General features: G+C 64.9%; 59 protein-coding genes and 1 tRNA gene (2 of these 60 only partly in view). 27 read left to right on the top strand and 33 right to left on the bottom strand.

Annotated elements, in window-relative coordinates; translation table 11 throughout:
- The 4 genes from ABD928_RS12665 to ABD928_RS12650 form a co-directional block, all read left to right on the top strand.
- Positions 1 to 316: the 3' portion of a DUF2975 domain-containing protein gene (locus ABD928_RS12665; protein ID WP_187714949.1), read on the top strand. It extends 164 nt beyond the left edge of the window; only the last 316 of its 480 coding nucleotides appear in the window; its start codon lies off the left edge, out of view; it ends in the stop codon at positions 314 to 316.
- Complete coding sequence (locus ABD928_RS12660; RefSeq protein ID WP_187714950.1) at positions 316 to 543, top strand: helix-turn-helix domain-containing protein; 228 nt, start codon at positions 316 to 318, stop codon at positions 541 to 543. The genes ABD928_RS12665 and ABD928_RS12660 overlap by 1 nt, the downstream gene beginning before the upstream one ends.
- Before the next feature lie 45 nt (positions 544 to 588).
- Positions 589 to 1,482, top strand: a complete 894-nt coding sequence (locus tag ABD928_RS12655) for a sulfite exporter TauE/SafE family protein (protein WP_187714951.1) — start codon at positions 589 to 591, stop codon at positions 1,480 to 1,482.
- 156 nt (positions 1,483 to 1,638) lie between these two features.
- Positions 1,639 to 2,253, top strand: a complete 615-nt coding sequence (locus ABD928_RS12650) for a PEPxxWA-CTERM sorting domain-containing protein (RefSeq protein ID WP_223276419.1) — start codon at positions 1,639 to 1,641, stop codon at positions 2,251 to 2,253.
- Positions 2,254 to 2,303: 50 nt separating this feature from the next.
- Here ABD928_RS12650 and ABD928_RS12645 read toward each other — a convergent pair whose 3' ends face one another.
- The gene (locus tag ABD928_RS12645; protein ID WP_187714952.1) at positions 2,304 to 2,720 is read right to left on the bottom strand and encodes a hypothetical protein; all 417 of its coding nucleotides are present in this window, start codon (positions 2,718 to 2,720) and stop codon (positions 2,304 to 2,306) included.
- Positions 2,721 to 2,857: 137 nt separating this feature from the next.
- Here ABD928_RS12645 and ABD928_RS12640 point away from each other — a divergent pair, with 137 nt between their 5' ends.
- On the top strand, positions 2,858 to 3,313 hold the full coding sequence (locus tag ABD928_RS12640) for a DUF4402 domain-containing protein (RefSeq protein WP_345169317.1): 456 nt from the start codon (positions 2,858 to 2,860) through the stop codon (positions 3,311 to 3,313).
- 373 nt (positions 3,314 to 3,686) lie between these two features.
- On the opposite strand, the gene ABD928_RS12635 is transcribed toward ABD928_RS12640, so the two are convergent.
- Positions 3,687 to 3,962, bottom strand: a complete 276-nt coding sequence (locus ABD928_RS12635) for a hypothetical protein (protein WP_345169314.1) — start codon at positions 3,960 to 3,962, stop codon at positions 3,687 to 3,689.
- A gap of 129 nt (positions 3,963 to 4,091) precedes the next feature.
- On the opposite strand from ABD928_RS12635, the gene ABD928_RS12630 reads away from it, so the two are divergent.
- On the top strand, positions 4,092 to 4,898 hold the full coding sequence (locus tag ABD928_RS12630) for a COG4705 family protein (protein WP_187714955.1): 807 nt from the start codon (positions 4,092 to 4,094) through the stop codon (positions 4,896 to 4,898).
- Here the strand turns inward: ABD928_RS12630 and ABD928_RS12625 are convergent, their stop codons facing one another.
- The 10 genes from ABD928_RS12625 to ABD928_RS12580 all read right to left on the bottom strand — a co-directional run bounded on the left by ABD928_RS12625 (position 4,899) and on the right by ABD928_RS12580 (position 11,084).
- Entirely contained in the window at positions 4,899 to 5,444 is a 546-nt protein-coding gene (locus ABD928_RS12625) for a hypothetical protein (protein ID WP_187714956.1), read from the bottom strand.
- 81 nt (positions 5,445 to 5,525) lie between these two features.
- Positions 5,526 to 6,368, bottom strand: a complete 843-nt coding sequence (locus tag ABD928_RS12620; protein ID WP_187714957.1) for a hypothetical protein — start codon at positions 6,366 to 6,368, stop codon at positions 5,526 to 5,528.
- 129 nt (positions 6,369 to 6,497) lie between these two features.
- Positions 6,498 to 7,121, bottom strand: coding sequence for a GTP cyclohydrolase I FolE (gene folE, locus ABD928_RS12615; protein WP_345169309.1), 624 nt, complete (start codon positions 7,119 to 7,121; stop codon positions 6,498 to 6,500).
- Entirely contained in the window at positions 7,118 to 8,440 is a 1,323-nt protein-coding gene (locus ABD928_RS12610) for an FAD/NAD(P)-binding protein (RefSeq protein WP_345169306.1), read from the bottom strand. The genes folE and ABD928_RS12610 overlap by 4 nt, the downstream gene beginning before the upstream one ends.
- Positions 8,430 to 8,699, bottom strand: a complete 270-nt coding sequence (locus ABD928_RS12605) for a DUF6356 family protein (protein ID WP_187714960.1) — start codon at positions 8,697 to 8,699, stop codon at positions 8,430 to 8,432. The genes ABD928_RS12610 and ABD928_RS12605 overlap by 11 nt, the downstream gene beginning before the upstream one ends.
- 25 nt (positions 8,700 to 8,724) lie before the next feature.
- Positions 8,725 to 8,801: transfer RNA gene (locus tag ABD928_RS12600), tRNA-Arg, on the bottom strand.
- Between the two features lie 35 nt (positions 8,802 to 8,836).
- Positions 8,837 to 9,253 (bottom strand): DUF1178 family protein, encoded by a 417-nt coding sequence (locus ABD928_RS12595; protein ID WP_187714961.1) that lies wholly within the window; start codon positions 9,251 to 9,253, stop codon positions 8,837 to 8,839.
- A complete protein-coding gene (locus tag ABD928_RS12590) occupies positions 9,250 to 10,077 on the bottom strand; it encodes a carbon-nitrogen hydrolase family protein (RefSeq protein WP_187714962.1) in 828 nt (275 codons plus the stop codon). Before ABD928_RS12590 ends, ABD928_RS12595 begins: the two co-directional genes overlap by 4 nt.
- Positions 10,077 to 10,334 (bottom strand): glutaredoxin 3, encoded by a 258-nt coding sequence (gene grxC, locus ABD928_RS12585; protein ID WP_345169300.1) that lies wholly within the window; start codon positions 10,332 to 10,334, stop codon positions 10,077 to 10,079. Before grxC ends, ABD928_RS12590 begins: the two co-directional genes overlap by 1 nt.
- A 12-nt stretch (positions 10,335 to 10,346) precedes the next feature.
- Positions 10,347 to 11,084 carry a ComF family protein gene (locus ABD928_RS12580; protein ID WP_345169297.1) on the bottom strand — a complete coding sequence of 246 codons (738 nt, stop codon included), beginning with the start codon at positions 11,082 to 11,084 and terminating at the stop codon, positions 10,347 to 10,349.
- Between the two features lie 43 nt (positions 11,085 to 11,127).
- Between ABD928_RS12580 and ABD928_RS12575 the strand changes: the two genes are divergently transcribed.
- The gene (locus ABD928_RS12575; RefSeq protein ID WP_345169294.1) at positions 11,128 to 11,877 is read left to right on the top strand and encodes a hypothetical protein; all 750 of its coding nucleotides are present in this window, start codon (positions 11,128 to 11,130) and stop codon (positions 11,875 to 11,877) included.
- An 86-nt stretch (positions 11,878 to 11,963) separates the two neighbouring features.
- Complete coding sequence (locus ABD928_RS12570) at positions 11,964 to 12,143, top strand: Flp family type IVb pilin (RefSeq protein ID WP_223276420.1); 180 nt, start codon at positions 11,964 to 11,966, stop codon at positions 12,141 to 12,143.
- Positions 12,144 to 12,168: 25 nt separating this feature from the next.
- Here the strand turns inward: ABD928_RS12570 and ABD928_RS12565 are convergent, their stop codons facing one another.
- The 5 genes from ABD928_RS12565 to ABD928_RS12545 form a co-directional block, all read right to left on the bottom strand.
- Positions 12,169 to 13,632, bottom strand: a complete 1,464-nt coding sequence (locus ABD928_RS12565) for a M48 family metalloprotease (RefSeq protein WP_345169288.1) — start codon at positions 13,630 to 13,632, stop codon at positions 12,169 to 12,171.
- Between the two features lie 85 nt (positions 13,633 to 13,717).
- Positions 13,718 to 14,659, bottom strand: coding sequence for an acetyl-CoA carboxylase carboxyltransferase subunit alpha (locus ABD928_RS12560; RefSeq protein WP_187714968.1), 942 nt, complete (start codon positions 14,657 to 14,659; stop codon positions 13,718 to 13,720).
- 34 nt (positions 14,660 to 14,693) lie between these two features.
- Positions 14,694 to 15,578: a tyrosine recombinase gene (locus ABD928_RS12555; RefSeq protein ID WP_345169285.1), complete on the bottom strand. Its 885-nt coding sequence runs from the start codon at positions 15,576 to 15,578 to the stop codon at positions 14,694 to 14,696.
- A 7-nt stretch (positions 15,579 to 15,585) separates the two neighbouring features.
- Positions 15,586 to 17,352, bottom strand: coding sequence for a hypothetical protein (locus tag ABD928_RS12550; protein WP_345169282.1), 1,767 nt, complete (start codon positions 17,350 to 17,352; stop codon positions 15,586 to 15,588).
- A complete protein-coding gene (locus tag ABD928_RS12545) occupies positions 17,342 to 17,479 on the bottom strand; it encodes a hypothetical protein (RefSeq protein ID WP_223276421.1) in 138 nt (45 codons plus the stop codon). The genes ABD928_RS12550 and ABD928_RS12545 overlap by 11 nt, the downstream gene beginning before the upstream one ends.
- A gap of 75 nt (positions 17,480 to 17,554) precedes the next feature.
- Here ABD928_RS12545 and ABD928_RS12540 point away from each other — a divergent pair, with 75 nt between their 5' ends.
- Entirely contained in the window at positions 17,555 to 18,100 is a 546-nt protein-coding gene (locus ABD928_RS12540) for a shikimate kinase (protein WP_345169277.1), read from the top strand.
- Here the strand turns inward: ABD928_RS12540 and ABD928_RS12535 are convergent.
- The 4 genes from ABD928_RS12535 to ABD928_RS12520 are packed head-to-tail and all read right to left on the bottom strand — an operon-like array spanning position 18,097 to position 22,140.
- Positions 18,097 to 19,887, bottom strand: coding sequence for a cation:proton antiporter domain-containing protein (locus ABD928_RS12535; RefSeq protein ID WP_345169273.1), 1,791 nt, complete (start codon positions 19,885 to 19,887; stop codon positions 18,097 to 18,099). The genes ABD928_RS12540 and ABD928_RS12535 overlap by 4 nt on opposite strands.
- Positions 19,884 to 20,309, bottom strand: a complete 426-nt coding sequence (locus ABD928_RS12530; protein WP_345169270.1) for an iron-sulfur cluster assembly scaffold protein — start codon at positions 20,307 to 20,309, stop codon at positions 19,884 to 19,886. Before ABD928_RS12530 ends, ABD928_RS12535 begins: the two co-directional genes overlap by 4 nt.
- Positions 20,306 to 21,616 (bottom strand): cysteine--tRNA ligase, encoded by a 1,311-nt coding sequence (gene cysS, locus ABD928_RS12525; RefSeq protein ID WP_345169267.1) that lies wholly within the window; start codon positions 21,614 to 21,616, stop codon positions 20,306 to 20,308. The genes ABD928_RS12530 and cysS overlap by 4 nt, the downstream gene beginning before the upstream one ends.
- Entirely contained in the window at positions 21,613 to 22,140 is a 528-nt protein-coding gene (locus ABD928_RS12520) for a CvpA family protein (protein WP_345169264.1), read from the bottom strand. Before ABD928_RS12520 ends, cysS begins: the two co-directional genes overlap by 4 nt.
- Before the next feature lie 151 nt (positions 22,141 to 22,291).
- Here ABD928_RS12520 and ABD928_RS12515 point away from each other — a divergent pair, with 151 nt between their 5' ends.
- Positions 22,292 to 23,038, top strand: a complete 747-nt coding sequence (locus ABD928_RS12515; RefSeq protein ID WP_345169261.1) for a class I SAM-dependent methyltransferase — start codon at positions 22,292 to 22,294, stop codon at positions 23,036 to 23,038.
- A 394-nt stretch (positions 23,039 to 23,432) separates the two neighbouring features.
- Here ABD928_RS12515 and radA read toward each other — a convergent pair whose 3' ends face one another.
- From radA to ABD928_RS12500, 3 genes are read right to left on the bottom strand one after another with little or no spacing between them, the layout of a single operon-like run.
- On the bottom strand, positions 23,433 to 24,800 hold the full coding sequence (radA, locus tag ABD928_RS12510; protein WP_345169259.1) for a DNA repair protein RadA: 1,368 nt from the start codon (positions 24,798 to 24,800) through the stop codon (positions 23,433 to 23,435).
- 2 nt (positions 24,801 to 24,802) lie between these two features.
- Entirely contained in the window at positions 24,803 to 25,270 is a 468-nt protein-coding gene (locus ABD928_RS12505; RefSeq protein ID WP_345170207.1) for an endonuclease domain-containing protein, read from the bottom strand.
- 45 nt (positions 25,271 to 25,315) lie between these two features.
- Positions 25,316 to 27,052 (bottom strand): DUF885 domain-containing protein, encoded by a 1,737-nt coding sequence (locus ABD928_RS12500; RefSeq protein ID WP_345169257.1) that lies wholly within the window; start codon positions 27,050 to 27,052, stop codon positions 25,316 to 25,318.
- Between the two features lie 100 nt (positions 27,053 to 27,152).
- Between ABD928_RS12500 and ABD928_RS12495 the strand changes: the two genes are divergently transcribed.
- From ABD928_RS12495 to ABD928_RS12485, 3 genes are all read left to right on the top strand, one after another.
- Positions 27,153 to 28,424 carry an MFS transporter gene (locus tag ABD928_RS12495; protein WP_345169255.1) on the top strand — a complete coding sequence of 424 codons (1,272 nt, stop codon included), beginning with the start codon at positions 27,153 to 27,155 and terminating at the stop codon, positions 28,422 to 28,424.
- A 66-nt stretch (positions 28,425 to 28,490) separates the two neighbouring features.
- A complete protein-coding gene (gene cysK, locus ABD928_RS12490; RefSeq protein ID WP_187714973.1) occupies positions 28,491 to 29,417 on the top strand; it encodes a cysteine synthase A in 927 nt (308 codons plus the stop codon).
- Positions 29,418 to 29,516: 99 nt separating this feature from the next.
- The gene (locus ABD928_RS12485) at positions 29,517 to 32,204 is read left to right on the top strand and encodes an EAL domain-containing protein (protein ID WP_187714974.1); all 2,688 of its coding nucleotides are present in this window, start codon (positions 29,517 to 29,519) and stop codon (positions 32,202 to 32,204) included.
- On the opposite strand, the gene ABD928_RS12480 is transcribed toward ABD928_RS12485, so the two are convergent.
- Together ABD928_RS12480 and ABD928_RS12475 are read right to left on the bottom strand one after the other, a co-directional pair.
- Positions 32,201 to 33,997: an acyl-CoA dehydrogenase C-terminal domain-containing protein gene (locus ABD928_RS12480; protein ID WP_187714975.1), complete on the bottom strand. Its 1,797-nt coding sequence runs from the start codon at positions 33,995 to 33,997 to the stop codon at positions 32,201 to 32,203. The genes ABD928_RS12485 and ABD928_RS12480 overlap by 4 nt on opposite strands.
- A gap of 2 nt (positions 33,998 to 33,999) precedes the next feature.
- Complete coding sequence (locus ABD928_RS12475; protein WP_187714976.1) at positions 34,000 to 34,386, bottom strand: MerR family transcriptional regulator; 387 nt, start codon at positions 34,384 to 34,386, stop codon at positions 34,000 to 34,002.
- 130 nt (positions 34,387 to 34,516) lie between these two features.
- Between ABD928_RS12475 and purF the strand changes: the two genes are divergently transcribed.
- From purF to glpK, 4 genes are all read left to right on the top strand, one after another.
- Entirely contained in the window at positions 34,517 to 35,974 is a 1,458-nt protein-coding gene (gene purF / locus ABD928_RS12470) for an amidophosphoribosyltransferase (protein ID WP_345169251.1), read from the top strand.
- 82 nt (positions 35,975 to 36,056) lie between these two features.
- Complete coding sequence (locus ABD928_RS12465; RefSeq protein WP_345169248.1) at positions 36,057 to 36,776, top strand: SDR family NAD(P)-dependent oxidoreductase; 720 nt, start codon at positions 36,057 to 36,059, stop codon at positions 36,774 to 36,776.
- Positions 36,777 to 36,879: 103 nt separating this feature from the next.
- The gene (locus tag ABD928_RS12460) at positions 36,880 to 37,149 is read left to right on the top strand and encodes a hypothetical protein (protein WP_187714977.1); all 270 of its coding nucleotides are present in this window, start codon (positions 36,880 to 36,882) and stop codon (positions 37,147 to 37,149) included.
- A 44-nt stretch (positions 37,150 to 37,193) separates the two neighbouring features.
- Entirely contained in the window at positions 37,194 to 38,672 is a 1,479-nt protein-coding gene (gene glpK / locus ABD928_RS12455; protein WP_345169244.1) for a glycerol kinase GlpK, read from the top strand.
- Here the strand turns inward: glpK and ABD928_RS12450 are convergent.
- The 5 genes from ABD928_RS12450 to ABD928_RS12430 form a co-directional block, all read right to left on the bottom strand.
- Positions 38,669 to 39,874, bottom strand: coding sequence for a glycoside hydrolase family 27 protein (locus ABD928_RS12450; protein ID WP_345169241.1), 1,206 nt, complete (start codon positions 39,872 to 39,874; stop codon positions 38,669 to 38,671). The genes glpK and ABD928_RS12450 overlap by 4 nt on opposite strands.
- A gap of 24 nt (positions 39,875 to 39,898) precedes the next feature.
- Entirely contained in the window at positions 39,899 to 41,146 is a 1,248-nt protein-coding gene (locus ABD928_RS12445; RefSeq protein WP_345169238.1) for a class I SAM-dependent methyltransferase, read from the bottom strand.
- 9 nt (positions 41,147 to 41,155) lie between these two features.
- Positions 41,156 to 42,136 carry a metal-dependent hydrolase gene (locus ABD928_RS12440; protein WP_345169235.1) on the bottom strand — a complete coding sequence of 327 codons (981 nt, stop codon included), beginning with the start codon at positions 42,134 to 42,136 and terminating at the stop codon, positions 41,156 to 41,158.
- Positions 42,137 to 42,150: 14 nt separating this feature from the next.
- The gene (locus ABD928_RS12435; RefSeq protein WP_187714980.1) at positions 42,151 to 43,161 is read right to left on the bottom strand and encodes a 2-oxoacid:ferredoxin oxidoreductase subunit beta; all 1,011 of its coding nucleotides are present in this window, start codon (positions 43,159 to 43,161) and stop codon (positions 42,151 to 42,153) included.
- Between the two features lie 73 nt (positions 43,162 to 43,234).
- Entirely contained in the window at positions 43,235 to 45,112 is a 1,878-nt protein-coding gene (locus tag ABD928_RS12430; protein ID WP_187714981.1) for a 2-oxoacid:acceptor oxidoreductase subunit alpha, read from the bottom strand.
- A gap of 196 nt (positions 45,113 to 45,308) precedes the next feature.
- On the opposite strand from ABD928_RS12430, the gene ABD928_RS12425 reads away from it, so the two are divergent.
- From ABD928_RS12425 to ABD928_RS12390, 8 genes are all read left to right on the top strand, one after another.
- Positions 45,309 to 45,782: an RNA pyrophosphohydrolase gene (locus tag ABD928_RS12425; RefSeq protein WP_187714982.1), complete on the top strand. Its 474-nt coding sequence runs from the start codon at positions 45,309 to 45,311 to the stop codon at positions 45,780 to 45,782.
- Between the two features lie 52 nt (positions 45,783 to 45,834).
- On the top strand, positions 45,835 to 46,323 hold the full coding sequence (locus tag ABD928_RS12420) for an RrF2 family transcriptional regulator (protein WP_187714983.1): 489 nt from the start codon (positions 45,835 to 45,837) through the stop codon (positions 46,321 to 46,323).
- A gap of 108 nt (positions 46,324 to 46,431) precedes the next feature.
- Positions 46,432 to 47,442 carry a sulfate ABC transporter substrate-binding protein gene (locus ABD928_RS12415; RefSeq protein WP_187714984.1) on the top strand — a complete coding sequence of 337 codons (1,011 nt, stop codon included), beginning with the start codon at positions 46,432 to 46,434 and terminating at the stop codon, positions 47,440 to 47,442.
- Positions 47,443 to 47,477: 35 nt separating this feature from the next.
- Positions 47,478 to 48,947, top strand: coding sequence for an OprO/OprP family phosphate-selective porin (locus ABD928_RS12410; RefSeq protein WP_345169227.1), 1,470 nt, complete (start codon positions 47,478 to 47,480; stop codon positions 48,945 to 48,947).
- A 17-nt stretch (positions 48,948 to 48,964) separates the two neighbouring features.
- Positions 48,965 to 49,804, top strand: a complete 840-nt coding sequence (cysT, locus tag ABD928_RS12405; RefSeq protein WP_345169224.1) for a sulfate ABC transporter permease subunit CysT — start codon at positions 48,965 to 48,967, stop codon at positions 49,802 to 49,804.
- Complete coding sequence (cysW, locus tag ABD928_RS12400) at positions 49,801 to 50,640, top strand: sulfate ABC transporter permease subunit CysW (RefSeq protein ID WP_223276424.1); 840 nt, start codon at positions 49,801 to 49,803, stop codon at positions 50,638 to 50,640. The genes cysT and cysW overlap by 4 nt, the downstream gene beginning before the upstream one ends.
- Position 50,641: 1 nt before the next feature.
- Positions 50,642 to 51,358 (top strand): sulfate/molybdate ABC transporter ATP-binding protein, encoded by a 717-nt coding sequence (locus ABD928_RS12395; protein ID WP_345169220.1) that lies wholly within the window; start codon positions 50,642 to 50,644, stop codon positions 51,356 to 51,358.
- Positions 51,359 to 51,429: 71 nt separating this feature from the next.
- Entirely contained in the window at positions 51,430 to 51,873 is a 444-nt protein-coding gene (locus tag ABD928_RS12390; protein ID WP_345169217.1) for a hypothetical protein, read from the top strand.
- A 62-nt stretch (positions 51,874 to 51,935) separates the two neighbouring features.
- Here ABD928_RS12390 and ABD928_RS12385 read toward each other — a convergent pair whose 3' ends face one another.
- Positions 51,936 to 52,082 (bottom strand): hypothetical protein, encoded by a 147-nt coding sequence (locus tag ABD928_RS12385; RefSeq protein WP_187714987.1) that lies wholly within the window; start codon positions 52,080 to 52,082, stop codon positions 51,936 to 51,938.
- 86 nt (positions 52,083 to 52,168) lie between these two features.
- On the opposite strand from ABD928_RS12385, the gene ABD928_RS12380 reads away from it, so the two are divergent.
- Positions 52,169 to 53,377 carry an FAD-dependent oxidoreductase gene (locus ABD928_RS12380; RefSeq protein ID WP_345169214.1) on the top strand — a complete coding sequence of 403 codons (1,209 nt, stop codon included), beginning with the start codon at positions 52,169 to 52,171 and terminating at the stop codon, positions 53,375 to 53,377.
- Between the two features lie 13 nt (positions 53,378 to 53,390).
- Here ABD928_RS12380 and ABD928_RS12375 read toward each other — a convergent pair whose 3' ends face one another.
- Positions 53,391 to 53,756, bottom strand: a complete 366-nt coding sequence (locus ABD928_RS12375; protein WP_345169211.1) for a hypothetical protein — start codon at positions 53,754 to 53,756, stop codon at positions 53,391 to 53,393.
- 134 nt (positions 53,757 to 53,890) lie between these two features.
- On the opposite strand from ABD928_RS12375, the gene ABD928_RS12370 reads away from it, so the two are divergent.
- Positions 53,891 to 55,246 carry the 5' portion of an RNA degradosome polyphosphate kinase gene (locus tag ABD928_RS12370; RefSeq protein WP_345169209.1) on the top strand. Its footprint extends 813 nt past the window's final position, so the window shows 1,356 of its 2,169 coding nt (coding positions 1-1,356); its start codon is at positions 53,891 to 53,893; the stop codon falls past the right edge of the window.

Below are 55,246 nucleotides of genomic sequence, written 5' to 3'. Positions count from 1 at the left end.
TCTCGCCGCGATCCCGCTCAATCACATGATGTTCAAGCGCATGCTTCGCATCGTCGAGACCGTGCGCGCCGGAAGCCCCTTCGTTGCCGACAATGCCTATCGCCTCAACACCATCGCCTGGATCCTGCTGGCGCTGCAGGTTCTCAGCATGATCATAGGCGGGATCGGCGAGGCGATCTCCAGTCCTGCGCATCCGCTGCATCTCGACGCCGGCTTTTCACCGATCGGCTGGCTCTCCGTCGTGCTGACGTTCGTGCTTGCCCGTGTTTTCGCGGAGGGCACCCTGATGCGCGAGGATCTCGAGGGCACGATCTGATGGCGATCCTCGTCAACCTCGACGAAATGCTTCACCAGCGGCGGATGACGCTGACCGAGCTTGCGGAGCGCATCGATATCACGCTTGCGAACCTGTCGATCCTCAAGACAGGCAAAGCCCGCGCGATCCGCTTCTCGACCCTCAGCGCCATCTGCGGAGTGCTCGACTGCCAGCCCGGCGACATCCTTCGCTTCTCCCGCGACGAAGGCGCTGGCGAACGGGAATAGTTCGGCTATCATCCCCGCCGTCGAGGCCGCACGCAGGGGACATGCATGCTGATCGCGCTTCTGATCCCGCTTTGCCTCGGCGCACTTGTCTATTCGGTAATGTTGATCCGCGTTGCCGTAGCCAACCGCATCGTTCCAAAGGGCGAAGCGGTCATTCTCGGCGCGGTCACCAATTTCTTCGACACGCTTGGCATCGGCTCGTTTGCGCCGAGCATGGCCTGGTTCAAGTTCCGCAAGCTGGTTCCGGACCGCCTGCTCCCCTGCACCATGCTGGTCGGCCACACCCTGCCCACGATCACGCAGGCTGTGATCTTTCTCGTCCTGCTCGGCGTACTGGTGGATCCCGTGCTGCTCGCCGGCTGCATGATCGCCTTGCTGATGGGCGGCCTGCTTGGGGCGCCGATGGTCGTCCGGACCAAGGTTTGGGTGGTGCAGCTTGTCGTCGGCTGCGCCCTGATCCTCGCCGCGGGGCTCTACACTTTGACCAATCTCGGCATGATGCCTGGCGGCGGCACCGCTTCGTCGCTTCCTCTGACGCTGATGATCGTCGCCATCGTCGCCAATTTCATCTTCGGCATCCTGCTCAACTTCGGCATCGGCAATTACGCACCGACGCTGGTGATGCTCAGCCTGATGGGCATGGACCCGCGATTGGCCTTCCCGATCATGGCCGGCGGCGCGGCAATGGCCGTCGCCGGTGCAAGCGCCCGCCACATCTCGATGGGTGAGATCGACCTCAGGATCGTCAGCGGAATGGCGATCGGCGGGATTCCCGCGGTGTTCGTTGCTGCATTCATCGTGAAGTCCTTGCCGCTCGAAACGCTGCGCTGGATGGTGATCGTCGTCGTTCTCTATGCGGCGGTGATGATGCTCCGCTCGGCCATGCAGGGTCGCCGCGAGCCGCAATCCCTGCAGGAGGATCGCGCCGCCGCGATCTGACATTACCTGCCGCTGAATCGGCTCGCCTCACCTGTGCCGAAAAGACACAACTCCAATTTTCCAACAGCCGTGGGAACTTAGGTGGTTAACGCCATGTTTACCCACCGCTGAGTGCGGCACGCCCTCGGCAGGACATCCAGTCGCTAGGAGAATATGATGCGCCGAGTGGGTCTGGCAGCGGCTTTCGCCGTAGCCTTGTCGTTGGCGGGTACGGCCCAAGCCAAGGACATCAAGTCAACGCTTCCACCGCCGGGCAAGGGTTCGACCATGCTGACGGTCACCTCGCCTTGCGACACGGGAATCTTCACCGGTTCAACTGCCTGCGCCGGCTATTACGACGGCAACCTCATCAACGGCAGTCCGACCGACATCACCAACGCCCAAAACGCGATCGCCGGCCTTCCGGGCGGCCTCACCTGGGACGGCAATTGGGCAAGCGTCGATCCGACCAAGGTCGAAACGCTGACCGGCAACGTCCTCGATTTCGGCCAGACCCTGTTTGGCCTGACGGTCATCGGAGCGCACTTTGGCAACGTGAACGGCCCGGCCGGAAACGTCTCCGGCTTCTGGCTGTTCGACTTCGGCACCCAGGGCGCAAGCTCGGTCGCTCTCAACTACCCCGAGGGCTTCTCGAACGCTGCGGTTTACCTCACCGGTGACTCCCCAGCGGTGCCGGAACCGGCCACGTGGGCGATGATGCTGTTCGGCTTCGGCGTCGCGGGCTACGCGCTCCGCCGCCGGCGACAGCCAAAGCTGGCGCAGCTGGCCTAGCATTCAAGGAAACGGCACGGCCATCCGCTTCGTGCGGGTGACCGTGCTCGTTATGAGTTCGCGGCCTTCGGGCCACGAGCTGGTGGTCGCGACATCGACAGAAGAATCGCGAGGGCCGCCGCCGCTGCGACGTCGAAGCCCATGCAGAACCACGGCCACCATTCGGGAACCCCGCTCCCCGGCAGAAATGCGTGGCGGATAAAATCGAAGATCCCGTGCCCGGCGAGGCCGACGACTACGATCCACAGGCTTGTCCGAAAGCCCACGATCGCCGCAGCCCCGAACGCGGCGAAGAAGGCGATCTCAATTGGCAGCCCCTCACCTCCCGCCATCGCCGCGAACAACAGATAGTAAGACGCGACGACAATCAGGATGACGGGATAAAGCGACCGCTCACGATCGAATGCTGCGAGGTGCATCGCCAGCGCGACGAGGATCGCAAGTGCGATGCCGATGATCAAAGGCATGGCCCACAATAGTCCGGGCCCCGGCCCGCGCAAACAATTGGCATGATGTTAACCATCTTTGACTAGTCACGTGGCCCATGTGGGGGCGGGTGCTCATTCCAGGCGCGATCTTGTGTGCTGCGTTGGCATCGCCGGCCGTGGCCGCACCCGGCAGCGCGACCACGACGGTGACCGTGAAGGCATCCGTCGTGAAGCCTCTCGTTCTGACCGCCAAGCAGGACCTCGACCTCGGCACAATCGTCCTTAACAACGGCACCTGGTCGGGCGTAACCATCTCGGTCTCGCAGGCTGGCGTGCGCACGTGCGTCAGTGCCAACGTGACCTGCTCCGGCACGGCGCAGGCGGCGAAGTTCAACATCGTCGGAAGCAACAACAATGTCGCGCGCATCTCTGCGCCGAACGTGACGCTCGTCAATCAGGCGGACAGCACCAAGACGCTGGTGATGACGCTAAGCGCGCCGGCGACGGTTGCCATACCGAACTCCGGGCAGCCGGGGGTCGATTTCTCGGTCGGCGGGTCGATCACCGTGAATTCGACAACGACGGGTGGACTCTACAGCGGGACGATGAACGTCACCGTAGATTATCAGTAGGCCACGTTGGGTTGACTGAGGGTGACAGGAGACCTGTCGCCAGCAGGCTAAAGCCGCAACAGGTCTCCGCACTCCACTTGGAAACCGCCCCTGAGTTTGCGCATCGAAAGCGTGTTCCCGAGCCGGCCAATAGGTGAAGTCTAATTGACATCCTGCAAACAGGCACAGTTAACAAGACTTGACATCATGATGTGGGGCGCGCCGTCGCGGGAGGGATGAAGCGGCCCGGACGCGCGAGCGATCAGCGGGCCGCTTCCCCTCCGGCTTTATGGGCACGCGGCCGGAAGGGAGAATCGGCGCCGCCCTCCTGAGCCGGCGCCGATTCTCTCGAAGGCTCATACAGACTTTTGGCCGTAAGGAAGACTGCGAGATGTTAATTAACGCCGATCTTCGACTGCAGCCATTTACTCCCCGGCGAATCCTCGCTGCTGGCCGACCATTCGGACCCCGGCTGGATAGCGAAGACCGCGACCCGGTCGCCGCCGTCGACGACGTCTTCGAGCGCCGAGCGGACATAGCCGGCGCCTAGCGGCGTCTCGAGGAGCCATAACGAATCCAGGAGACGCACCGCGCCCCACGATTCAAGCGCCCCTTGGACGGGGTCGGCCGCGCTCCCATTCAGGTCGCAGCCGATCACGAGGTAGGCCATTCGGGCTCCACTATCATTCGGGCGATTCGGCGCGCGGAAGCTAATGGATGTTATTGATGAGTCCAGTGAAGAAGATGGTTTCCAAACTTGCCCTTCATCGGGAATAACCATGTCGAAGGGGGCTTCGCGATGAACGACGAGCAGGTCCGGCAAGCCGCGCTGGCCAAGGTTCCAGCGGTCACGTTGGGCTTCTGGATCATCAAGATTCTCGCCACCACATTGGGCGAAACCGCCGGCGATACCGTGACCATGTCGTGGCTCGGAGAAACGACCGACCACCCGGTACCCAACGGCTACCTGATCGGCACCGCAATCTTCGGAGCGTTGCTGCTGATCCTGGTCTGGGCGCAGATCCGGGCCAGGCGCTTCAATCCGTGGCTGTACTGGGCGACCATTGCCGCCTCGACAACGATGGGCACGACCCTTGCGGACTTCGCCGACCGTTCCCTCGGCGTCGGTTACCCAGGCGGATCACTGCTCCTGCTCGGCTGCGTGCTCCTCTCCCTGTTCGCCTGGCACCGCTCGCTCGGCACCGTCGACGTCAGCACCGTCGCCAGCCCAAAGGCCGAAGCCTTCTATTGGCTGACCATCACCTTCTCCCAGACGCTCGGCACCGCCCTTGGCGATTGGGCGGCGGACGGCGCGCTTGGCTACGCCGGCGGAGCGATCGTGTTCGGCGCCGCCTTGCTGGTGCTGGTCGCGCTCTATTACTGGACCAGCATTTCGCGTGTGCTGCTGTTCTGGGCAGCCTTCATTCTCACCCGCCCGCTCGGCGCTACCGTTGGCGACTTCCTCGACAAGCCGCTCGACGAGGGCGGGCTCGAGCTGAGCCGGGCGATGGCGTCCGCGGCATTGGCGATCGCAATCGTTGCGCTGATCTTCATCTTGCCGCAGCGACCGGGCGTTCACCCGGGTGACCGGGAGGTACGGACCTAGCTACCCGCGCCAGTCGCGCATGGCTTTGTCGTAATCTGCCTTCGCCCGGTCGCGCTTGCCGGAGAGCGCGTCGCGCTCGGCCTCATGCTTGCGCTGCATCTCCCGGCGCTTTCCTTCCAGCTCGCGGATCCGCTCGTCCAGCTCATTGATCTTCTTGCGCTGTTTCTTCTCCGCCTTCTCAAGCGCTTCCTCGGCCTCGTCGAGTGCGTCCCGGCTCGGCCGAGGTTTGAGCTTCGTCTTCGGTGCCGCCGGCTCCGAGCCTTTCTGCTTCGCTTTCGCCGTCGGAGTCGCCCGCTCCAGCGCTGCGAAATGCTCGTCAGTGCTGCCGCGGACGCGCTTGATCACTTTGCCCGGATTGGCGAGCGGCTCCTCCATCAAGGCAGGCTCCGTGACCTGCTCGGCGATCCCCTGCGCGAAGATATTGGAGTCCGCGCCCCACGCCTCCAGCGCCGCCTTCTGGCTTGGCGCCGCGACATAAGCGTCGTGGAAGCCGATCGGCGTCCGGAACACTTTCAGCTTTTGCTTGCGCTCAGGCGTCTTGGCCATGGTCGCTAAACGCCGTTCGCGCGGCTCGTCTCCATGAAAGCTGCCGGGCGGCTCTCCCCTCCGCCCGGCGCCTCCCCAAGCCTATTCGGACTTCGTCGACGTCCAGGTGGATTTCGATCCGTCGCGAGGATCGGTGCTAACGATCGCAACCGTCTTTCCGTCAGCACTGGGAATCGTGAGGACGATACCGACGACCTTGCCGCCGCGGCTGAAGGTTTCGCTAAGGCCGTTGGCGCCTTCGCGGGCGACCTTGACGGTAGTCCCACCGGTGTCGTTCGCGATCGGCACCTCAGGCCCGCCGATCTCGGCCGTGTAGGTCTGCCCGGCAACGCTCGACGTCACCTTGTTGCCTTCGACCTTGTACGTCGTGTTCAGCGCATCCTGCGTGTAGTCGCCGATGTGCTCCGGCTGCCATTGGCCGGAGATTGCGTGCGCTCCTTCAGGCGCCGGGCCCGCGCGCTTCAGCGTCGTCGAACCGTCGATCGGCGTGTTCGGCGTCGTTGCATCGTGGAACTTGTTGGTGAGCGTGTTGCCATCGGCCGACACAGTCAGCGTGTTCGTGGAAACTTCCGCGTCGCCTTTCTTGCGGTGGAACTCGACAGTCTTGTCGTCGACCGCCTTGATCGAGAGGCTGTCGTAGTAAGGCCGGTCGGCGACCGGATGGAACTGGCCGTCCGCCACTGCCGTGAGCGGCGGAATGCACGTGTTGCAGCTGTACTTGCCGTCCTTCAGCAGGAACTCATCCGGCTTCTGCTCGAACTTCAGGGTCGAAAGATCGGCCTTCCACGTGCCATCGATCGCGGAAAGGTCGCCGGCCGGCGCCGTGGCGGCGGCTTCGTTGTTCCCCGTGCTTTCCTGGGCCTTGCACGCGCCGAGCGACAGAATGAGCGCTGCGGCAATTGCGGTAGAAGTGGTCAGACGCATGAGAGTTCCCCCTATGCGAGGGGCGCGCCCCAATTGACCGCCGCCTCGGCTGGGCGGCCCCGTCTTACGACATGGGCGAGGTCGTCCGGGCGGGGACAGTAGGCGCGTTTAACGAAAAGTAAATCAGGGTTAGTACCCCATGAGTGCAAGCACCTCGCGCCTGCTCCGCTCGTCCGCGCGGAAGGTGCCCATCATCCGGCTGGTGGTCATCATTACGCCCGGCGTCTGCACTCCACGCGCCGTCATGCAGGCGTGGCTAGCCTCAATCACCACGGCGACGCCCTTGGGCTGAAGATGGTCCCAGATCGCATCGGCGACCTGCGCGGTCAGCCGTTCCTGAACCTGGAGCCGCCGCGCATAACCGTGAAGCACGCGAGCAAGCTTGCTGATGCCGACGACGCGGTCTCCCGGCAGATAGGCGATCGCCGCCTTGCCGATGATTGGCGCCATGTGATGCTCGCAGTGCGACTGGAACGGAATGTCCTTCAGCAGCACGATCTCGTCGTATCCGCCGACTTCCTCGAACGTCCGGCTGAGGTGGACGGCCGGGTCTTCCTCATAGCCGCGCGCATATTCCTTCCACGCCTTGGCGACGCGGCGCGGCGTATCGAGCAGGCCCTCGCGTTCCGGGTCGTCCCCGGCCCAGCGGATCAAGGTGCGGATCGCCTCGCTGACGTCCGCGGGGATCTCACGCGCAGGCGCGGACTCGACCAGATCGCCGTCGTCCGGCTCGCCATGTTCGACCACGCTCATCGACCCAACTCCGCTTCAATGTCGTCGGCGACGGCCGCCGCCTGGCCCCTGATATCGGGTACCGCAATCATTTCCCAATACCTCCCCTTGGTCAGGGGCCCCATTGCCCACGCGTTTTTCGCTCCGGCGATGCGCGAAAACTCATCGACGTCGAAGGCAATGCCCATCTCGTCCGGCCTTGCCAGGCCGTCGGCCAGCATGCCTTTCAGCAAAGGATCGCGGGTCCGGGCAATCGATCCGAGTGGTCCGGTGCAGTTGATCAGATACGCAAAGCGATCCTCCGCGACCTGGCTGCTGCCCCGCCGCCGGTAGTTGACGACCAGCCGGTCCTCTTCCTCGCGGATCGACTGAATGCGGCCGGCGAGGACGGTCAGCCGCCCCTCGGCGATCAGGCTCTGCAGGCGGGCGGCGACTTCCGGCGCGATGCGGTGCCGGTGGACGTCCCACCACGGACGTGCGTGCCGGGCGAAGCGCCTCTTCTCCTCGGGCGGAAGGGTCTGCCACAGCCGGTGGCTGTGCGGGCGCATTCCGTCCACCGCCGCACGCCAGCCGATCTCCGCGCCGCGCCGGCGAAGCCAACGCCACAGCGTCCGCACATTTCCGAACGGAATATCCTCGGCGTCGACGGGCGCAGGCGCAAAGCCCTCGGTATGCCCGCGCGGGATCAATCCGCGGCGCGACAGAGCGACGATCCGGCCGCCATGTCCGGCGGCGTCGAGAGAAAGGACGGCATCGACCATCGTGAGGCCGGTACCGAGAAGCATCACATCCCCACCGGATGACGCAAGGGCGGGGATCGCGGCGCGCGCTTCCGGACCCCAGGGATTGTCGATGACCCTGGCGCTCCCGCCGCCGAACGGCAGCTTCTCCGGCGGCTGGTTGCCGATCGCGAGGACCAGTCCGCGAGCGGCGATCCGGTCGCCATTGTCGAGCTGCACCGTCCAGCCGTCCTCGCTCGGCTCAGCCTCGGTCGCCTGCTTCTCGACCAGGCGCAGATGGCCACTTTCGAGCGCCTCGCCGAGGATTCCGCGCAGATAGGTTCCGAACTGCCGGCGCTGAACGAAGTCGCGCCCCGTAGCGCCTTCATCCTCAACCGCGCGGCGGAAATGCTCGAGGTCTTCGGGCCAGGCGCTCATTACGTCGGCCTGGATGTTGAGGACGTGGGCGGCATCTGACGTCGAATACGCGACGCCCTGCCCGGCCCGTCCGCTGCCGTCGATCAGGACGGCGTCGATCCCCTTGCGGGCGAGCTGCGCCGCGACCATGGTTCCCGAAAAGCCGCCACCGACAATCGCGACCGGCAAGCGGTCAAATTTCATAGTCGGGCCAGGCGTTCGGGTTCTTCGCGCCGGCCTTGCGCTTCACCATGTGATCGTGAAGCCGCATCACCGTTCGGCCCGCTGTCTCGGTGAACCAGCCCGGTACAATCGCGTGGACGATGCAGGCCGTGCCTGCACCGATCAGCTCGGCACCGATCCTGACCGCTCCAGCACCATGGCTGGCCCATGTCATCCCAAGCGCGCGCGGATGTGCCGTGAAGAGATTCCCGGTCCGCGTTTCCTGATGTTCTACAGCCATGTCCCCGTTCGGCTCTGAACCAAAATGGTGGCCCCGGCAGGACTCGAACCTGCGACCTGCGGTTTAGGAAACCGTCGCTCTATCCTGCTGAGCTACGGAGCCTCCGAGCGCCGGAATAGGCATCCGGCGCGGCTTTATCAATTCACTTGGCCGGGCGGCACGACGGGAAGCGGCAGCGGCAGGATCGGCACGCCTTCCTCGACCAGCGACTTGGCCTCCTCGGCACTCGCCTGGCCGTGTACCGGCCGCTTTTCCATCTCGCCGAGATGCATCGCCCGCGCCGTATCCGGCAGGTCAGCGCCGACCCATTCTGAGTTGCTGAGCATCTTCGCTTGCAGCGCCGCGACTTCGCCGATCACATCCTTGACGTCCGCAAAAGAACCGTCGGAGCGGCTGACACGCGGAGCCATCGGCGCCTTCGCAACCTTGGCGGAGCCGCAATAGGGACATTGCACCAGCCCGCGCCGCGCCTGCTGCGCGTAATCTTCGCTGGAATCGAACCATCCTTCGAACGTGGCGCAACCTTCATCGCAGCGAAGGTCGAAGACGATCATCGCGAGACCGCTTCGCCGATCGAGCGGCGATGGCTGAGTGCCGGGACCCGGCTGCGAACGTCGGTGATCCGGCTGAGGTCGATGTCGACGGTCTTCACGGCACTTCCCTCGCCCATGTCCAGCACCACTTCGCCCCACGGATCGACGACCAGGGAATGGCCGTAGGTCGTGCGCCCATCCTCATGATGACCCGACTGCGCTGCAGCCACGATGAACAGGCCCGCCTCGATCGCACGAGCGCGCAGAAGCACTTCCCAGTGCGCCCTGCCCGTCGGGACCGTGAACGCGGCCGGCACCGCGATGACGTCCGCATTGGCTTCGGCAAGGGCCGCGAAGAGCGCAGGGAACCGCAGGTCGTAGCAGATGGTCAGGCCCAGCTTCCCGACCGGGGTCCCGTCGACGATCACGACTTCGCTGCCGTGCCGGTAGACGTTGCTTTCCCGCCAGCTTTCGCCGGACGGCAAGTCGACGTCGAACAGGTGAATCTTGTCGTAGCGCGCCCGCACTTCGCCGCGCGGATCGATGACAAAGGCGCGATTGGCGAACTGGCGGCCCTCGGTGCGCACTGCGAGCGAACCGATATGCACCCAGATGCCATGCTTGGCCGCCGCTTCCCTCGTCGCGGCGAGAACCTCGTCATTATCCTCGAGCCGGACGTTATGTGCCGCTCTTTCCTTGTCGCGATCGAGGAGACCGGACATTTCCGGCGTGAACAGCATCGCCGCGCCGCTCTCCGCGGCCGTCGCCACCGCCTCGACCATGCGCGAAGCGCTGGCGGCGGGATCGACGCCCGTCTGCGACTGGAAGAGTGCGATCTTGACCATCACGCCGCCAGTAATTGCTCCAGCTTGCCCTCGCGGTCCAGCGCGTAGAGTTCGTCGCACCCGCCGATGTGCTGGCCGTCGATGAAAATCTGCGGCACCGTCGTTCGCCCGTGGGCGCGCTGGATCATCTCCTCGCGCAGGGGGCTGCCCCACTTCAGCTCGTAAGCCTCATAGTCGACGCCCTTGGCGTCGAGCAGCTGCTGTGCCCTGAAGCAAAATCCGCACGTCGACTTCACGTAAATCTCCACCCGGGCCAATCTCTTCGCTCCTCATTCGGTCACTTGCATCGGCTTGATCACTCGCGCCCAGCTCACCAGCTCTACGCGGTCGGCACCGGCCCGCTGAAGCGCCTTGGCGCAGGCGTTGGCGGTGCTCCCCGTCGTCAGGACGTCATCGACGAGAACGACCGCGCGCCCCTGAAGCTCCGCCGCTTTGTTCACTGCAAACGCGCCCGCGACCACGTTGCGGCGCTGGTTCAGGCTCGTTCCCTTCAGCGCCGGAGTCCGTTTCACCCGGCGCAGGATGTACGGGTCCGCGCGAAGGCCGGTCGCCCGCGCAAGCTCGTTCGCAACAAGCGCCGACTGGTTGAACCCGCGCTGCCACAGCCGCGCGCGATGGAGCGGCACAGGCACGAGGATCGCCCGCTCGTCGCGCCGGACCAGCGGCGCCATGTAGCGCGCCATCGTCCGCGCAAGCGCCACCTTGCGCCCGTACTTGAGACGAATGGCAATACTCCGCGACAGGTCGTCATAGGCGACGGCCGAGCGCGTGCGCCGGATGCGCGGCGGCTTGGCGATGCAAGCGCCGCATTCCTCGGCATCGGTGGCTTCCAGCGGCATTCCGCAGGTCAAGCAGCCGCTCTCGCCGAGGAACTCGACCTTGGTCCAGCAGTCGGGACAAAAGCTGTGCACCTCATCGACGATCAGTCCGCAACCCCCGCATCGCGGTGGGAGCGCGAAGTCGAGCACTTCCCTCCACGCCGATCGAATGATCCGTCCCGCCTCCACTCAATCCTTGTCGCCGCTCCGCCGCCGCCGCACAAGCGCCTCGATGACGAATGCGCTGTTCGATGAGGGACTTGGCGAACTTCGCCGCCAGCGCGCGCTGAAGCGCGGCCCGGAGCTGTTCCTGCACGAGCGCGCGTTCGAGGATATTCTCGACCGCCTCAGCCTGATCCAGCGGCGCTTTCGCTCGGCCCTGCTGGTGAGCACATTCGACCCTCGATGGTCGCAGAAGCTCGGTTCGTATGCGGACACGGTCGAGGTTATCGCCCCGCAGGACATCGCAGGCATCGAACCCGGCGCCTACGACCTCGTCATCGCCCTCGGCTGGCTCGACACGGCCAATGATCTCCCGCGTGCGCTCCTGACGATGTGCTTTGCGCTTCAGGACGACTCCCTGTTCATCGGCGCGCTGTCCGGCGGCGACACTCTCCCGGCGCTTCGATCTGCCATGCGTTCCGCCGACGAGCGGATGGGCGGCGCAACGCCGCATGCACACCCCCGGGTCGAGGCAGCGCCGTTCACGGCGCTCCTCACCTCGGCCGGTTTCGCAATGCCGGTCGTCGATGTCGATCGCGTGATGGTCAGCTACAAGTCACTTGCCGACCTCGTTCGCGACCTCCGCTCCATGGGCGCCACCAATGTCCTCAAATCCCGGTCCCGGCAGCCTTTGTCGCGGGCGGCTGCCGAGGCGGCGGCCGCGCAGTTTCAATCGGCTGCGCAAGGCGGCCGGGTGAAGGAGACTTTCGAGATCCTTCACTTCGCCGCCTGGACGCCTCCGGCCGGCGGCCATGGATGAAGCTCCATTAACCTCTGCATCGCATCAGTTGTTAACCCGTAACAGTGTAAGCCCGCTTCCGTGGACGTGGACCAGAGGAGGGTGGCGTGGACGCTATCCGAAGGAATTTTCGCCGGTTGCGCACCGACCAGAAGGGCGCAACGGCGATCGAATACGGACTAATCGCTGCGCTCATCGTCATTGCGATGATGGGCGGGCTTCGCGCCATGGGCGGCGGAGCAGGCGGCATGTGGACCAACATCTCACAGGCCGTTCAGAACTCTTAAGGGACCCCAGTTCGGCGCGCCGCGTTCAGGCGCGCCGGGACCCGTAAACGACCAGTTTCACCTTCTGACCCGGCACGAGCCTCGAGTTCGCGGCCAGGTTGTTCAGCGACAGGAACCGATCGAGCTGGAAGGTCCGATAGGCCATCCGGCTCGCAAGCGCTTGTACGGTATCCCCGGGCTTCACCGTCTCGACGTGGATAACGCGCGGGCGGATCTGTGCCGCCTCGTTCGGCCCTAGCCGGCGGATCGATTCCACCATCGGCACGAACTGCGCAAAGCCGGTGCCGCCCCGTGTGATCATCACGAAGTGATACACCGTGTTCGGGCTCCACTGGTAGGCGAAGACGCTTACGTCCACCCTTCCTGACCGCGTGTAGGCTTGAGCGGTCGTGTAGGCGGCGGGAATGCCGTTGACGCTCGTCCTTCTCGCGGGCGGCACCGACATCCGCACTTGGCCGCCGCCAAGGGCCTGCAACAGCTGGCCGATATAGTTCTCGAGGCTGCCGTCGTAGCGCCCGCCGCTGAACTGCGCCTTCCCGGCCGAACCGCTGATCGAGACTTCGGTCGTACCGTTCTGCATCAGGTAGCCCTGCGGCACCGCGAAATAGATCCGCAGGTCGGGATGGGTAAAAGTGCGGCCGTCGATGATGCCCTGCGCTGGATCGTCATCGACGAACACGCCTTCGAGCTGGTTGAGAAACAGGTCGCGGTTCTTCTGCCCCGTGCCAATGCGCCCAGTCTGGCGAGCCTCCAGGGAGGCGCGCTGAACCCGGTTCTCGCTGAGCGGATGGGTGCTCGCCCATTCCGGCGTCTGGCGGCTGTCCTGCCCCTGCACGCGGGCTTCCAGCGCCGTCGCCCGGGTGATCGCGGCCAGGACACCGGCGGCGCCGGCCGGGTCGTATCCCGCATTGACGAGATAACGTAGGCCAAGCGTATCGGCCTGATATTCCTGGTCGCGCGAGAAACTGAGCGTGGCCATCTGCGACCGGGTGGTCGCCATCTGCGCCACTGCATTGCCGAACCCGCCGCCGATGACGCTGCCGAGGATCGCGCCCAACACGCCCATCACGCTGCTGCGCTGGGCATAATTCTCGCGTGCCTGCTGGTGATTGGCGGCGACGTGGCCGACCTCATGGCCCAGCGCGAAGGCCAGCTGGGACTCATCGTCCATCAGCGCCATCAGCTGCCGGGTGATGTAGACGTAGCCGCCCGGCGTCGCGAAGGCGTTTTCGACCGCCGAGTTGAGCACGGTGAAACGGTATGCGTTGGGTGCAACGCCGGAATAGGACGCGACCCGCCGTCCGACGGAATCGACGTAGGAAGCGCGCTGACCCGTCTCGGCTCCCCCGAACTCGTCCACCAGCTTGGGATGTTCCTGCTGGCTTTCCTGGACGTATCGCGGCGGCAGCACCCGGCCGGGGACTTGCGCATAAATGATGGAGCTGGCGGCAAGCGCCGCGCCGCCGAGAAGAAAAAAGGCCTTACGCATGGTCTCTCTCTTGTTTCGCTACGGGGCCGTAACTGAACCCTTGCGACCTTGAACGAGAGATGAAGTCAGGCGGTTCCTGTGGCGCCTAGGCCATCGCGAGGTACTTGGCGCGCCTTTGCCGCAACAGGTCCTCGCCGCCGAGCTCACCGCAGCCCTTCAGTTCCTCGAGGATCGCGTCCTTCAGATTGGCGATCGCTTCCTCTGGATCGCGGTGCGCTCCACCCAGCGGCTCCGGCACGATGCGGTCGACGACGCCGAGCGCCTGCTGGTCCTGCGCCGTAATCTTCATCGCCTCGGCAGCATCGGCAGCCTTGTCGGCCGTGCGCCACAGGATGGAGGCGCAGCCTTCGGGCGAAATCACTGAATAGACCGCATGTTCGAACATCAGCACGCGGTTGGCCGCGGCAATGGCGACCGCTCCGCCGCTGCCGCCTTCACCGACGATCACCGCAACGACCGGAACCTTCAGCGAAAGGCATTCCTCGGTCGAACGGGCGATGGCTTCCGCCTGCCCGCGCTCCTCGGCCTGCACGCCCGGAAACGCGCCGGGAGTGTCGACCAGGCTGACGACGGGCAACCCGAACCGGTCGGCGAGGCGCATCAGGCGGATGGCTTTGCGATAGCCTTCCGGCTTCGCCATCCCGAAATTGTGCTTGAGCCGCGAGGCGGTGTCGTCGCCCTTTTCATGGCCGATCAGAACGACCTTGTGACCGCCGATGGTGGCGAGGCCGCCGACGATCGCCGGATCGTCCGCGAAGCCGCGATCGCCGGCGAGCGGTACGAAGTCCTCGGCGAGGCCCGCGACATAGTCCTTGAAGTGCGGCCGTTCCGGATGGCGGGCGACCTGCGCCTTCTGCCACGGCGTCAGCTTGGCATAAGTGTCGCACAGGAGCTTGGCCGCCTTGGCTTCGAGCTTCTCGATCTCCGGATCGATATCGATCTCGCCATTGGTGGCCGTGTCTTTCAGCTCGGCAACGCGGGTCTCGAGCTCGGCAATCGGCTTTTCGAAATCTAGGTACGTCTGCATTGGCCGCGCGGGGTACGGCGGCCTGACGTGCGCGTCAACGACGGTCGGCCAGCGGATGCCGCGTGTTGACCAGCTCGATCAGGCGCGCGCTGTCGACGTGGGTATAGATCTGCGTCGTCGCAATGTCGGCATGGCCGAGCAGCGACTGGACCACGCGAAGGTCTGCTCCCCCCGACAGCAAGTGCGTCGCGAAGGCATGGCGGAGGACGTGCGGGCTGATCCGTTCCGGCGGGATGCCGGCGTCGGCGGCCATGGCCCGCACGATCTGGTAAAGGCGAATGCGGCTGAGGTGCGACTTGCCGCTGGGGAACAGCCACAGGGAAGCCGACGGCACTTCCGCGCGCCATTTCTCGACCGCCTGCTCCGCACGGCCGGAGATCGGTACCAGCCGCTCCTTGGAGCCTTTGCCCCTGAGGATCAGGAATGGCTGGCCGACGCGGAGCGCACCACGGGGCAAGCTCACCAGCTCGGTCGCTCGCAGTCCGGAACCGTAGAGCAGTTCCAGCAAAGCGAGGTTGCGAACGGCGAGATGCTCGCCGCTGGACGCGCGGTCCTCGGCCGCTTCGAACAGACGGGAGACCTCGTCGGAATCGAGAATCTTCGGCAGCGGACGCTCGAATGCCGGACGCGGTAGGGCGGCGGAGGGGTCGTCTTTGCGAAGGCCTTCGTCGAACAGGAAACCGTAGAAGCGTCGAAGCGCCGCCGACCGCCGAGCCACAGTCGATGGCGCAAGGTCGCTCCACGCCTTGCCGAGGCCCGACAGACCATCGCTGTTGGCGCTGCCGAGAACGCCGCCGAGCGAATCCGCCGTGCGTTCGAGGTCGGTGCGATAGGCTGCCAGCGTATTCTTCGACGCACCCGCCTCCGCCGCCATCATGTCCAGGAAGCGGTCGACGAGCGCTTTGTCGTCGAGGTTCACGCCGGCATCACGTGCGCGCGAGAGCTTCCGCGGCGATCATTCGCGCAATGTAGTCCTGACCGGTCCGCTTGAGGGCGGCGATCGAGTGGTAGACGTGCGCGGGCGGAAGACCGTCGAACGTCGGCGACTGGAATCCGGTGCCGGTGAGCACCAGCACGGTTCCCGCCTGCCCGAGCGCCGCGGCGCGATCGATCATCCGGGTCCACGGCGAGCGTCGGTCGAGACGAAGGCCCGAGCGTCCGCTGATCCGACCCGCGGTCTCCTGATCGATGCGGCCGAGCCCGGCGAGCCCCGCGACGAGCAAGGCGCTGCGCTTCTTTCCCTCGCTATTGTCGCGATCGATGAACGAATTGATCCGCCCGGCGCTGACGTCGATGCCGGCTCCGTCGGGAGCGCCAAGCGCGAGCATGGCCCAGACCTGGTCGGCATATTGATCGTCCATCTGGCTGGCGGCCTGGCTCCATCGCGCGGCCTGCCTGTCGAAGCCGGCGGCGAGCATCGACGCGACCAGATTGGGCGCATCGGCCTGGAGCGCCTTGTCCGGCTCGATCAGGGTCGCGGCCCGACCAAGCGTCGCCCGCGCGGCCTCCAACTCGAGGTAGTCCTTGTCGCTGCCCCACAGCTTGCGCATCGCCGCGAGCTTGGTCTCGACGTCCTTGCCGACGAAAGCCTGACGCAACTGCCAGGCGTCCGTGCCCGGTAGATCGTCAGGGCCGGTCGAATCGTAAATCATCGAATACAGGTCGGCCATCGCCTGCGACGAAAAGACGCCGAGCCCAGCGGCGATCTGCGCCGACGCCAGCCGGTCGGAAGGCGCGATCACCGGAGCGGCGGCCTGCCACGCGCGCATCTGGGAGGGCGCGGCGGCGATCAGGCGATCCGGGAACGTCATCCCCGTCGCAGTGGCAAGGCCGAACCGCCACGTGTCGAGGCGGTCGACCGGGTCCCACTTGATATCGACAGCCCGGTTGGTGTTCCCGCCAGCGCCGACCACCTTCTCGGCGAGTTCGAGGTCGATCCCGGTCATCCGGCCACGACGGCGCGCCGCGTCCACCTGCGCTGCGGCCTGTTCGGGCTCTCCCGCCATCGCCGCACACATTGCGTCGACGACCTGGAAAATCTTGGGATCGGCCTTCTGGATGCCGTCCTGGAGTGGGCACAGCGCGGCAGGGTCGGCATTGGCGAGAGCGCCCTCGACCCCGACCTGGAACATGCGCGGCGTGAACCGGTCGACGTCCACATTGGCGATGATCATCCGCCCGGCATCGGCCTCGCCCATGCGCAGCAGCAGCCAGGCACGCTCGGCGGCCCAGTCGACCGGATTGACGTTTCGCGGCGCGACGGCACGCGCCAGCAATGCGTTGCGAAGCGCGATATGCGCCCAGCGCGATGCGACCGGCGTGCCCATGCGTCGCATCAGGCTGGCCAGGAACGCGCCGCTGGCTCCTTTCCACGGACTTGCGCCAAGGCCCAGGTCGACGGGATCGAGACGCCCGACCAGGCGAGAATCGCGCCTTGCGAAACCGGGCATCTCGACCGGCGTCGGCGGAGGTTGATCCGCCGCTTCCTCCGTATCCAGTTCGACAACGCCCGTTTCGCTTTCGCCAACCCCTTCCGCCGGCGGAGCGCTTGGCGTCGGGCTGGTTGGTGCTGGCTGTGCCGGGGCCGCTGGCGTGGGCGGAGCCGCGCTGTTGGTCGGCGCAGCGATTTGCGCGACCGCCGGAATGGCGATCGCGGCGACGGCTACCGCTGCAAGCAGTCGGCTATTGCGCATTGGCAGGCCGGTTGACCTCGACCTCGATGGTGCGGGTCGGCTGCTCGCCGGCCTGGCGCGAGAAGAAGAACAGCAGGCCCAGCAGGACAAGGACCAGCAACAGGATAACGATTACAGCTCGCGGCATTGGCACTCGCGTCGGTTGGAAATACGGAACGCGACCGCTTTTGCCGCCGCGTCCGCTCGCTGTATAGCCCCGCCGGTGGGAAAGCTGACAGACCGTCTTGATCGACCGATCGTTCTCGTTGGCCTGATGGGCGCGGGGAAGTCGACTGTCGGACGTCGGCTGGCGAAGCGGCTCGGCCTTCCCTTCATCGACACCGACAGCGCGATCGCCGATGCCGCTGGCTATACCGCTGCGGAAATCTTCGAACGCTACGGCGAGGCCGACTTCCGCGACGGCGAGCGCCGGCTGGTCGCAAGGCTGGTCGACGGCGAGGTTCGAGTGATTGCGACCGGCGGCGGCGTCTTCGTCGATCCCCGCACGCGGCAACTTCTCATCGAGCGTTCGATCACCATCTGGCTCGACGCTCCGGTCGAGGTGCTCGCGGACCGCACCGCACGACGCGACACGCGGCCGCTGCTGAGGAACGGTGATCCCAAGGAAACGCTGGAGCGGCTCGCCAAGGACCGGGGACCTTCCTACGCGGAGGCGCATATCCGTGTGACCAGCGGCCAGGGCGCCCACGGCGATGTCGTCGAGTCCATTGTCGTGGCGCTCGAATCGCACCTCGACGGCCCGGCCTAGGCCGGGCTCTTCGCCTCGTCCTCCAGGGGGCGGTCGACCCCGAAGCTGCGGTCGAACTTGGCGTGGAGGTCGCCCGTCACCGTTTGCGCATCGAGCCGTTCGAGGTCCCGCTGGCGGTATTCGCGCTCGACCCGTTCGGCTTCGCGCTGCGCGATGCCGAGCTTGATCAGTGCCTGCCGGCCCATGACAACCGCGCTTTCGTAGAGCTCGCGCTCGCAGACAGCGAGCTCGAGCCCGGAGAATTCGATCACCTGAAGCCGGTCATACACGCGGGCCATGACCGCCACCTGCGGGAAGGTGTTGAACACCGCCTCCAGCTTCTCACGCGTCAGTTCGCGCGGGGTCTGGCAGAACAGGATGCCCTCGGCGGTGTCGGCGCCAGCGGTGCGCAACAGGTCCACGCGGGTTCCATCGCCGTAATAGACCTTGGTGCCGAATTCCTCGCTGAGCTCGATCTGCGATGGCTTGCTGTCGATGATCGTGACCGGGATGCGCTTGGCCATCAGCATTTGCGCGACGGTCTGGCCGAAGCGGCCGTAGCCGACGACAATGACATTGGTCTCGGGCGAGAACTCGGGTCCGTCGAGATCGGATGCCGGTTCGGGAATCCGCCGGAGGACCCACTCGACTACCTGCATCAGGAACGGCGTCGAGACCATGGTCAGGGTGACGACGGCACTGAACAGCGACGCGGCCTCCGGCGTGATCAGCTGCGCGCTCGCCGCCTGGCCGAACAGCACGAAGCCGAATTCGCCCGCCTGGCTGAGCAACAGGCCGAGCCAGATCGCCCGCCCTTTCTTCATCCCGAACATGAACGCGAGGCCGGCAATCAGCACCGCCTTCACGACGATGATCCCGACCGCGAGGCCGAACACCAGCTCCGGCCGGGCGGCGACGGCGTTGAAGTCGATCAGCATTCCGACCGAGAGGAAGAACAGGCCGAGCAGGATCGAGCGAAACGGCTCGACGTCGCTTTCGAGCTCGTGCCGATACGGTGATTCCGCAAGCATCACGCCGGCGATGAAGGCGCCAAGAGCCGTCGACAAATGCAGCGAATGCATGAGCGCGGCGCTGGCGATGACCGCGAACAGCCCAGCGACGATGAACAATTCGCGCTCGCCGAAGCGGCCGATCAGCCGGAACAACGGATTGAGAATGAAGCGGCCGACGAGGACCAGGCCGACGATCGCCCCCACCGTGTAGAGCGCGAGCATCCCGCCCGACGGCGCGGTCGGATCGACCGGCGCCCGCGACATGGCCGCGATGATGGTGATCATCGGGACGATCGACAGGTCCTGGAACAGCAGGACCGAGAAGGCCCGCTCCCCGCGCGGATGGTTGAGCTGGCCGGTCGACCGCAGCATCGGCAGCACCTGCGCCGTCGACGACAGGCCCAGCGGCAGGCCGATGGCGATGCTCGCTTCCCAGCTGAAGCCGAGCGCGAAGCGGATCAGCAGCGCGAGTGCCAGGCCGCAGACCATGACCTGCAACAGGCCAAGCCCGAAAATGTCCTTGCGCAATCGCCACAGCCGGCTCGGGTTCAGCTCCAGGCCAACGAGGAACAGCAGGAGCGCGATGCCGATTTCCGACACCGCCATGATCGAGTCCGCCTCGCCGATCAGGCCGAGCGCGTTGGGGCCGATGATCGCACCGGCGACGATATAGCCGAGCGTCGCACCAAGCCCGAGCTTGCGAAACAGGGTGACGAAGAACAAGGCCGCGCCGAGCATCAGCGCGCCGTCGAACAGCAGGTTGCTGGTGACGACCTCGGGCGCGGTGCCGGTCATGCGTGAGCGCTCTTCATGGCGGCGGCGAGAGCCTTGAACGGCAGAAGGATCGCGCCGTGACGCGACTTGCGCGAACGGGCGGGTGCGAGCGCCGACAGGTTCGGCCAGGTTCCGGCATCGTCGCGATCGCCGCCAAGCCACGCTTCGAGAGCGTTGGCGGCTTCGGAGATGTCTTCGAACGAGCGGCCGACCGCGCCTGCCGCAAGCAAGGAGGCCGAAGCCTGCCCGAACGCGCAGGCATGGACTTCCTGCGAGAGCGCTTCGATCCTGCCGTCATCGCCCAGCTTCACGACCGCGCGGATCGTGCTTCCGCAGATTGGAGAACGCTGCTCGGCGCTTCCGTCGATCCGGTCGAGCGTCATCGGCCCAGGCAGCGAAGCCGCAAGCCGCAGGATCTCGGTCGTGTACAGCGGCGCGTTCATTCCCTTCGCCACGTAGTGCCCGCAGCCGTATCCTCCAAGACAATACCCTCGGCCTTTAGCTCGTCGCGGATGCGGTCGGCGGTGGCGAAGTCGCGGTTTTTCTTCGCTTCCGCGCGCTTTGCGATGCGGGCGTCAACGTCCGACGCATCTCCGCCGCCGCGAAACCATTCCTCTTCCGAGCTTTGGAGCAAGCCGAGCAAGTTCGCGCTGGCTCTCAAGACCGACGGATCCTCGATCGCCGAAAGACGCGACATCGCCAGCGGTGTGTTGAGATCGTCGGAAAGCGCCTCGATCACGCCCGGGTCGATCTCTCCCGCCTCCGCATCGCCGCCAGCGCGATAAAGGCGGTCGAGCGTCGCCTTCGCCTGTGCGATCAGGTCGTCCGTCCACGCCAGCGGCTGCCGGTAATGCGCCGACAGCAATGCCAGCCGCAGCGTCTCGCCGCGGTGCCCCTGTTCGAGCAGCTCCGCCGGCGTGACGACATTGCCGAGCGACTTCGACATCTTCTCCGACCCCATGTCGACGAAGCCGTTGTGCACCCAGTAGCGCGCGAGCGGCAGGCCGTGGTGGGCACAGCGGCTCTGGGCGATCTCGTTCTCGTGGTGCGGGAAGATGAGGTCGAGCCCGCCACCGTGGATGTCGATGGTCTCGCCGAGGTGCCGCTCGATCATCGCCGAGCATTCGACGTGCCAGCCTGGGCGGCCCCTGCCCCACGGCGATTTCCAGCCGATGACGCCCTCGCCGCTTGGCTTCCACAGCACGAAGTCGGCGGGGTCGCGCTTGTAGGGGGCGACCTCGACCCGCGCGCCGGCGACCATCGCGTCGCGGTCGCGCTTGCTAAGCGCACCATAGTCGGGATCGCTCGGGACGGAGAACAGCACGTGGCCCTCCGCGGCGTAGGCATTGGCGCGCTCGATCAGCCGCTCAATCATTGCGACCATCGCCGGGATTTCCTGCGTCGCATGCGGGGCGATGTCCGGCGGGGTCACGCCAAGCGCACCCATGTCGTCGAGGTAAAAGCGCTCATACCGCTCGGTGATGACGGACGGATCGACCCCTTCCGCCTCGGCCGCGGCGATGATCTTGTCATCGACGTCGGTGACATTGCGGGCATAGACTAGGCTGTTCGGTCCGAACTCATGCCGGATCAGCCGCGCCAGCGTGTCGAAGATAACCGGCGGCCGCGCATTGCCGATATGCGCGCGGCCATAGACCGTCGGCCCGCACACATACATGGTGATCCGCTGCGGATTGAACGGCACAAACGGCCGCTTCTCGCGGGTCATCGTGTCATGCAGGCGGATCAATTCTGGTCTTCCTTCTGGAGTTCGTGGCTCCCCTTCCGCCGCGCCTCGACCCAGTCGACGACGGCGCGGCCGCTGGCGTTGAGGAGAGGATAGGTGCGGGCGTTGCGCATCCAATCGGGGCGGGGCTCCTCCGGGCCGTAGGTCAAATCGGTGGCGAGGTTCGCCAGCAGGAAGAACAAGGTCACCGCAAGCAGGCCCTTGAGCAGGCCGAACCCGCCGCCCAGCACGCGGTCGAAGGGGCCGAGCATCGACGTCCGCGTCTTCTTGCCGATCGACCGCGCCAGTAACTTCATGAACAGGAAGCTCGGCAGGAACAGGATGATGAAGGCGAGCACCGCGGCGGCCGTCGCCGAATCCACCGCCTCGGTCAGCGACACGGTGATCGGAGTATGGAACAGGCGCAGCATGACGATCGCCACCACCCAGGCGAGCAGCGACAGCATTTCGTGCACCAGCCCGCGGACGAAGCCGATCACGGCTCCGCCGCCAAGCAGGACGATGACGAAGATGTCGAGCGCACTCATTTTGCGAGGCGCTAGCCTGTTCTTTTCGTCATTGCGAGCGGAGCGAAGCAATCCAGCGGCGATCTGGATTGCCGCGTCGCCTTCGGCTCCTCGCAATGACGGAACGATGGCGCTTGCGCCGGCGGCACGGTTCGGCTGATGTGGCCCGCGAATGCTAAGTACCGACAAGGCGTGGGAGAAGTTCGGGCGCGAGAACCCTTATTACGGAGTGCTCGCCGAGGAGCGCTTCACCGCGCCGCAGATCGGGGACAACCGCGATGCGTTCTTCGAATCCGGCCGCGCCTTCGTCGCCGGGCTGCTGCGGCGGTACGAAAGCCATTTCGGCGCCGTGCCGCGTGGGTCGGCGCTCGACCATGGCTGCGGCGTCGGTCGCCTGACCCTGCCGCTGGGGGCCGGGTTCGAGCAGGTGACCGGGCTCGACGTTTCGCCCTCCATGCTCGCCGAGGCGAAGGCCAATGCCGAGCGGCTCGACGTTGCGAATGTCGAGTTCGAACTGGCCGACGACCGGCTCTCGAATGCGGCCGGCCAGTTCGACTTCGTCAACAGCTACATCACGCTGCAGCACATCCCCGTGCGGCGCGGGCTTTCGATCCTGGCGCGGCTGGTGGAGCGGGTGCGTCCGGGCGGCGGAATCCACGTGCATGTGTCGATCCGCACCGACGGGCTCCCCTCACGCGCCTTGTGGTGGGCGAGCCATCACATCCCCGGCGTGAAGATCTGGCAGAACATCTGCGCCGGCCGGCGGTGGAATGCGCCCGCGATGCAGATGAACGACTATCCGATGAGCGAGGTCATCGTCGCGCTGGCAAGCGGCGGCGTGAGCGAATTCCTGGTTGCGACAGAGCAGCACGCGAAGTTTCTAACGGTCAGCGTGATCGGGAAGCGACGAGAGGCTTAATAGTAGCTTCAAACCAAGGCGCGCATCCTACTTTCCGGGACCAGATGTGCCTTCGCGCCGCATCACCCAAGCCTTATAATAGAGGTACCCGTGGGAAGTGCCGATGAGGCCCACGGCCAGAATGAACAAAGCTACCCCGATCGACTGCTCCGAGAACTGTTTGCCAAACCAAAACAAGACGCAGCCTGCGATCGTTGCCACCAGCCTCGGAAACATCGTCTCCCTGTAGGTGAAACTAGGACTCGTTCCCCGGAAAGTGCGCTGCCAGTTCCCAACCGACCAAAAGACAGACCAGTCCCAGAGCAGGGCTACAAGTACAGTCGTCGCTAACCCCAAAAGCATGTTGCGTGCCTAGCAGCGAACTGTCCGCTTTCCACCCAAAGCAGCCATTCCGCTAACGCCCGAGAATCTGATCCACCAGCGCGCGGACGTTGCCGAAGCTGCTCGACGCGATGCCATCCGCGCCCTTCGTACCGGCGGGAACCCAGCCGCGTTCGAAGCCGAGCTTGGCGGCTTCCTTGAGCCGTAGACCGGCGTGCGCGACCTGGCGGACTTCGCCGGACAAGGCGATCTCGCCGAAAGTGATGCACTCGTTCGGGATCGGCCGTTCGGTCAGCGCGGATATCAGGGCCGCCGCCACGGCGAGGTCGGCGGCGGGGTCGGTCAGGCGATAGCCGCCGGCGACGTTGAGATAGACTTCCGCCGACGCGAAGCTGAGGCCGCAGCGCGCTTCGAGGACAGCGAGGATCATGGCGAGGCGGCCGCTGTCCCACCCGACGGCCGCGCGTCGCGGCGTTGCGCCTGAGGCGAGGCGGACGGTCAAAGCCTGGATTTCGACAAGCACCGGGCGGCTGCCTTCCAGCGCTGGGAAGATACTGGTGCCGCTAACCGGCTCGCCGCGTTGGGTGAGGAAGAGGACCGACGGGTTCGGGACTTCGGTCAGCCCTTCGCGCTCCATCGCGAACACGCCGATCTCGTCGGTGCCGCCGAAGCGGTTCTTCATCGCGCGGAGGATGCGGTACTGGTGGCTGCGCTCGCCTTCGAAGCTGAGCACCGTGTCGACCATATGCTCGAGCACGCGCGGGCCCGCGACAGTGCCGTCCTTGGTGACGTGGCCGACCAGGATCAGCGCGGTCCCATGCTCCTTGGCAAAGCGCACCAGCTCCTGCGCCGAAGCGCGGACCTGGCTCACCGTGCCGGGCGCGCCCTCGATCAAATCGGAGTGCATGGTCTGGATGGAGTCGATGACCAGCAGGTCCGCGCCACCATTGTCGCCGAGCGTGGTCAGGATGTCACGGACCGACGTCGCCGCCGCCAGCCGCACCGGAGCCTTGCCGAGCCCGAGACGAACGGCGCGCAGCCGCACCTGTTCTGCGGACTCCTCGCCCGACACGTAGATGACGTTACGGCCCTTGCTCGCGAGGTCGGCGCAGACCTGAAGCAGCAGGGTCGACTTGCCGATGCCGGGGTCGCCGCCGACCAGCATTGCCGAGCCGGGGACGATGCCGCCGCCGATGGCGCGGTCGAATTCGGTGATGCCGGTGCCGATCCGCTCCGGCAGCGCGACCGGATGGTCGAGGCCGACAAGCTGAATCTGCCGCCCGCCGCCCTGGAGGTTGTGCTTGGCTGCAAAGATGCTGGAGACCTCCGCGGCCTCCTGCACCAACGTGTTCCATTCGGCGCAGTCGGTGCACTGCCCTTGCCAGCGGCTGGAGACGGAGCCGCAAGCTTGGCAGACGTACCGGGTCTTGGGCTTGGCCATACTTATTCCTCCCCGGCACGGGGAGGGGGACCGGCCGCAGGCTGGTGGAGGGGGCCCACGTCCGCGCTTGATACAATCCGGCGAATTACGGCGTCGAGATCTTCGAGAACGGCACGAGCCGGAATGCGCAGAACGCCAAAGCCTTCCCGGACGAGCAGCGCGTCGCGTGCAGCATCTCGCCGAGGCTGATCGCCAAAGCTATTCCCTTCTCCATCAACCTCCACGATCAAACGCCGGTCAAGACATGCAAAGTCCACCGCGATCGGACCGATCGGAAACTGACGCCTGAACTTTAGTCCGTTCGGACGCTTTCGAAGAGCCTGCCACAGGAGAACCTCCGGCAAGGTCAGCTCTCGCCGCAGGCGGCGTGCGCGCTTAACCTGCTTGATTGGTGCGCGGAGGAGGCCTGGGCCCCCTCCACCATGCTGCGCATGGTCCCCCTCCCCGGTTCGGGGAGGAATTTGCGTCATCTCCATGCGTTCAGCGTACTAGAACAAAGCACGAACGAGAAGCGCCTAAAATACCGCTTCCGCCTTGCTGCCCATCATCTGCTGGCGGACCAGCGGGATGGGTGGGCCGCCGAAGCTGAGGAATTGGTCGTGGAAGTCCTTCCACGCCTTCTGCCCGCCACGGCTGGCCGTCCAGTCGTCGCGGAGCTTGCGGATCATCAGCTTGCCCATGGTGTAGTTGAGGTAGCCCGGATCGTACGTCCCGCGCGCCGCCTGCTGCTTCGCATTGCCCTCGTCCTGGTAGCATTCGTTGCGGAACAGGTCGTAGCTTTGCTGCTGGGTCATCGATCCGGTGTGCATTCCGATTGAGGAAAGGAAGCGGCAGTCGCGCAGAAGCGCGTTCGAGATCTGGCCGATGAGAACCTCGTCCGTGCCGCCGCCGACACCCGCCTGGCGCATCATCTCCTCGGTGTAGTGGGCCCAGCCTTCGGCAAAGGCGTAACCGACGAACAGGCGGCCGAACATGTTCTTGGACCGGTTGGCGTGGAGGAAGTTGAGGAAGTGGCCCGGCCAAACCTCGTGCACCGATGTGAACAGGAGGTCCGACTTGCCCGGGATGTAGGCGTCCTGCATCGCCTTGGTCCAGGTCGGGTCCGGCGGCGCGATGTAATAGACGGACGGGAGGTTCTTTTCGTACGGCCCCGGGATGTTGATGTAGGCCGCGTTCTGCCGGTTGTAGGGCGGCGCTTCCTCGACCTTGGCCTCTTCCGGCCCGGGGATGCTGACGATGTTCTTGTCGATCAGGAACTGCTTCAGCATCGGCAGCTGCCGGCGGGCCTCGGCGACCGGCCCGCCTTCGGGCTTGTCGGCATTCATCTTGTCCATGCAGGCCGGGATCGTCGCGCCGGGCGCGTAGCGGGCGCAGGCTTCCTTCAGCAGCTTCTGGTTGGACTCGAGGTCGGCTCGCCCGATCTTCTCGAGCTCCTCGACCGGCGTCGCCACCATTTCGGTGTCGGCCAGCATTCGCTGGTATTTGGCCTTGCCGAGCGCGAAGTTCGGCTTGGCGGACGAGCGCTGCCCTTCGACCCAGGCGACCGTCTCCTTCATCGCGGTCACGGCCTTGTCGGTCGCGGCCTGAAGCGCCTTCTGGTCCTCGTCGGTGCCGACGCCTTTCCACGCGGCCATGCCGTCGGCCGGATAATATTCGGCGAAGCCGCCGAACGCATTCTTGGCATAGTCGACGAAGCTGATCGGCATCGGGGTGCGGATGTTGGCGCGCATCTGCTCGGCGGCGCGCGGGACGTTCTCAAGGAACTTGATGTACGACCGCAGCCTCTGCTCCTCCGAAGCATAGGGCACGGTGATGTAAACCGAGGGGTCAAGCGCGCCGAGGTAGGACGCAGGATTGGTGTGTGGCTGGTCGGCGCCTTCCGAGTCGATCCAGAACAATTGGCCCTTGGCGACGGCGACGAGATAGTCGCGTTCGTATTGCTGTTCCTTCGTCAGCTTGTCGTTGCCGAACGCCTCGGCGTCGGTGATCGCCTTTTTCAGGCGGGCGACCTCGGCATCGATCCCGGCCTGCGAAAGATCGGAGATCTGCCCGTCGAATTCGTGGCGGCCCTGCGCGACGGCAAAGCCGGGATTGGCCTTGAAGGTCGCCTCGATGAAGCTGTTGACGAAGCCCGGCCAGTCGGCGGACGGCGTTGCCGCCGCAGTCCCCGCCTGATTGGAATTGTCCTGCACCTGGCAGCTCGCCAGAGCCACCGCCGCAACCGCAACCGAAGCGACCAGAATTCTTCGCATGAATCTCTCTCCCTTGAGGGTGCATCGCGTAAAGCTCGCGCCGAACAACAGCAAGCGCGGTGCGATTGCGCACCCGCCATGCCGCCTCTAGGTGCAAGGCGTGATCCCTGCCCCTTTGCGTATCGCGGACTACCGGTCCTACTGGTTTTCCCGCCTGGCCACGACCATTGCCCAGATGGCGATGGTCATCGTCATCGGCTGGCAGGTCTATGACATCGCCCGCGAGACGATGTCGATCCGCGATGCGGCGTTCCAGCTTGGCCTCGTCGGCCTGATCCAGTTCGTGCCCCTGTTCGTCCTGACGCCGATCAGCGGCTGGACCGCCGACCGGCTCGACCGCCGGTACATCGCCCGGGCGGTTGTTTCGCTGGAGTTCGTCTGCGCGCTCATCCTGTTCTGGGCGACCTGGGGCGGGTTCATCAGCATTCCCATCCTGTTCGGAGTCGCGGCGTTGCTTGGGGTTGCGCGAGCCTTCGCCGGTCCGGCGCTCGGAGCTTTGGCGCCGAACCTGGTTCCAAAGGAAATCCTGCCGCAGGCGATCGCCTTGAGCTCCGCCGCATGGCAGGCCGGCGCCATCGCCGGTCCGGCCCTCGGCGGCATCCTCTACGATTTCCACCCGCAGATCCCCTACGCCTTCAGTGCGATCCTGTTTGCCTTCGCCACGATCTGCCTGTTCACCATCGGCCCAATTGCGCGGGCGCCGCTCAAGCCTGGAAGCCCGATCAAGCAAATGGCGGACGGCCTCGCCTATGTTCGCCGCAACCGCCTGGTGCTCGGTGCGATCACGCTCGACCTTTTCGCTGTGCTCCTCGGCGGCGTGACGGCCATGCTGCCGGTCTATGCCCGCGACATCCTGCAGGTCGGCGCGGACGGGCTTGGGCCACTGCGCGCGGCGCCGGCCGTTGGAGCGACGCTTACCGCGATCTTCTTTTCCGTCCGGCCGTTGAAGACCGACGTCGGGGTCAAGATGCTGTCCGCAGTCATCGTCTTCGGCGCGGCGACCGCGATCTTCGGCTTTTCGACCAGCTACCCGCTGTCCCTGGCGATGCTCGCGACGCTGGGAGCGGCGGACATGTTCTCGGTCTACATCCGCCAGTCGCTGATCCAGCTCCACACGCCCGACGAGATGCGCGGCCGCGTTTCCGCCGTGTCGACGCTGGCGATCTCGGCATCCAACGAGCTCGGCGAAACCCGCAGCGGGTTCACCGCCGCCTTGCTCGGTCCGGTCGCCGCGACGGTTGCGGGAGGTATCGCCGCAATCTGCGTCACCTTGATCTGGGCCGGACTGTTCCCCGAGCTTCGCAAGGCGCGGACCTTCGAACTTCCAGAGCCTGCACCCGAAGAAGCAGACGTCGTCGCAAGTGGTGTATAGGCGACCGCTTGCAAGACTGGATCATCGACCCGACCTAGCCGCCTCGACCCAAAGGAGACCCTCGGCATGAAAGCCAACACCGTCCTCGAGACCATCGGCAATACGCCGCACATCCGCATCAACCGCCTGTTCGGCGACAAGGCGGAGGTCTGGATCAAGTCCGAGCGGTCGAACCCAGGCGCGTCGATCAAAGACCGCATCGCCCTCGCGATGGTCGAGGATGCAGAGCAGTCCGGCAAGCTGAAGCCGGGCGGCGTGATCGTCGAGCCGACCTCGGGCAACACCGGTATCGGCCTCGCCATGGTCGCCGCGGTCAAGGGCTATCGCCTGATCCTGGTCATGCCCGACAGCATGAGCATCGAGCGCCGCCGGCTGATGCTTTCCTACGGTGCCGAGTTCGAACTGACACCGCGCGAAAAGGGCATGAAGGGATCGATCGCCCGCGCCCAGGAAATCATCGCATCGACGCCCAACTCGTGGATGCCGCAGCAGTTCGAAAATCCCGCGAACCTCGAAGTTCATCGCCGCACGACGGCGCAGGAAATCCTGCGCGATTTCGGCGACAGCCCTCCCGATGTCCTGATCACCGGCGTCGGCACTGGCGGCCACATCACCGGCTGCGCCGACATCCTCAAGAAAGCCTGGCCGAACCTTAAGGTCTATGCGGTCGAGCCGACCCTTTCGCCGGTCCTGTCCGGCGGCGATCCGGGCCCGCACCCCATCCAGGGAATCGGCGCGGGATTTATCCCTGCCATCATGGATACCAATTTGCTTGACGGCGTAATCCAGGTGACCCCCGACGACGCGAAGGAAATGGCGCGGCGATCGGCGCGCGAAGAAGGGCTGCTGGTCGGCATTTCTTCCGGCGCGACGCTTGCGGCAATCAAGCAGAAGCTACCGGAATTGGGCGAGAATTCGCGAGTCCTGGGCTTCAACTACGACACCGGCGAGCGCTATTTGTCGGTCGCGGACTTCCTGCCTGAAGAAAAATAGTTAATCGCCGCTAACCACGTTTCTTACGCGGGCCATTAAGGCCTGCGGGCGTATGGGCCTTTGCATCAAGCGGGACGATCCCGCAGCAAAGGCCCAGGAATGCGCAGAGCTCGCTTCGCAAGAGCAGTTGAAAAAACCGGATCGCAGAAGACCAGCATCTCGATCAGCGAGGCGCTGTGGTTCGGCCTTCGCTCTCCCGAGACGAGTGACGAAGCATCGCTGTCGGATTGGCGAGTCACGGGCCTGGAGCTCGTGCCGGTCCTCCTTGGCGTGACTCACATTCTCGTCACCAGCGCTTGCATGTTCCTGTTCAAATCGCGCGGTGTCGGCCTGTCGGCGGACAACCCCATCATTCCTGCCGCGCTAGCCATCCTTATCGACGTCCTGGCGGCCGCCGTCCTCTACAACCGCAAGCGGCTCAACATTCCTTCCCACGCAGTCGTTCGCGGCCTGTGTGTGTATTTGACCGTCGCCGGCCTGATCTGGACCTGGTTTGGCTGGGCGATCCAGGACGACAGCTTCCTCTATCCGATGGCGGCTGCACCGATCGCGATGAGCGCCGGAATCGCGATGGGCGCGGTCGTGTCGATCCAGTCGCCGCCGTTGATCATCGTCAACATGATTACCTCGGCCTTCGCCGCTGTCGCGCTGTCCGAGGGTTCGCTGGTGCCGCTGGCAGTTGCCGCTCTGTCGCTGACCCTGGTCGCATACAGCATCGCCGGATCGCGCTCGTTCATCGCCGCCGGCCGGAAGCGGCTCAACCTCGACGCAGAAGCGCGCAAGGCGCTCAACTTCGTCGAGGAATTCGAGAACAGCGGGCGCGGCTGGTTCTGGGAAACCAATGGCGAGGGCACCCTTTCCTACGTGTCGCAGCAGCTTGCCGACGACTTCCAGTGCGAAGCGCCCGAACTTCTCGGCCGCCAGTTCACCGATCTGCTGTCGGTCGACACCAGCTCCGGAGCGAACGAGGAACGCAAGACTTTGGGCTTCCATCTGTCGGCGCGCTTCCCCTTCTCGGACGTGATCGTCAGCGCCGCCAGCGACGAGGACATTCACTGGTCGCTGTCGGGCAACCCCATTTTCGACGAGCGCGGCCGCTTCCTTGGCTTCCGCGGCATCGGCACCGACCTCACCGAGCAGCGCCGTTCCGAGCAGGAAATTACTCGCCTGGCACGCTTCGATTCGCTGACAGGCCTGCCGAACCGAGCAATGATGCGCCAGACTCTCGACGAGGCGCTGCGCAACGCGACGAACCGGCAGAAGGGCTGCGCGCTCTTCCTCATCGACCTCGATCGATTCAAGAACGTCAACGACACACTCGGCCACCCGGTTGGCGACGCACTCCTGCGACAGGTCGCCGATCGCCTGAAATCGGTGATGGGCGAGCACGGGCAGGTTGGGCGCCTTGGCGGCGACGAATTCAAGGCGGTGCTACCGGGAACGGTCGACATCGGGCTGCTGGAATCGCTCGCCCGAACCCTGATCGAGCAGGTCTCGCGCCCCTACAGCATCGAAGGTCACCGCGTGGTGATCGGTGCGTCGGTCGGCATTTCGATCGGCGACCCGGGCCGCTGCACCGCCGACAGCCTCGTCCGCGACGCCGACCTTGCGCTCTATGCGGCGAAGGGTGCGGGACGCGGCAAGCATTGCTTCTACGAAGCCTCGATGCACTCCGAAGCGTCAGACCGCCAGGTGCTCGAAAACGACTTGCGGCAGGCGATCGACAAGGGCGAGCTTTGGGTCGCCTACCAACCTATCGTCAGCGCGGCCGGTGAAGACGTCTGTGGCTTCGAGGCCTTGGTGCGCTGGAACCATCCTCTGCGCGGCAAGATCTCGCCCGAAAAGTTCATCCCGCTCGCCGAGGAATGCGGCCTCATCGGCCGGATTGGCACCTGGGTGCTGGAAACGGCGCTGGAGGAAGCGTCCAAGTGGCCGGACTCAGTGCGGATCGCCATCAACCTGTCGCCGATCCAGTTCAACGACCCCAACATCGTCGAGATCGTCTCGAACGCCATTGCGCGCACCAATGTCCGCGCGAGCCGGGTGGAGCTGGAGATCACCGAGGGCGTGTTCCTTGCCGAGGGCGACACCACCGATGAAACGTTCGCCAAGCTCAAGGACCTCGGCGTTCGCCTCGCGCTGGACGATTTCGGAACGGGCTATTCCTCGCTCGGCTATTTGAAGAAGGCGCCGTTCGACAAGATCAAGATCGACCAGAGCTTCGTTCGCGGCGCCGCGTCCACAACCAGTCGCAACAGCGCCATCATCCGCGCCATTGTGACATTGGCCGAGAGCCTGCAGATGGACACCTGCGCCGAGGGCGTCGAAACTCACGACGACCTCCAGCTGATCCGCGAGCTTGGCGTCAGCCACGTGCAGGGCTTCATCTTCGGCCGGCCGGTCGAAGGCCTCGAAGCCCGCGAGCTTGCGGCGAAGGCGGTAGTCGTCGCCGACGGCTTCCAGTGCCTTCGCGAGCCGCGCCAGCGCCTGATGCGCCGCGCGATGGCGTCGATCGACGGCAAGGTTCAGGAAGTCCGCCTGCGCAACATCTCGATCATGGGCGCGCTGGTCGAGTGCGACGTATCCGTCGCTCCGGGCACGCGCGTTGCGATGGATATCGTCGGCGCCGGTCCGGTCGAGGGCATCGTACGCTGGGCGCAGGCCGGCAAGTTCGGCCTGCAGTTCACGAACGCGTTCCAGATGTCGCGGCTGGCTCCGAAGAAGCAGAAGCTCAACGACGTCCAGATGCTTTCGCCCTGGTACGTCGAGAAGAAGGCGTCCGCCTAGAACGCCTCTTCCGGGAGCTTCATCACGGCTTCCGCACCCGCTTCCACCTGACGACGCAGCGATCCGGCCAGCGGAAGCTCGCGCTCGGCGTAGAAGCGGGCGGTGATCAGCTTGGCCTCGTGAAAGTCGCGGTCGGCTGACCCGTTGGCGGCGAGCGGTCCCGAAACCTGGACCATCTTCAGCCACATCCAGCCGAGGACGACGAGGCCCATCAGCTTCATGTACGCATAGGCGCCCGCGCCGGCATTGTCGGGGTCGGCCATGCCGTTCTGGGCCAGCCACATGGTCGCGCGCTGAAGCTCACCGACCGCAGGCTCGAGCGCCGCACCCATCCCAGCCGGATCGCCGGCTGCCTTGGCCGCCGCAATGTCCTCGGCCAACGCCGCGAACAAAGCGCGGACCGCGCGGCCGCCGTTCTGCGCCAGCTTGCGGCCGACGAGGTCCATCGCCTGGATGCCGTTGGTGCCCTCGTAAATCTGGGCGATGCGGGCGTCGCGGACGAACTGCTCCATGCCATGCTCGCGGATGTAGCCGTGACCGCCGAACACCTGCTGGCCGAGCACCGCAGCCTCGAAGCCCTTGTCGGTGAGATAGCCCTTGATGACCGGGGTGATCAGAGAGACGAGATCGTCCGCCGCCTCACGCTCTTCCTCGGTCGCCGCTTTCCGCGAAAGGTCGACCTGGAGCGCGCCCCACAGGATTAGCGCCCGCGCCGCCTGGTTGAAGGTCCGCATCTCCATCAGCATCCGCCGCACGTCCGGGTGGACGAACAAGGGATCGGCCTTGGCGTTCTGATCCCAAGCGTCCTTGTGGAGGCCGCGGCCCTGCCGCCGCTCGCGAGCGTAAGTGACGGCGTTCTGGTAAGCGACCTCGCCCTGCGCAAGACCCTGGAGGCCGACGCCGAGGCGCGCGGCGTTCATCATGATGAACATCGCCGCAAGGCCCTTCTCCGCCTCACCGACGAGATAGCCCTTGGCGCCGTCGTAATTCATCACGCAGGTCGAATTGCCGTGGATGCCCATCTTCTTTTCGAGAGAGCCGCAGCTGACCTTGTTGCGCTCGCCGAGCGATCCGTCGTCGTTGACGAGGAACTTCGGAACGAGGAACAGCGAAATGCCTTTCACATTGTCCGGCGCGCCCGCGATCTTGGCGATCACCATGTGGATGATGTTCTCGCTAAGGTCGTGCTCGCCCGAAGAGATGAAAATCTTGGTGCCGGTCAGCGAATAGGTGCCGTCCGGGTTCGGGTCGGCGCGGGTCTTGAGCAAGCCGAGGTCGGTTCCGCAATGCGGCTCGGTCAGGTTCATCGTGCCGGTCCAGCGGCCCGAGACCATGTTCGGAAGGTACTTCGCCTTCTGCTCGTCGGTGCCCTTTACCAGCAACGCGGCGATCGCGCCCTGGGTCAGGCCGTTGTACATTTCGAAGCTGTGGTTGGCCGAGCAGAGGAACTCGGAAATCGCGGTCGACACCACGTGCGGCATGCCCTGTCCGCCGAACTCTTCAGGCGCCGACAGCGTCGTCCAGCCATTGGCGACGAACTGGTCCCAGGCGTCCTTAAAACCTGGAGGCGTGGTCACCGACCCATCGTCGTTGCGGTGGCAGCCTTCCTCGTCGCCGACGCGGTTCAGCGGCTGAAGCACTTCCTCGCAGAACTTGCCGCCTTCCTCCAGGACCGCCTGCACCAGGTCCGGAGTCGCATTCGCGAAGCCCGGCAGGTTCGAGTAGCGGCCGATCTGCAGCACGTCCTCGAGGATGAAACGCGTTTCGCGCACGGGCGCTGTGTAGGTCGGCATGTCTAGCTGTCCTTTGTCAGGCGGTCGTCGAGGAAGACGCAGAACTCTTCGAGCTCCGCGAGGGTGGCGTCGATGTCCTTCTTCTGGCGATGAAGCGCGTCGATGCGATCCCGGCAGCGATCGCGGGTCGCGAGCATCTGCGTGTGCTGCTGGTCGCCGATATCGTAGAGGTCGAGCAGTTCGCGAATGTCGTTGAGGCTGAAGCCAACCGACTTTCCGCGCAGGATCCAGGTCAGGCGCGCGCGGTCGCGGTCGGTGTAAAGCCGAGTCGTCCCACGCCGTTCGGGCGCAATCAGCTCTTCGTCTTCGTAGAATCGAAGCGCACGAGCGGTGACGCTGTAGTCGTCACACATCTCCCCGATCGAATAGTAACGCCTCTCCGCGTCCATGCGGCGGCCTATGCTTTACGTTCACGTAAACGTCAACTCCCGTGAGGATTTCATTTCAACGGTCGGCGGGGGGCGACAAACGAAAAGGTGACACCTATATGACGGGCCTTAGCAGCGCTGGCCGGGAACGATGCTGACCACAAATCCTTTTGAGTCCCTCGACGGGGACAAACTGCACGAAGAGTGCGGAATCTTCGGCATCTGGGGTGCCGACAACGCCGCGAGCTTCGTTGCTCTTGGGCTTCACGCCCTCCAGCATCGCGGCCAGGAGGCGGCAGGCGTCACCAGCTATGATGGTGCGCATTTCCACTCCCACCGCGCGATGGGCCACGTCGCCGGCAACTTCGACCGCGACGAGGTCATGCGCAGGCTGCCCGGTCGTGCCGCGATCGGTCATGTTCGCTATTCGACCACCGGCGAGACGGCGCTGCGCAACGTCCAGCCGCTTTACGCCGAGCTGAACGATGGAGGCTTCGCGGTCGGCCACAACGGCAATCTTTCGAACGCGATGAAGCTGCGGCGCACGCTCAACCGCCGCGGATCCATCTTCCAGTCAACCAGCGACACCGAGGTGATTATCCACCTCGTCGCCACCTCGCAGGCCGCAAGCCCGACCGACCGCCTGATCGATGCGCTGAAGCAGATCGAAGGCGCGTATTCGCTCGTCGTGCTGACCGAGGAGGGCCTGATCGCCTGCCGCGACCCGCTCGGCATTCGCCCGCTGGTGATGGGAAAGCTTGGCGAAGCCACCATCTTCGCGTCCGAGACTGTCGCGCTGGACGTGATCGGCGCAAGCTTCATCCGCGAGATCGATCCGGGCGAGCTGGTCATCGTCAACGGCAGCGGAATCCGCTCCTTCTGCCCGTTCGCGAAGGCAGACCCCCGCCCCTGTATCTTCGAGCACGTCTATTTCTCGCGGCCGGACTCCATCGCCGACGGCACCTCCGTCTACGAAGTGCGCAAGCGGATTGGCGCTGAGCTTTCGCGCGAAGCACCTGTCGAGGCTGACCTGGTCGTTCCTGTTCCCGACAGCGGCGTTCCGGCAGCCATCGGCTACAGCCAGGAGAGCGGAATCCCGTTCGAGCTGGGAATCATCCGCTCGCACTATGTCGGCCGGACCTTCATCCAGCCGAGCCAGGAAGTCCGCCACCTCGGCGTGAAGCTGAAGCACAATGCCAATTCGGCGCTCATTCGCGGCAAGCGCGTCGTATTGATCGACGACAGCATCGTTCGCGGCACGACCAGCGTGAAGATCGTGCAGATGATGCGCGACGCCGGTGCCCGTGAAGTGCACATGCGCATCGCCTCGCCGCCAACCAAGTTCAGCTGCTTCTACGGCGTCGACACGCCCGAGCGCGCCAAGCTGCTCGCCGCACAGATGAGCGTCGAGGCGATGGCCGATTACATCAACGCCGACAGCCTGGCGTTCATTTCGATCGATGGCCTCTATCGCGCGCTCGGCGACAATCGCGACCCGGCGCAGCCGCAGCGTTGCGATGCCTGCTTCACCGGCGATTACCCCACACGCCTGACCGACGTCGAAGAGAACGACCCGGCCGCGACGCTGGCTTTGGCCGCGGCGCGCTAATTCGTCATTGCGAGCGAAGCGAAGCAATCCAGCGCGAAAGTGGATTGCTTCGTCGCTTCGCTCCTCGCAATGACGGCAACCTATGACTGAAACCAAACCCCTTTCCGGGAAACTCGCGCTCGTCACCGGGGCAAGCCGCGGCATTGGCGCCGCGACCGCCGAGGCGCTCGCCCGCGAAGGGGCGCACGTCCTGCTCGTCGCCCGCACCGCAAGCGCGTTGGAGGAGGTCGAGGAGCGCATTCACCAGGCCGGTGGAAGCGCGACGATTGCGCCGCTCGACCTCACCGACGGCGAAGGCATCGGCAAGCTCGGAGCCGCCGTCGCGGAGCGTTGGGGGCAGCTCGACGTGCTGGTGCTCAACGCGGCCATGCTCGGGTCGCTGACCCCTGTCGAGCATATCGATCCCAAGGAATATTCGCGGATCCTGACGCTCAATGTCGGATCGAGCCAGGCACTGATTGCGGCCTTCGACCCGATCCTTCGCAAGGCCGAGCGCGCGGACGTGATCGGTGTGACTTCGAGTGTCGGGCACGAGCCCCGCGCCTTCTGGGGCGCATACGGATCGTCGAAAGCCGGGCTTGAAAACCTGCTCGGCTCCTATGCCGACGAGACCGAGCACACCAAGCGCATCCGCGTCCACATCGTCGATCCGGGCGCCACGCGCACCCGGATGCGACAGCTGGCCTTCCCGGGCGAGGAGCCGGAGAGCGTCAAGCCGCCCGAGGTCGTCGCCGAGTTCATCCTCGGCCGAGTGCTTTCCGATGCCCCGACCGGCGAATTGGTGAGAGCGCCTGACGCCTGACATAACGCCGGTATCGCCGAGCCGCGCTGAAGCCGCGACCGGGCGAACTTCACTGCCCCAGCCGAAGGTCTATCCTCCGCGCAATCGAGTGGAGGGTTGCGTCATGGGTTGGATGATTGGGCGGACGGCGGCTTTGGCCGACCCGCAGGCCGCAAGAAAGAAAGCGATCGACAAGTTGAAGCTCCTCGCCGAGCTCGACGATCCGGAGAGCGTGGTCGTACCGATCCTGCTCGACGCGCTGCTGATGGTGGAATCCTATCGCGGTGCGCGGCACCAGATCAGCTTTCTTCCGGAGCTGACGGAAAGCGTCGATGCGCTGCTGCGCGAAGTGACCATCGTCGAGAAATCGAAGGAGTGGGCGAAAGCGTCGTAACCGCCGCTGGAGCTTCCGCCGCTTTGCGTTAGGCTGCGGCCGCGATGCAGGCCGACCACATCCTGGCGATCGATCAGGGCACGACGTCCACGCGTGCGATCCTGTTCGATGTGGCGGCAAGGCCCGTGACAGTTTCCCAGCGGGAGCTGCCGCAGCATTATCCCGAGCCCGGCTGGGTCGAGCATGATCCGGAAGAGATCTGGCGCGACACGCTCGCCGTCGCGCGTGAGGTGCTCGGTTCGAACGAACCAGGCCGCGTGGCCGGCATCGGCATCACCAACCAGCGCGAGACGGTGGTGGTTTGGGACCGCTCGACGGGCGAGCCGATCCATCGCGCGATCGTTTGGCAGGACCGCCGCACCTCCGAGACTTGCGAGCGGCTGAAACGCGAAGGCGTCGAGCCGCAGGTTCAGGCCAAGACCGGCCTCCTGCTCGACCCCTATTTTTCGGCGACGAAGATCGCCTGGATCCTCGACAATGTACCGGGCGCCCGCGAGCGCGCCGAGCGTGGCGAGCTTGCGGCCGGGATGATCGACAGCTTCCTGCTGTGGCGGCTGACGGGCGGCGACGTCCACGCGACCGATATCACCAACGCGGGGCGGACTTTGCTTTGCGACATTCATCGCGGTGAATGGGACGGCGATCTCTGCCGACTGTTCCGGGTTCCCGAAGCCCTGCTCCCCGAGATCCATGACAATAGCCGCGTATTCGGCCTGACCGCGCCGGGATTGTTCGAGCGACAAATCCCCATTGCCGGAATGGCGGGTGACCAGCAGGCGGCACTGTTCGGCCAGGCCTGCTTCAAACCGGGCATGGTCAAGTCGACCTACGGCACCGGCTGCTTCATGCTGGCGAACACCGGCGGGACTGCAGTCGCATCCGAGCATCGCTTGCTGACTACGCCCGCCTACCGGATCGGCGGCAAGACCACCTACGCCCTGGAAGGCTCGATCTTCGTTGCCGGAGCGGCAGTGAAGTGGCTCCGCGACGGCTTGGGGGTCATCGCGCATGCGTCCGACACCGATGGAATGGCGACCCGCCTGCCCGACAGTCACGGCGTTTACATGGTGCCCGCCTTCGTCGGCTTGGGGGCGCCCCATTGGGACCCGACCGCGCGCGGCGCGATCTTCGGGCTGACCCTGGACGCGACTGGCGCGCATCTCGCCCGAGCTGCGCTGGAAGCCACCGCCTACCAGACCCGCGACCTGATCGATGCGATGATCGCGGACGGTTGCGCCACGCCCGCCGCCATCCGTGTCGATGGCGGCATGACGGCGAACAGCTGGCTCTGCCAGTTCCTTGCCGACATCACGGACGTGCCGGTGGAACGTCCGTCCAACCTCGAGACGACGGCGCTGGGCGCGGCCTTCCACGCCGGACTGGCGACCGGAATCTGGTCCGGGCTTGCGGAGTTGAAGCGGACATGGTCGGCAGCGAACAGGTTTGCGCCAGCGATGGACGCCGCTCTCCGGGACAGGTTGCTCGCCGGCTGGCAAGACGCGGTCAGGCGAGTCCTGCCCTAAGGACCGACCCGGAACATCGCGACACCGCGCGGCTCCACCTCGGCTTCGAGCGAGCCCTTCCAGCGCGGCATGTCGCGATGGGCCCAGAGGTCGCGGACCTTGGCGCGCTGCGTTGCGGGGATGCCGACATGGTCGGCCGTCGCCTGAATCCTGACCGGCAGCTCGCCGCGATTGAACAGGAGCACCGCGCGACCGCCTCCGGTCAGCGGCTTCACCCAGACTTCCTTGTCCCCATCCTTCGCCACGCGACGGCCCTGGATTCCCAGCGTGTCCTGATCGACCGCGATCACGTCCTTGTTGAGCAGGATCGAGCGCGTCGCTTCGTCCATATTGGCAATGTCATTCCCGGCCATCAGCGGGGCGGCCATCATCGCCCACAAGGAGAAATGCGAGCGATACTCGGCGGTGGTCATCCCCCCATTGCCGACTTCGAGCATGTCGGGATCGTTCCAGTGGCCCGGCCCGGCGTACTGCCAAAGCGGCTCGTTCTGATCGACGATCGAAAGGACGGGATGCGCCCAGTCGTGCGCCTTGTCGTTCTTGGCGAAGCTGTCCCAGATGTCGCCCGTCGTCCGCCACAGATTGCCGACGTTCTGCGCCCATAGCCCCGGCTTGGCGGTGCCCCATTCACACATCGAAAAGACGATCGGCCGGCCGCTTTGCCGAAGCGCGTGCGCCATCAGCGCGTAGGCTTCCTTCGCATTGCGGTCGCCCGTGTTGCACCAGTCGTACTTGAGGTAGTCGACGCCCCAGCGGGCATAAGTCAGCGCATCCTGATACTCGTGGCCCTGGCTGCCCGGACGGCCGCCGCAGGTGAGACGCCCTGCGTCGGAGTAGATCCCGAACTTCAGTCCCTTCGAGTGCACGTAGTCGGCGAGCGCCTTGATGCCGGACGGAAACTTCTGCGCGTCCGCGGTGATGAAGCCGTCGGCGTCTCGCGCTCCGTGCCAGCAATCGTCGATGACGACATATTCGTAACCGGCGTCCCGCATGCCGCTGGCGACCATCGCATCGGCGGTTGCGCGAACGGTCGCTTCGGTGATGTTGCAGGCGAACTTGTTCCAGCTGTTCCAGCCCATCGGCGGGGTCTGGGCGAGACCGTTGGGGGCCTTGTTGACGATCTCCTGCACCGACTGGGCACTGGCCGGAGCGCCGAGCGAGACCACGCAAGCAAGCCAACAGAATAATTCCCGGATTCTCATTCGCCCCTCCCCCGTTCGGGCTCGTCAGCCCTTGACCATCGTCACCTGCGCGACGTCGATCGCGCCGCCCCGGAATCCGCCTTCGCAATACATCAGGTAATAGCGCCAAAGGCGATGGAATTGCTCGCCGAAGCCATTCAGCCGGCCGGTGGCAATTGCGGCTTCATAGCGTTCGCGCCAGTGCTTGAGCGTCTCGGCATAGTCGCTCCGAAAACCTTCGCGGCCCTCCCATGACAGGGCCCGTTCCTGGGCAAGAGCCTCGAACCGCGGCTCGTTGAGCAACTGGCCGCCCGGGAAGATGTAGGTCTGGATGAAATCGGCGTTGCGGGCATAGCGGTCGAACAGCCGGCCATCCATGCTGATGAACTGCAAGGCTGCTCGGCCGCCGGGCCTCAGGTTTCGCGCGATGCAATCGAGGTAGGCCGGCCACCAGCGCTGGCCGACCGCCTCGACCATTTCGACCGAGGCGATGGCATCGAACTGCTCCGCGATTTCGCGGTAATCCTGAAGCCGGATCTCGACCTTATCGGACAGGCCGGCCTCGGCAATGCGGCGATCCGCCCAGGCCTTCTGCTCCTCCGACAGGGTGAGGCCGACGACATTGGCGCCCCGCTTGCCCGCCTCGATCGCCAGCGTGCCCCAGCCCGACCCGATCTCAAGCAGCCGGGAGCCCGGCTTGATTTCCAGCCGATCGAGCAAGGCGTGAACCTTGCGCAATTGCGACGTCTCGAGCGGCTCATCCGTCCCGGCGAACCGCGCCGAGCTGTAGGTCATCGTCGTGTCGAGCCAGGCCGAATAGAAATCGTTGCCGAGATCGTAGTGGGCGGCGATATTCGCCTTGGCGCGCTGCGGCGCATTGTCGCGCAGCCGATGGGCGAGAGAGTTGAGCCAGCGCGCCGGACCTTTTGCCCGTCCGACGTCCCCAAGAGTGACCGCGTTCAGGCTGAACAGCTCGAACAAGGGCACAAGGTCGGGCGAGGTCCACTCCCCGAGGTCCCAGGCCTTGTACCAGCCGACCGATCCGGAGAAGCCGAGCCGCACCAACGCCATCCAGCTCTTGACCTCCAGGCGGGCGGCGGGGCCCGGACGATGGAAGCCGACCCTGCGCCGCGATCCATCGGGCAAGGTCGCGTCAATCCCGCCGCGCTCCATCTTGCGATGAACGGCGTCGATGAGCGTATCGACGCCCGGGGCAATCGCCCGCGCGATCAGGCTGCCGCCGGTCATGAAGCCGCGATCGCCATGCACCAGATGCGCGCCGCGTGTGCTCATGGCGCGCAGTTATGAATTTGGCGGGCGGTTGTCGAGGTTTTGGGTGCAGCCCGGTCCCGTGATCGGAACCTCGCTCTCCCGCGCCAGCCGCGACCTGCGGCCCTCGCCGTAGCGCGCGTCGCCGATCGCCACATGCGCGCTGCACTCGCGGCGAATGACGTCCGCCTGCGGCAGGATCGACCATTTGAGAAACTTGCGCAGCCGCGGGTCCGCCGCAATGGCTTGCCTCACTTCCGGCAGGTTCATGTTGTTCGGTTCACACTTGCCGACGGGCCCGAGCCCCGCAAACGGCGAATAGGTGCTGCGGCGGTAGCAATCGCCTTCACGCCAGACCATGTCGCGACGCCACGACGCTGCGGGTGGAGGTGAAGCGAACAAGGCCTCGGCATGGGGACTGACGGAGCGCACTGCCGCATTCGCGCTCTGCGTAATCAGCAGGTTCACTCCGATGTAGGCAAACGTGATCGCGACACCGACCTGCGCCGGCCGCTTCCACGGCCGACCTTTTCTCTCCAGCTCCTTCGATAGTCCGATGGAGACGGCGAGCACGAGCCACAGCCAGAGGTCGATGATGAACAGCCCGTCGGCATGGTACCAGAGGTTTGAGAACGGCGAGAAAAGCTGGACCGAATAGGTGGTCAGCAGGTCGAGATACGGATGCGTGAGCGCGCCGATATAGGACAGCGCGACGAGCCAACCGAAGTGCATCTTCAGCCCGCTTTTGAACACCGTTCCGCGCCCGACCTGCCAGCGGTCGAGCAACCACAGCAGGCCCGCCAATACCGGCGGCATCAACAGTACCCCGCCGACGATACCGTGCGTAAACCCGCGGTGAATTGCCAGCGGGTCCCAAGGCGCATTGCCGAAGAAGACGTCGATGTCCGGCATGTTCGCGCCGAGGATCAGCGCCGCGAGCCCCTTGCGCGTCTTCGTCTTGAGACCGGCCTGGCCCAGCGCCCAGCCGGCCATCGAGTGGGTGAGATTGTCCAAGCTGGGCTAGGTCGTCAGATCGCGTGCGGCTCTTTGTCGACTTGCCAGGTCTGGCCCTTGGAAACGAGCGCCTGGAGGTCGGCCTTCTTGCCCGAAGCGGCGGCGGCGTTCTGCTCGACGACGGCGCTTTCGAACGTCGGCGCCGGGTCCTCGTAAATCACGCCGAGCGCGACCGGGAAGCCTTGCGGCAGCTCGATCAGCATCGCCGCGACGCCGCGGTTCTTCGGGTCGTGGACGATGACCGACGGATCGTCCGCTTCCACGATCTTCAGGCACAGCCGCTCGGAGTCGAGAGCGAGTCCCTTGGTGTCGCCGGCGAACAGCATCTTCTCGCCGGGCTTCAGCCACAGCTGCTTTTCCTGCGCGACGCTGCGCTCGGTGAAGCTGGCGAAGACGTCGTCGTTGTAGACGACGCAGTTCTGGTAGATTTCCACGAAGCTCGCGCCCTTGTGCGCGTGGGCGGCCTTCAGCACGTCCGGCAGCGCCTTGTGGACGTCGATGCCGCGGGCGATGAACCGCGCGCCGCTGCCGAGCGCGAACATGCACGGAGTCACCGGCCGATCGACCGAGCCGAACGGCGTCGACGGGCTGCGCGTACCGACGCGGCTGGTCGGCGAGTATTGCCCCTTGGTCAGGCCGTAGATTTCGTTGTTGAACAGCAGGATCTGGCAGTCGAGGTTGCGGCGAAGCACGTGCATCGTGTGGTTGCCGCCGATCGACAAAGCATCGCCGTCCCCGGTGATGACCCAGACGTCCAGTTCCGGATTGGCAAGCTTGATGCCAGTCGCGAAGGCAGGCGCGCGGCCGTGGATCGTGTGGAAGCCGTAGCTTGCCATGTAATAGGGAAAGCGGCTGGAGCAGCCGATGCCGCTCACGAACACCGTCTTCTCGCGCGCGACGCCGAGGTCCGGCATCGTCCGCTGCACGGCCTTCAGCACGGCATAATCGCCGCAGCCCGGGCACCAGCGGACCTCCTGGTCGCTCGCCCAGTCCTTGGCGGTGGTGACTTTGGTCATCTCGTTCATCGGTACAGGACCCAGTAAATCAGTGCGCAAACCAGCACGAGCATGACGATCATCGGAAAGGGATTGATCGGCTTCACGCGAGCGCCTCCTCGATGGCGGCTTCGATCTCGGCAATGCGGAAGGGGTGGCCGCTGACCTTGTTGAGCGGCCGCGCGTCGACGAGGAACTGGTCGCGGAGCACGGTCTTGAGCTGGCCGGTGTTCATCTCCGGAACGATAATCTTGTCAAAGCTCTTGAGCAGCTCGCCCATGTTCTTCGGCATCGGCCAGATATGGCGGATGTGGACGTGGGCGACGTCCTGACCCCTGCCCTGCGCCCGCCGTACCGCCTGGTGGATCGGGCCGAAGGTTGAGCCCCAGCCGACGACGGCCAGCTTCGCGCCCGGATTGCCGAGGCAAACGTCCTGGTCGGGAATGCTCTCCGCGACCTTATTGACCTTGGCGGCGCGGGTGTCGGTCATCTGCTGGTGGGCGCCCGGCGAATAGTCGATGTTGCCGGTGCCCGGCTGCTTCTCGATGCCGCCAATACGATGCTCGAGGCCTTCCGTACCGGGCTTGATCCACGGCCGCGCGAGGTCGCCGTTGCGGGCGAACGGCATGACGCTCTCGCCCTCCGCCGGCGCCTTGTCGAAGAAGCTGACCGGGAACGGTTCGTAGCCGCTCATGTCCGGCACCCTCCACGGCTCCGCCGCATTGGCGATGTAGCCGTCGGTCAGAAGCATGACCGGCGTCATGTACCGGGTGGCAATCCGCACCGCCTCGATCGCGCATTCGAACGCGTCGGCGGGCGAGCGCGCCGCGATCACCGGCAGCGGCGCATCGGCGTTGCGGCCGTACACCGCCTGATAGAGGTCGGACTGCTCGGTCTTGGTCGGAAGGCCAGTCGACGGCCCACCACGCTGCGAATTGACGACGACGAGCGGCAGCTCGGTCATAATCGCTAGGCCTAGCGCCTCGGTCTTCAGCGCAATGCCCGGGCCCGACGACGAGGTGATGCCGAGCTGGCCGGCATAGCTCGCGCCGATGGCCGAGCAGATCGCCGCAATCTCGTCCTCCGCCTGGAAAGTCGTGATCCCGAATTCCTTCAGGCGCGACAGATGGTGCAGCAGCGCAGAGGCCGGCGTGATCGGATAACCGCCGAAAAACATCTTCAGCCCCGCCAGCTGCGCTCCGGCAACGAGCCCTAACGCGAGCGATTCCGCGCCCGTGACAGTGCGATATAGACCCGGCTCAGCCGGCGCCGCGGCAACGTGGTGGCGGTGGACGCCGCCGATCTCGACCGTCTCGCCATACGCGTGGCCCGCGTTCAGCGCGGCGATGTTCGCCTCGGCCAGCTCCGGCGCCTTGGCAAACTTGGTGTTGAGCCAGTCGACGATCGGCTGGCGGTCGCGGTCGAACATCCAGAGCGCGAGCCCCAGCGTCCACATGTTCTTGCAGCGAAGCGCTTCCTTGTTGCCGAGGCCGAACGGCTTCACGGCATCGAGCGTCAGCTGCGAGATGTTGAAGTGGACGAGCTGCCACTTGGCGAGGCTGCCGTCCTCCAGCGGGTTCTGCTCGTAACCCGCCTTGGCAAGGTTGCGCGCCGAGAACTCGCCCTCGTCGGCGATGATCAGGCCGCCTTCGCGAAGCTGGTCGACGTTTACCTTCAGCGCCGCCGGGTTCATCGCGATCAGCACGTCGGGCTGGTCGCCCGCCGTCTCGATCGCGGTCGAGCCGAAATTGATCTGGAAGGCGCTGACGCCGAACGTCGTGCCCTGCGGGGCGCGGATTTCTGCCGGAAAGTCCGGGAAAGTCGCGAGGTCGTTGCCCGCGAGCGCCGTCGAGAGGGTGAATTGTCCGCCGGTAAGCTGCATGCCGTCGCCGCTGTCGCCCGCGAAACGGACGACGACGGCTTCGGCTTGAGGGTGCGAGGCGGCTTCTTCCTCAGTGATGATGTGGGTGGCTGTCGCCACGTGGGAGTCCTTACAAACGCTGTGAGCTTCGTTGGCCCTCTTTAGGACTCTGACTCCTCTTCCGCCACCTTTCTGTCATTTTACTCCTCCCCTCGATTTTGAGTGGAGGTGGCAGCCGCAGGCTGACGGACGGGTCCCTCCACCAGCTTCACTAGTTCCCCTCCCCTGCAACCGCAGGGGAGGATATGGAAGGCAAATGACCAACGACGACGATCAATACCGCCGCGGTGTCGGCATCATGCTCCTCAACAGGAACGGCAAAGTGTTCGTCGGGCGGCGGATCGATAATACCGACGAGGCGTGGCAGATGCCCCAAGGCGGTATCGACAAGGGCGAGAAGCCGTGGGCGACCGCCAAGCGCGAGCTGGAGGAAGAGACAGGCATTCCACCCCACCTGGTCGAGCGGATCGCAGCGCACCCGGAACGGCTGAAGTACGATTTGCCGCCCGAGCTTCGCGGGAAACTGTGGGGCGGCAAGTGGAAGGGTCAGCTTCAGGACTGGTATCTTGCGCGCTTCCTGGGGGAGGATAGCGACGTCAACATCGCCACCGAACACCCCGAGTTCAATGCGTGGAAGTGGGTCGAGCCGTCGCACCTCCCCGACCTCATCGTTCCGTTCAAGCGCGAGCTTTACCGGCGGCTGCTCGAGGACTTCGCGGAGCATCTCTGAAGATCATCCGCGCGTCATTGCGCGGCGGGCGTGATGCAACCACACTAGAGGGATGCTTACCCAGAAGACGCGCTATGCGCTTCGCGCTCTGCTCTACCTGATCGAAGAGGGCCACGGCGACGCGGTCCAACTCCAGCGCATTGCCGAGACGCAGAAGATTCCGCGCAAGTTCCTCGAGCTTATCATGCTCGACCTGAAGGCCATGGGCGTCGTCCAGAGCGTTCGCGGGCCCAAGGGCGGGTATCGCCTGAAACGCCATCCCAGCAGCATTTCCTTCGGCCAGGTCGTGCGCGGGCTCGAAGGACCCATCGCACTCATCCCGTGCGCCAGCGTGAACTTCTACAAGAAGTGCGGGGACTGCCACGACGAGGCGACCTGCGCCATCCGCCGGGTCTTCGCCCAGGTCCGCGACCGAAGCCTGGACGTGCTCAATTCGGTCAGTCTGGAAGATGGAGCGCGATGGGAACTGCGAGTCGCCGGTCCCACGACCGCCAACCATGAAGGCTTCGAGGAGCCGCCCGCGGAGGACTGGCAAATCTAACGATTCAGCGGCGAAATGAGAGAGTCCAGCGCCGATCCGATGCGAATTCTTATTGTCTAGTCATTTAGTAGGGTATAGCTCTCGGTTAACCAATCAACGGGGGTTCCCATGGCTTTTCGAAGCAAGCTTGTTGCCTTCGCAGTCGGCGTTGCAGTTCTGACCGCTCCTGCCGCGCAAGCGGCTCCGACCCAGATCCTGAACGTGTCCTACGATCCGACGCGCGAGCTCTACAAGGATATCAATGCCGCGTTCGCTCCCAAGTGGCAGGCGCAGGCGAAGCAGCAGCTGACGATCCGGCAGAGCCACGGGGGATCGGGCAAACAGGCCCGCGCCGTCATCGACGGACTTCCGGCAGACGTCGTCACTCTGGCGCTTGCCTATGACATCGATTCCATCGCCGATAAGAAGCTGATTGCTCCGAACTGGCAAAAGCGGCTGCCGAACAACAGCTCGCCTTATTATTCGACCATTGTCTTCCTGGTTCGCAAGGGGAACCCGAAGGGCATCAAGGATTGGGACGATCTGGTGAAGCCCGGCGTCAAGGTCATTACGCCAAATCCAAAGACCAGCGGCGGCGCTCGCTGGAACTATCTCGCCGCCTGGGGCTACGCCCGCCAGAAGTACGGAAGCGTCGCGAAGGCGCGGGAGTATTTGACCCGCCTTTTCCGCAATGTGCCGGTGCTCGATTCGGGCGCTCGCGGCTCGACGACGACGTTCGTCGAGCGCGGCCAGGGCGACGTCCTTTTCGCGTGGGAAAACGAAGCGTTCCTGGCGGTGAACGAACTCGGCAAGGGCAAGTTCGACATTGTCATACCCTCGGTCTCGATCCTCGCCGAGCCGCCGGTCGCAGTGGTCGACAAGGTCGTCGACCGGCGTGGCACGCGGGCCGTGTCGGAAGCCTATCTCAAGTTTCTCTACACGCCCGAAGCGCAGGAAATCATCGCGCGCAACTATTACCGCCCGCGCAACGCCGCGGTTGCAGCCAAGTACAAGGGCCGCTTTCCGAACCTGAGGCTGTTCACTATCGACCGCAATTTCGGCGGGTGGAAGCAAGCTCAGGCCAACCACTTCAACGACGGCGCCCTGTTCGACCAGATCTTCGAGGATGCGAAGCGCTGAGCCGCACGGCCGATTGGACTCAAAGGGGGAATTCCATGCGTTTCCTGCTCCTCGCTGGCGCCTCCGCGCTAGCCATCAGCACACCCGCGTTCGCTCAGCAGGGCGAAGATGTGACAGCGACCCAGCCGAGCGAATCTCCCATCGACTCGCTGGAGCCGGCGGATGCCGCCCCGAGCCAGGCGGCAGCGGCCCCTGCGCCGACGGGCGATGCGGTTCTCGATCGCCTCAATGCCTTGGAAGCGCGGGTGAGGCAGCTCGAAGCCCGCAATGCCGAACTGGAGCAGCAGGCCGAATTGAACCAGACGCGGCTGCAGTCCGTGGAAACGAAGGCCGCCAAGGCCGCGCAATTCACATGGGCGCCGACGATCTCGGAACCGACCGGCCAGTTCTCGTTCAAGCCGCGCGGGGTCATCGAAGCCGACGGCGCGGCGTTCATCGAGCGCAAGGGCGGCTACGATTTCAACAACGGCACCGCCCTTCGCCGCGCCCGCATCGGCTTCGAAGGCACCGCGCTCAAGTGGTGGAATTACCGCATCGAAGTCGACTTCGCCGGCAATGCCGTCAACATCACCGACGCCTATCTGCAGTACACCAAGATCCCAAAGACGCTGTTGACGCTGGGCCAGCACAAGGCGCCGTTCGGGCTCGAGTCCAACAACAGCGACAATTACAATACCTTTCTTGAGCGCGGCATGTTCACCAATGCGTTCGGCAATGCCGGCGCGGAACGCCGCATCGGCCTGTCGGCCGCCTACTCGCCGAAGGAGACCGTCAACGTCACCGTCGGCGCCTTCGGCGACAATGAAAGCATCAGCCGTTCGAGCGTCGCCCCGGTCACTGACACGCCGGACGAAAGCTGGGGCTTCAACGGCCGCGCGACCTGGGAGCCGATCTTCGACACCGGCAAGATCGTCCACCTCGGCGTATCCGGCTATTATCGCACTGCACTGCGCGCGGGCGACACCAAGGACGCGCTGCGGCTGTCCGACCGTCCGAACGTCCGGGTCGACAACGGCAACATCGCCGACAGCGGCGTGATCACCGGCGTCGAATCCCTGCTCTATGCCGGCGCCGAAGCTACCGGAGTGTTCGGGCCGTTCACGATCGCCGGCGAGTACGGAAAGCTGTGGGCCGACCGTCCCAGCCTCTCGAACGTCAGCTTCGACGGCTTCTACATCTACGGCAGCTGGTTCCTGACTGGCGAGACGCGACCGTTCCGCAACTGCAATTTCGACCGCGTGCGCCCGTTCACGGAAGTCGGCAAGGATGGCCTCGGCGCGTTCGAAGTCGCGCTTCGATACGACAAGATCGACCTGTCGGAATCGCCGGTGCGTCCGGGCAATGAAGCGCAAAGCGTCACGCTTGGGCTCAACTGGTACTTCAATCCGTTTGCCAAGCTGATGTTCAACTGGGTCCGGTTCAGCGGCGACAACACACCGCTCGACCCGGTCGGCTCGGAGACCAAGGGCGACGCCTTCGCAACGCGGTTGCACCTGGACTTCTGATGCCGCAGTCGGCGGTGATGCCCAAACTCCCTAGACTCCGCAGATCGTCATCTCTGCCGGGGCTCAGTCTCTCTCTGGGCATCACCGTCTTCTGGCTGTCGTTCATCGTTCTCGTCCCGCTCAGCGCCGTATTCCTGAAGAGCGCGAGCGGCGGCCTGGGCGAGTTCGTCGCCGCCGCCTTCTCCTCCCGCGCGCTGGCATCGTACAAAGTGACCTTCGGCGCCGCGCTGATCGCCGCTGCGGTCAACGTCGTCTTCGGCCTTCTGATCGCGTGGGTTCTGGTCCGCTACGAATTCCCCCTGAAGCGGCTGATGGGGGCGCTGGTCGACCTTCCCTTCGCGCTTCCGACCGCGGTCGCGGGCATCGCACTGACCGCGCTCTATGCGGATACCGGACTGATCGGACGGCAGTTCGCCGAACTGGGGATCCCGATCGCCTACACCCCTGCAGGGATCGTCGTCGCGCTGACCTTCATCGGCCTGCCGTTTGTCGTGCGCACGGTCGAGCCGGTGCTGGCGGAAGTTTCGCGCGAAGCCGAAGAGGCGGCGCTGACCCTTGGCGCTTCGCGATTGCAGACCTTCGGCCGGGTGATCCTGCCGACGTTGTTCCCCGCTCTCGCAACCGGCTTCACGCTGGCCTTCGCCCGTGGCGCGGGTGAATATGGTTCGGTGATCTTCATTGCCGGCAACATGCCGTTCAAGTCGGAGATCGCGCCGCTGCTGATCATCACCCAGCTCGAGGAGTTCGACTACGTCGGCGCGGCCGCAATCGCGGTTGTCATGCTGCTCGTATCGTTCGGCCTCCTGCTTGTCCTCAACGTGCTGCAGCACTGGCAGCAGCGAAGGCTGGGAACGTGAGGAAAGGCGGACACCTGCGTGAGCCTACGGCCGTCAAGGCACTGCTGATCGCGGCGGCCTTGGCCTATTTCGGGCTGATGCTCCTGCTCCCGCTCGGCACCGTCATTGCCGAGGGCCTCAGGAAGGGCACCGAAGCCTGGCTGGCCGCCGTGACCGAGCCGGATGCGCGCTCGGCGATCTGGCTGACCCTCGTCGTCGCCGCCATCTCCGTGCCCCTCAACACCGTCTTCGGCATCGCCGGCGCCTGGCTGATTTCCAAGTACGACTTTCGCGGGAAGCCGATCTTGATCACCTTGATCGACTTGCCCTTCTCTGTCTCGCCGGTGGTGTCGGGCCTGGTCTTTGTCCTGCTGTTCGGAGCGCAGGGCTGGTTCGGAACCTGGCTCCAGGACCGCAATATCGAGATCATCTTCGCGCTTCCCGGGCTGGTGCTGGCGACCGTCTTCGTCACCTTCCCCTTCGTCGCGCGGCAGCTCATCCCGCTGATGACGATGCAGGGCCGCGCCAGCGAAGAGGCGGCGCTGACGCTCGGCGCGTCGGGCTGGCAGACGTTCTGGCACGTCACCTTGCCCAACATCCGTTTTGCGCTGCTCTACGGCGTCCTGCTATGTAACGCCCGCGCAATGGGCGAGTTTGGCGCGGTCAGCGTCGTTTCCGGTCACATCCGCGGCGAGACCAACACCATGCCGCTCCATGTCGAGGTGCTCTACAATGAGTACAACTTTGCCGCCGCTTTCGCAGTCGCGACCCTCCTCGCGCTCCTCGCCGTCGTCACTCTTGCTCTCAAGAGCTTCATCGAGTGGCGACACCGGGACGAGCTTGCTGCGAAGTTCTGACATGTCGATCCGCATTGAAGACGTTTCGAAGAGCTATTCGTCGTATCCGGCGCTCGACCGCGTGTCGCTGGAGATCGAGGACGGAGAATTCGTCGCGCTCCTTGGCCCCTCGGGTTCTGGCAAGACGACCCTCCTGCGCGTGATTGCCGGGCTGGAGGAGCCGGAAGCCGGCCGCGTCTGGTTCGGCCAGCGCGACGTCACCGACACGTCGGCCGCCTCCCGCGGGATCGGCTTCGTCTTCCAACATTATGCGCTGTTCGGCCACATGACCGTTGCGCAGAACATCGCCTTCGGGCTGACCGTCATGCCGCGCGCCTCGCGGCCGTCGAAAGCGGATGTCGGCTCGCGGGTCGAGGAGTTGCTGGAGCTCGTCCAGCTTCCCGGCCTCGGCGCCCGCTACCCGAGTGAACTGTCGGGCGGCCAGCGGCAGCGCGTGGCGCTCGCCCGGGCGCTCGCCCGCAAGCCCAAGATCCTGCTGCTCGACGAGCCGTTCGGAGCGCTCGACGCCAAGGTCCGCCGCGAGCTTCGCGGAGCGCTCCGCAGCATCCACGACGACCTCGGCTTGACGTCGATCTTCGTCACTCACGATCACGAAGAAGCCTTCACCCTCGCCGACCGCGTTGCCCTGCTCAACACCGGCCGCATCGAGCAATTCGCGGTCCCCAGCGAAGTCGAAAACGCGCCGGCGAGCCAGTTCGTCCGGGATTTCCTGGCTTAGGGTTCTGCTGCGGGAGCTAGAGGCAGCTTCCGACCCATTGCGGACATAGGAGTATCCGGTACGCTCGGGTCATGCGGACAGGTAGGAAAGTGGGCCTGGGATGCGTCACCATTCTCGCCTTATGCATATTCGGCGCATTCGCACTTAACTCCGTAGATAGTCGCGAGATCGGCAGGACGAACCCTCAACGAGCGGCCAACTATCGCCCGCCTTGGTTCAACTTTTCCGAAACGTATACCAAGGGCGCGGCTCTCGGCGTGACAGTCGGCTCCACGAAAGCAGAGGCTATTGAGGCAGCCGAACAAGCTGGACTAATCGTTCAACCGGTCTGTTGGGGTGATGATCGAGCTGGTGGCGCAACCTTGTACGAGCGCGCCGAATTACTGGCCGTAATGCTTCGTCAGTCGAAGCTTTGTTTCTCCTACCCCAGCAAGCCGGGGGGAATGATTGTCGATTTTCACGATGATCGCGTCAGATCCGTCGAAGTCTATTACGTCAACTTCGAAGCTATTTGAGTTGTGGCGTGGTGGCAGCATTCCGCCCAAAGCGGACATTAGGCGCTTAGAGCCCTCTTACCTCAGCCCTTCTTGTCCGCCGTGAAGTAACCGATGCCGCCGCCGACGATGGCGCCGAGGATCGGGCCGATGAACGGGAGCGGGATGGCCACGAGCGCGCCGATACCGGCGGCGATCGCGGTCCGCTTTGCGCGTGGGTCTTCAAGCATCGCTGTCTCCTTCGCTGGTGTGTTATATAGATAACACACGGTTCTGTCCATTGCCGATGCTTCGGTCGAATTGCTAGCGGGAGTCCATGCGGGGATTGAAGGTTGCGGTAGCGGGTTGCGGGCCTTGCGGGCTAGCAACTGCACTGCTGCTCTCAAGGCAGGGTCATAGGGTTGCGCTATTCGAGCGGTTCGACGCGCCGCGCCCGATCGGCTCCGGACTGATGATCCAGCCAACCGGCCTCGCCGTACTGGATAAGCTCGGCCTTTCCGAGCGTCTCATTTCAGAGGGTGCTCGGATCGAGCGACTGTTCGGGACTGCTGGACAGAGAACCGTTCTCGACGTTCGTTACGAGTGGCTTGGACCCGGGGACTGGTTCGGGGTCGGGGTCCACCGGTCGACACTGTTCGATGTCCTGCACGATGCTTTGGTCGATGAGGGAATCCCAATCCTGACGGGAACGACGATCAGTGGCAGCCGGCTGGAAACCAAGGGACGGCGGATCATCTTTGAATCCGGCGGTGCGAGCGAACCTTATGATCTTGTAATCGATGCCTTGGGAACTCGCTCATTGCTCGCCGAGCCGTGCGGTCGTGAGCTTGCCTACGGCGCGCTCTGGGCGACGCTGGATTGGCCCCACGGCGCCGGATTCGATCTGGCTGCGCTGCAGCAACGGTACCAGCGATCGAAGATCATGATTGGGCTCCTGCCAATCGGAATCGGTCGAAGCGGGCAATCGAAGGCGGCCTTCTTCTGGTCATTGAAATGCGACCAACTCGATCAATGGCGAGCGGCAGGCCTCGACGCGTGGAAGGCCGACGTCCGCTCGCTTTGGTGGGAAATGGATCCGGTCCTCGACCAGATCATAGACGCGGAACAACTCACGTTCGCGCGATACTCGCATCGAACCCTCAGGCGATCCGCGGAGCCAGCACTCATCCACTTGGGCGATGCATGGCATTCCGCCAGCCCGCAGCTCGGGCAAGGCGCCAACATGGCAATGCTCGACGCCTGGTCTTTGGCTCGGGCCCTTGAGCGCTCCGCGAACATGGACGAGGCGCTCCGTGTCGCTGTGAAAATGCGAAGGCGGCACATTCAGCTTTATCAGTGGCTGACGGCAATCTTCACGCCGGTCTATCAGTCGGACAGCCGCGTCTTGCCATTCCTCCGCGACCGCATCGTGGGGCCACTATCGAAAATATGGCCCGCGACGTGGATTCAGGCGGCCATGGTTAGCGGGCTCATCGGAAATCCGCTCCCGGGATTAGGTCTCGATGCCGGATGTCGCGCGCCCTAGCCGGACGGGGCAATTACTTCTTCTTCGCCCCGGACTTCTTCGCTGCAGGCTTCTTCGCCTTCGCGGGGGGTTCGTCCTTGCCCAGCGCGTCCATGCTGCGGCGGGCGACGTCGAGGGCGAGCTGCCACATGGCGGTGCCGCTTTCGACGCCCGACTTGGCGGCCGACTTGATGTCGTCCGCAGCTTCCAGCGCGAGCGCCTGAGCCTTCTTGGGGTTGCGAAGGGCGGCGGCGGCGGCGACCAGGGTTGCCGCGACCACTTCGGCGGTCAGCGGGTTCTTCGCGACCTTCTTGGCGCTCTTCACGACCTTGGCGACCTTGGCCTTCGGGGCCGCTTTCTTCGCTTTGGCTTTCGGTTTCTTCGCTTTGTCCTTGGTCAAGAACCCCTCCCTGATCGAGTGCTTTTTCACGTTAGCGTCACACGTTTGTAACACCGCTCTGTTTCAGATCGGCGACAGCAATCACGTGGCCTGATACTAGCAGCATCATGCCGCGACCAGCGCATGCGAGGAAAATGGCGACGCAAGCTCCAGCCGCGCCGTCCGAGGCTCCAGCCCCGGCCGCACCCAATGTCGCCCCGGCCGTGCCGGAAGCCCGCTATTTCAACCGCGAACTGAGCTGGCTGGCGTTCAACCGCCGCGTTCTGGAGGAGGCAGCCAACCCGCACCATCCGTTGCTGGAGCGGCTGCGGTTCCTGTCGATTTCGGCCAGCAATCTCGATGAGTTCTTCATGGTTCGCGTCGCCGGCCTGAAGGCGCACCAGATCCTCGGCGTCGAGGAGAGGTCGGCGGACGGGCTGACGACGGCGCAGCAGCTCTCCGCGATCGAGGCCGAGGCCGACCGGCTGGTCGAAAGCCAGGAGGAAGTCTGGCGCAGCCTGCGGACCGCGCTTCACGAGAACGAGGTGACGGTCGTCGGTTCCGAACCGCTCGACGCCAAGGCGGAAGCGTGGCTCGATTCCTACTTCCGCGAGCAGATCTTCCCGGTGCTGACGCCGCAGGCGATCGACCCGGCCCACCCCTTCCCGTTCATTCCCAACCGCGGCTTTTCGCTCATCTTCGAGCTGAAGCGCGGCAAGACGCATATTCGCGAGCTGATCATGCTGCCGGCGGGCGTGCCCCGCTTCATCCGCATCCCCGGCGCGGACGCGCGCTACATCGCGCTGGAGACCCTGATCCGCCGCCGGACGGATTATTTGTTCCCGAAATACGAGCTGTTGCGGCAGGGCGCGTTCCGGATCCTGCGCGACAGCGACATCGAGATCGAGGAAGAGGCGGAAGATCTCGTCCGCTACTTCAGCACCGCCATCAAGCGCCGCCGCCGCGGCCGCGTGGTGCGACTGGAGATCGAACCGGACATGCCGGACGTGCTGATCCGCTTCGTGAAGGAAGGCCTCGGCGCGCAAAACGCGATCATCTCGGAAAGCAGCTCGCCGGGCATGGCAGACCTTTCGGCGATCGTCGAAGAGGACCGGCCGGAGCTGAAGTTCCCGCCGTTCGATCCCCGCTTCCCCGAGCGCATCCGCGAGCATGGCGGCGATTGCTTCGCGGCGATCCGCGAGAAGGATTTTCTGGTTCACCACCCGTACGAAAGCTTCGAGGTGGTGGTCGAGTTCGTCCGCCAGGCCGCGGCCGATCCCGACGTCGTCGCAATCAAGCAGACGCTTTACCGCGCCGGCAAGCAATCGGCGATCATGCGCGCCCTGATCGATGCGGCGGAAGCCGGGAAATCGGTGACCGCCGTCATCGAGCTAAAGGCCCGCTTCGACGAAGAACAGAACATCATGTGGGCCAATGCGCTGGAACGCGCCGGCGTGCAGGTGGTCTACGGCTTCGTCGACTGGAAGACACACGCCAAGGTGTCGATGGTC

Source organism: Sphingomonas daechungensis (assembly GCF_039543105.1).
GTDB classification, from domain to species: Bacteria; Pseudomonadota; Alphaproteobacteria; order Sphingomonadales; family Sphingomonadaceae; genus Sphingomicrobium; species Sphingomicrobium daechungense.
Note: the sequence above shows the minus strand (reverse complement) of the source record. Positions and strands in the feature narration are given on the sequence as shown.

Coding starts and splice junctions, on each gene's coding strand:
- ABD928_RS12660 (WP_187714950.1), top strand. CDS start 316: ATGGCGATCCTCGTCAACCTCGACGAAATGCTTCACCAGCGGCGGATG.
- ABD928_RS12655 (WP_187714951.1), top strand. CDS start 589: ATGCTGATCGCGCTTCTGATCCCGCTTTGCCTCGGCGCACTTGTCTAT.
- ABD928_RS12650 (WP_223276419.1), top strand. CDS start 1,639: ATGCGCCGAGTGGGTCTGGCAGCGGCTTTCGCCGTAGCCTTGTCGTTG.
- ABD928_RS12645 (WP_187714952.1), bottom strand. CDS start 2,720: ATGCCTTTGATCATCGGCATCGCACTTGCGATCCTCGTCGCGCTGGCG.
- ABD928_RS12635 (WP_345169314.1), bottom strand. CDS start 3,962: ATGGCCTACCTCGTGATCGGCTGCGACCTGAATGGGAGCGCGGCCGAC.
- ABD928_RS12630 (WP_187714955.1), top strand. CDS start 4,092: ATGAACGACGAGCAGGTCCGGCAAGCCGCGCTGGCCAAGGTTCCAGCG.
- ABD928_RS12625 (WP_187714956.1), bottom strand. CDS start 5,444: ATGGCCAAGACGCCTGAGCGCAAGCAAAAGCTGAAAGTGTTCCGGACG.
- ABD928_RS12620 (WP_187714957.1), bottom strand. CDS start 6,368: ATGCGTCTGACCACTTCTACCGCAATTGCCGCAGCGCTCATTCTGTCG.
- folE (WP_345169309.1), bottom strand. CDS start 7,121: ATGAGCGTGGTCGAACATGGCGAGCCGGACGACGGCGATCTGGTCGAG.
- ABD928_RS12610 (WP_345169306.1), bottom strand. CDS start 8,440: ATGAAATTTGACCGCTTGCCGGTCGCGATTGTCGGTGGCGGCTTTTCG.
- ABD928_RS12605 (WP_187714960.1), bottom strand. CDS start 8,699: ATGGCTGTAGAACATCAGGAAACGCGGACCGGGAATCTCTTCACGGCA.
- ABD928_RS12595 (WP_187714961.1), bottom strand. CDS start 9,253: ATGATCGTCTTCGACCTTCGCTGCGATGAAGGTTGCGCCACGTTCGAA.
- ABD928_RS12590 (WP_187714962.1), bottom strand. CDS start 10,077: ATGGTCAAGATCGCACTCTTCCAGTCGCAGACGGGCGTCGATCCCGCC.
- ABD928_RS12575 (WP_345169294.1), top strand. CDS start 11,128: ATGACGAATGCGCTGTTCGATGAGGGACTTGGCGAACTTCGCCGCCAG.
- ABD928_RS12565 (WP_345169288.1), bottom strand. CDS start 13,632: ATGCGTAAGGCCTTTTTTCTTCTCGGCGGCGCGGCGCTTGCCGCCAGC.
- ABD928_RS12560 (WP_187714968.1), bottom strand. CDS start 14,659: ATGCAGACGTACCTAGATTTCGAAAAGCCGATTGCCGAGCTCGAGACC.
- ABD928_RS12550 (WP_345169282.1), bottom strand. CDS start 17,352: ATGCGCAATAGCCGACTGCTTGCAGCGGTAGCCGTCGCCGCGATCGCC.
- ABD928_RS12545 (WP_223276421.1), bottom strand. CDS start 17,479: ATGCCGCGAGCTGTAATCGTTATCCTGTTGCTGGTCCTTGTCCTGCTG.
- ABD928_RS12535 (WP_345169273.1), bottom strand. CDS start 19,887: ATGACCGGCACCGCGCCCGAGGTCGTCACCAGCAACCTGCTGTTCGAC.
- ABD928_RS12530 (WP_345169270.1), bottom strand. CDS start 20,309: ATGAACGCGCCGCTGTACACGACCGAGATCCTGCGGCTTGCGGCTTCG.
- ABD928_RS12520 (WP_345169264.1), bottom strand. CDS start 22,140: ATGAGTGCGCTCGACATCTTCGTCATCGTCCTGCTTGGCGGCGGAGCC.
- ABD928_RS12515 (WP_345169261.1), top strand. CDS start 22,292: ATGCTAAGTACCGACAAGGCGTGGGAGAAGTTCGGGCGCGAGAACCCT.
- radA (WP_345169259.1), bottom strand. CDS start 24,800: ATGGCCAAGCCCAAGACCCGGTACGTCTGCCAAGCTTGCGGCTCCGTC.
- ABD928_RS12505 (WP_345170207.1), bottom strand. CDS start 25,270: ATGACGCAAATTCCTCCCCGAACCGGGGAGGGGGACCATGCGCAGCAT.
- ABD928_RS12500 (WP_345169257.1), bottom strand. CDS start 27,052: ATGCGAAGAATTCTGGTCGCTTCGGTTGCGGTTGCGGCGGTGGCTCTG.
- cysK (WP_187714973.1), top strand. CDS start 28,491: ATGAAAGCCAACACCGTCCTCGAGACCATCGGCAATACGCCGCACATC.
- ABD928_RS12485 (WP_187714974.1), top strand. CDS start 29,517: ATGCGCAGAGCTCGCTTCGCAAGAGCAGTTGAAAAAACCGGATCGCAG.
- ABD928_RS12480 (WP_187714975.1), bottom strand. CDS start 33,997: ATGCCGACCTACACAGCGCCCGTGCGCGAAACGCGTTTCATCCTCGAG.
- ABD928_RS12475 (WP_187714976.1), bottom strand. CDS start 34,386: ATGGACGCGGAGAGGCGTTACTATTCGATCGGGGAGATGTGTGACGAC.
- purF (WP_345169251.1), top strand. CDS start 34,517: ATGCTGACCACAAATCCTTTTGAGTCCCTCGACGGGGACAAACTGCAC.
- ABD928_RS12465 (WP_345169248.1), top strand. CDS start 36,057: ATGACTGAAACCAAACCCCTTTCCGGGAAACTCGCGCTCGTCACCGGG.
- ABD928_RS12460 (WP_187714977.1), top strand. CDS start 36,880: ATGGGTTGGATGATTGGGCGGACGGCGGCTTTGGCCGACCCGCAGGCC.
- glpK (WP_345169244.1), top strand. CDS start 37,194: ATGCAGGCCGACCACATCCTGGCGATCGATCAGGGCACGACGTCCACG.
- ABD928_RS12450 (WP_345169241.1), bottom strand. CDS start 39,874: ATGAGAATCCGGGAATTATTCTGTTGGCTTGCTTGCGTGGTCTCGCTC.
- ABD928_RS12445 (WP_345169238.1), bottom strand. CDS start 41,146: ATGAGCACACGCGGCGCGCATCTGGTGCATGGCGATCGCGGCTTCATG.
- ABD928_RS12435 (WP_187714980.1), bottom strand. CDS start 43,161: ATGAACGAGATGACCAAAGTCACCACCGCCAAGGACTGGGCGAGCGAC.
- ABD928_RS12425 (WP_187714982.1), top strand. CDS start 45,309: ATGACCAACGACGACGATCAATACCGCCGCGGTGTCGGCATCATGCTC.
- ABD928_RS12420 (WP_187714983.1), top strand. CDS start 45,835: ATGCTTACCCAGAAGACGCGCTATGCGCTTCGCGCTCTGCTCTACCTG.
- ABD928_RS12415 (WP_187714984.1), top strand. CDS start 46,432: ATGGCTTTTCGAAGCAAGCTTGTTGCCTTCGCAGTCGGCGTTGCAGTT.
- ABD928_RS12410 (WP_345169227.1), top strand. CDS start 47,478: ATGCGTTTCCTGCTCCTCGCTGGCGCCTCCGCGCTAGCCATCAGCACA.
- cysT (WP_345169224.1), top strand. CDS start 48,965: ATGCCCAAACTCCCTAGACTCCGCAGATCGTCATCTCTGCCGGGGCTC.
- ABD928_RS12395 (WP_345169220.1), top strand. CDS start 50,642: ATGTCGATCCGCATTGAAGACGTTTCGAAGAGCTATTCGTCGTATCCG.
- ABD928_RS12390 (WP_345169217.1), top strand. CDS start 51,430: ATGCGGACAGGTAGGAAAGTGGGCCTGGGATGCGTCACCATTCTCGCC.
- ABD928_RS12385 (WP_187714987.1), bottom strand. CDS start 52,082: ATGCTTGAAGACCCACGCGCAAAGCGGACCGCGATCGCCGCCGGTATC.
- ABD928_RS12380 (WP_345169214.1), top strand. CDS start 52,169: ATGCGGGGATTGAAGGTTGCGGTAGCGGGTTGCGGGCCTTGCGGGCTA.